Consider the following 45,619-nt stretch of genomic DNA (forward strand, 5'->3'; position numbering starts at 1 on the left):
GACACAGATTGAAAAGGACAAAATCGAAAAAATCCATCAGTTATACAAAAAAAGTGAACACAAGAGAATAATGCCATCAAGATTATGAGGGTAGTAGAAAATGAAAATTCTCGACACATTAAGCACAAAGGAGCAGGAAATTTCGGCAAAAAACATTCGGATTTATCTTTGCGGTGTTACCGTGTATGACGAGTCCCACATAGGGCATGCTCGAACAATCATAGTGTTTGATACGCTTAGGCGATACCTAGAATCCAAAGGCAAGTCTGTGAATTTTGTCCAGAACTTTACAGATGTTGATGACAAGATAATCAACCGCGCAAGCACTGAGGGAGTATCCGCACTTGAGATCAGCACCAGATACATTGATCATTACTTTGAGGATTTTGATAAACTAAACATCAAGCGGGCAACTGCATACCCAAAGGCAACAGAGCACATACCAGACATGATAAAACTGGTGCAAAACTTGGTCGATTTGGGATTTGCGTATGTTTCAAAAAACGGTGTATACTATAGCGTGTCCAAATTTTCAGAATACGGCAAGCTGTCAAAAAAGAAGACAGATGATCTGATATCTGGTGCCAGAATAGGAATAGATGAGACAAAAAACGATCCGCTCGACTTTGCGCTATGGAAGTTTGCAGATACAGAGCCAATGTGGCCAAGCCCCTGGGGCAATGGCAGGCCTGGCTGGCACATAGAATGCTCTGCGATGAGCCTCAGATACCTGGGAGAGGAGTTTGAGATTCATGGAGGAGGAAGAGATCTGATATTTCCACACCATGAAAACGAGATTGCCCAGTCAGAGGCATTTACAAAAAAACCCCTTGCAAAAACATGGATGCACGTAGGGATGGTTACAATAGGCGGAGAAAAGATGTCAAAGTCGCTTGGAAACATAAAATCGGTAAGGCATGTTCTGGAAAACTGGGGCCCAAACGTGATTCGGTTATTCTGCCTCTCAGGACATTATTCAAAACCAATTGATTACTCAGAGGATCTCCTAAAGGAGAACCTCATCAAGTGGCGCCAAGTCGAAACTGCGTACTATGAGATGATAATGGTAGACGGAACTGGCAATACTATAGAGATTTCACAGCTAGTCAGAGAGTGCAGCCAAGAATTTGACTCTGCACTTGAAAGTGACTTTAACACGTCTTTGGCAGTTGGCGCCTTTTTCAAACTAGTCAAGGGAATAAACAGAATCGCAGCGTCAGAATCCATGACAAGATCAATTGCAGATATCGGCCTGCCGGAATTTGAGAGGATGTCCGAGATTCTCGGGCTATCAGTACAAAAGGTAACAGAGCAAGAAAAGCAATCAATTACGGATTTGCTAAAAAAACGCGAAACTCTCCGAGAACAAAAAAAATACCAGGAGGCAGACCAAATCCGGGATCAGGTTTCACAGATGAACATAGTTCTTTTGGATCACAAAAACAAAACAGTCTGGATGAAAAAAGAAAAAATTCTATCGGATACTAGCTAGACTTTTTTGTCGATGCCGAAACCAACGATATGACGTCGCGATCCCTTAGCTGGTATGTGGTAGGAAGGCGCAAATTATACCGAATGTCCTTTGCATACAGCAAGCCCTTTGTCAGATCACTGTGAATTTCCTTTGCAAGGTCTGCAACGGTAGCACCGTCCTTTAGCAAAATCAGGTCAGGCAGTACCCTGCCCTTTCTGTCTGAGAGCTTTTCCTCGTCAGCCACAGGATAGATTGCGTTCATTTTTAGCAATTTGAACACAGTAACGTTGATTGCAAACTGGACTCCGGTCCTCATGTATTCACCCATAATTTCCCTCGTGATAAAATCAAGTGCGGTTTTTTGTTTCTGGCTCAGCTCGTCTGGCTTTACTATATTGAACTGCTCAGAGCCCGGTGAATATTTTATGAGTCCCTTTTGCTCTGCTCGTCGCAGCGATAGTTCGCTGTCTGCGCTTGCAGGCACCACTATGGTGTCATTATAGCGCTCTCGCAGTCTTGCAAAATTCTTGTCTGCCCCCTCCACGTCTATTTTGTTTGCTACAATCAGGGTAGGTTTTGATATTTTACGCAAGATTGTTGCAAATTTTTTGCTGTCCTGAAAGTCAATGTCATCAAACTCATTGTCCTCGATTCCTGCCACGTGCAGTGCCTCCTTTACGTGCGAGTTGTTCACGCCAATTCCACGATACAAATCGGCAATCGCCACAATTTTGTCAGTACCAGTATGAATCACCTTTGAGACCTTGTCACGGTTTCCTTCAAGTATTTTCAGATACCACATGATTAGCTCCTCTTCGATGTCTGCAAAGTCAGATATCGGGTCACCTGTTCCGGCCTCTGAGATTTTGCCAGACGAGTCTATCCCGCCAGACACATCAACTACGTGCAGTATTGCGTCTGCTTGTGCTGCGACTGAGAGAAACTGGTTGCCAAGCCCCTTGCCCTGCCACGCATCCTTGATCAATCCTGGAAGATCAATTAGCTCAATTGGAATGTATCTCCACCCGTCGATGCACTTTGAGTTCTTGGGGTTGTCAAAGACGTTAAACTCAGGATGAACGCATAATGAAATTGCATTGGTAAGGCTTGATTCGGGTTTTTTTGTCGTAAACGGATAAGTGGAAATTTCAGAAGACGAAAGCGTTGCAGAATTAAAAAAAGTTGTCTTGCCAGTGTTTGTCTTGCCGATAATTCCAATTTTTATTGGCACAGATACAAATTGCGTTTTTAGCTATTTATCTCTGCCTAATGGATGTGATCATTTTGCGGTCTTGCTTTGAGTTTTTCACAAGTGTTTTTGAGCTCGTCAATTGACCAAGAGATTTCATTCAGTTCTTCTTGTGTGAGCTCACCGTCCCACTTGTCAAGTGTTATCTTTGATATTTGACATGCATGATACAAAACGTTCCAGTACGGGTGATGCTCTGCAGTAGTGCACGCCAGCTCATAGACATCGTCCAGTCCGCTTTGCGCCCTGGACAGTGAGCTCATCTGCTCTCCAAAGAGACGCACTATGTTTGACTCCACGTCAGACTGTGTTTTTATCATGAGGTTTTTTTTCTCATATGATTTGATTAGTTCCTGTAATGATTTGAAAAAATCATCAAAAGTTGCATCGGCCATTAGAACAACCGCTGATGCTCAGCAAGCATGCACCTGTTAAACACTATTTTGATTCCAGCCTTCCTTGCCATGTCTTCAGCTTCAGGATTGTGTATCCCCTCTTGGAGCCAGATGACTTTGGGCTTCTTTTTTATTGCCTCCTGTACTACGGGTACGACTTGGTCTGATGGCCTAAACACATCAACTATATCGATATACTGATCAACGTCTTGCAGAGACGAAAAGCATTTTCTCTCAAGTATCTCGTCTGCAGTCGGGTTTACAGGCATCACGTTGTATCCTTGTGCGAGCAGGTATTTTGGCACGTAATGCGCCGCCTTGTCGGCATTTTTTGACATTCCAACTACTGCCACGTTCTTCAATGACAAGATTTGCCTGATCTCATCGTCTGAATACGAGTCTACTTCCATGATACCAGTATGCACAAAACAGATTATAATTTATCGGACAACACATAATTTTGACAGTATTTTTGTTCGGGATTTAGGAGTATGATCGATGTTCCTCAGATTCACAGAGTCAGTTTGCCTCCTTAATTTTATTTAATGCGTGTGACAATTTGAACCAAAAATACGCGCTGCGACAAATAATCGTTCCAAGTAAAGCGATTGGTTAAAAGGTTTGAACTTTCCAGACAGCGACTTCAGAATTTACACAGAAATAACTCGACAATTTAGAGATTTTGAAGAAATTAAAAAAGAATTGTCAGAAGATAAGATCAACACCAAGCCATGAATAAACAACAAGTCACTATAATTATTTACAATTACGTGTATGTATTGGACAGTCAGGTGGAACTATGCTTATGCTTTTCCATACTTTAAGCGGCATGCCGTTATCTTTTACATCACAGGTCACTAGATAATTTTTGGTAACATTGGCATATCCATAAACATGTTCAACAAAAGGTTCATTTGTTTTGCCGGTAGAATTATCACCAAAATCCCACACGTAGTATCTATTTCTATGATTCACGCCGTCTAGTGTTGACTCCACATGGGAGTTAGCAGCACTTTCACATGAAAACTTTATGGGTTTGTTCGCGTGCCAAGTATCCCAATCATGATTACCATATCCAGATTCAATGGCAGTAATTTTCCAAGTCGTCATCGTTTTAGGCACAACCAAAACTGCAAATTTCCAATACTCCGACAGATAATCTGGGTCAGGGTGATTAATATCTGGCCAAACAGTAACATTCCCATTTATTATTCCCACTTTATTGTATTTGTAATGTTCAGCTAATCGATATGGTTGTGATTGGATGGATTGTTCTTCAAAAGTCCATTTTGTTTTAGATTTTATATTTTTAGTTGATATAGAAAAGCCGACAGAATCGCCTTGAACCACAACTGCCTGTAGTTGGTTAACATTAGAAATAATTTCATTTGGATTTTTTAATACAGTGACATTAAACCGTTGAATAATCGGATCCAGACGATTTGGATCATAATAAGGATCTGTCACATTCACGTGTCCATGAAATGTGTAACGGTCATACGGCTTTCCATCAAAATCGTGATCATATTGATGATTTTCAATAATATTATAGACACTGCCTCTTTTTTGCCCATCACCAAAATCCCAATGTTTCATGCAGCGATTATCAGTACCATTTAGAAAAAAGCCTATTGTGAGTCGGCCAATACCGTCCAAAGAACTCATCTTAAGATCTATGTGCTTCTTGCATAAACTTTTGTCACGCATTGCCCCAAATCCTTCAAATTTTTGTATGTTTTCGGATAGGATGCAAGCTACTCTGTTTTTGCCGAAATCTCTCACAACTAGTACATAGCCATCTTCGCATTCAACATCCTCAGGATTGACTCCGGATTCGATCTGCAGTATTGGAGACAAGATCTTGTTTTGCACAATGTTTGTTTCCTGATCTGATGTTTTGTTAAAATCAGAATCATCCTCATATGAGGTGGGCAGTGGATGCCAGAAAATTCCAAAAACAAGGGGAACCATAAGGACTACAATCCTATTGAACGACGGGTTCACGGGTTTTACATAATAGTTATTATTAAAAAAGATCATGGTTCGTTTTGTATTAGATACCAGAATCGAGAAATTAGACTCGTTATTAATCCAATTCGAGATATTTTCAATCCGGATGATAAAATTAGTATGCGGTCTTTAGTAATGCACGATGAGCAGATAATGCATCTTAGATGTCGCATTGATGATTTAGAGTCACGATCTTGATTTTCTCACAATAAATGGATTAATCAAAAATGCAACGGTTCTAGCCAAGACGACAAAAGGCAATACAATTGAATATTTCATTATGTGCTTAAACGCATTATTATGATACATGGCATCTGCAATAGGTGGACTAAAAGAATAGTATACGTTTAGAATTGTGTTAAATGGTTTTTGAAATCGGGATTGCAGAACAACGTTATCTCTAAAGTTCCTCAAAAATCTAACAGGGGGCTCCAGATCAGAACCATATGCAGCAGTAGCAATGAAACAACGGCTCTTCCCATTTGGGGAATTTTGCCAGTCACTCCATAAATCATCCAAAAATGCATGCCAGGGATAGAATATTGGGTCTTGTGGAGATCTAAACGAGTTCATGTCTCCGCCAATAGTCATGTGAACCAAGCCATGAAAGTCAGATCCCAGCGCCCTCCCCAATTCATCGGAGCTCTTGAATTGACCCAACGAAGTGTAGCCAAATACAGGATCACCGATAGATCCACCTGCCAGAGTGATCCACGAGGGAGGTGAGATTCCAGGATTATTCGTACTTCTACCAGGATGTGAAAATTCTGCAGGAATTGGATCCGCAGGATTCCATTTCGGTAATGGAACATATTGATTTTTTCCACGATTTATGAGGGCATTCTCTAAATTTTTAATAAAATTTCGATGAAAATCTAAAAAATGTTCCCCACTTCCAGGCCCAATCATACCGCCAGAACCGTGCATTTGATGCCATGCCTCATGAGCATCAAGAACGGCTTGTGTGACATGTCCTCGTATCAAATTTGCTAATTCTGTTAATTCGGAGGATGAAAGAGTTTTGAGATCTCTTCTATGCACGAAACCATAAAGACGCAGTATCTAATAAGCTATTTTCATTTTTGGTAATTACTTATTTAATACTATATTTTGAACTTGTTATTATCAAAAATAAATTCTGCCCATAAAGAAAAACTTGAAGAAAAAATCAAAAATAAAGGAAATTGTCAGACATGTATTTTATGAATGAGTTAAAGGAATCGTGTAAGCCATAACCTCAAAATAGAATCACAATCAGGACACATTCGCAACGACTACATGATCATAGTAGGCACTAAAACACTCAAGAAATATTTTTGATAAGAATCTCTTAGAAATAGTTACAGAGACAACGATTAACAAAAAACAGGAAACGCGGTGATGAATACCGACCAAACGGAAAATTCTTTATAGTGACAATATCAACCCGTATCGTGGAAGAAGAGCCAAAAGACGTCATCGTGCTAGGCGCAATTAAGAAAGGTGCCAAGAAATTCGACAAAATAAAAAACAAGACTGGAATCGAGCCGGAGGAGCTAAACAAGATTTTAGAGAAGCTCGAAGAGCGCGGCATGATCAAAGTCGACAAGAAAAAGGGGCTTTTTGGCGGAGAAAAAATCGAGCTTCAAATCACAGACAAGGGCTCAAACGAGCTGGACCAAAGAATACACGAGATGAGACAAAACTGGGATCAAATGGTTCAGTTGTACAAATCAGGCGACAAGAAAAAGCTGGAAGGATTCATGGAGTCCACCAAGTCAATGCTTCCAATGATGATGTTCTTTGGGATAATGGACATGATGATGTTTTCAATGATGTTTTCAATGATGGGCTCTCAAATGCACGACTATGTTCCGCAGGATCAGGTTCCCCCAGGTGCAGAAAACCAGCCAAGTGACGTTGGAGACGGTGGCGCAGATGCAGGCGGCGACATGGGCGGAGACGGCGGCGGCGGATTTGACATCGATATCGGCTTCTAGTTTCCCAAGAATTGTAAATTTTAAAAATTTTAAATCATCCTAGAATCCAAGCTTTGTTGTTCTATGTCATATTCGTCTCATGAGAACCGCGGGCTGATCAAGGTTTTGCAGTTTCTCAAGGCCCATCATTCAGAATACCTCTCAGGAGAAGACCTAAGCGAGGTACTAAAAATAAGCCGAGTCGCAGTCTGGAAGCACATAAAAAAAATCCAATCACTAGGATACGAGATAGAGTCGAAACAAAACCTAGGATACAGGCTTACAAAAATTACCGACCTTATGCTGCCATGGGAGATAACAGACGGCCTCAAGACAAAAAGCATTGGAAGAAAAATATATTATTTTGACAAGATAGACTCGACGCAGAGTTTTGCATCAACAATAGCAGGCAACAAAGCAGACGACGGGGCAATCATCATATCTGAAACGCAGGACTCTGGGAAGGGAAGGCTGGGACGCGCCTGGGTATCGCCAAGGGGTGGGATTTGGCTTTCTGTGATACTGCATCCAAGATTTGATGTCGCAAAGATAACGCTTGTCCCACTTGTGGCATCGATAGCACTGTCAGTGGCGATTCAAAAAACGCTTGGTGTGAAAACAGAACTAAAGTGGCCAAACGACGTGACGCTCAGGGGAAAAAAAATCGCAGGCATGATAATTGACGCATCAATAGAGTCAAGCAACATAGAGAGCCTGATTCTCGGGGTCGGGATAAACTTCAGAGTAGACCCAGAGGAGATTGAAAAAAAGATAAAGAAAAAAGAAAACTTTTACGGAGTTGCAACGCTTGTGAGCCAAAGCGACAAGACAAAGCCCGCAAAGCTCGTGCAGGCGTTTTTGGAAGAATTTGAAAAAACCCTGAATCTGTTAAATGAAGGAAAAATAAGCAAAGTAATCAAAGACTGGACTGCAAATTCCTCAACGATAGGCAAAACAGTCACATTGTCCACGTCAAATGGAAAGATAACTGGAAAGGCGGTAAAACTAGATACTGATGGCGGCCTGATAATAATGCACAAGTCAAAACCGACCAAAGTCATGGCCGGCGACATCTCGTACTAGTTATTTCTTGGATTTTGCTCGTGTCTTTTTTTCAGTCTTGCCAGAGTCGTGTGCGTCAATTATTGATGCCTCTGCCTTGAGGATGTCCTTTAGGTCCGCCTGAATCGAGAGCAGTGACGATATGATCTGCTCAAGTTGCCTAGTATAATCAGCATATGCTGCATTTAGCGCGGTCTTTTTCTCGTCAGACTTTGTCAGGTACTCGTTTAAGCGAAGCGTGTTTGTCATGTTTATCATTTCTGGCATCACTGGTTCGGGGGAGCCAAGCTGGGATATTTCGTCTTGAATCTGCAGGATCCTCATCTTTAGTTCGTTCAAATTATTACCAAGTCCGAGCATACCAGATATCATGAAAATATGCGTTATAATCATTTTTGTGGCTTTTATGTTGTTTGTACAGGCAACTCCAATCTTTGCAGACGAGAAATCAGACAAGGCAAACGCCATGTATGCAGACGCTGCAAAATATTTTGCAAAGGGCAAATACAAAGAGGCGATATCACTATACGACAAGATACTGAAAAGCTACCCAAACAACATAGCGGTCCTAAAAATGAAGGCAGTTGCAGAAAGCAATCTCGGCTACCATCAAAAATCGCTTGTTAACTTTTACAAAGTATATCAGAAGGATCCAAAGGATCTGGTCTCATTACTTGGCCTAGGCGTAGGGTTTGGCAACTTTGGCGAATATTTGGAAGCAAAAAAGTATTTTGATGCGGCATACGGCATTTATCCAAATTCCACTGTCGCAAAAAACTACAAGGATCTTGCGGACAAGACAATCAAGAAATACCCATACAAGCCAACTGAAAAGCCAAAAAAGACAGAAATGGACACAAAGACATTTGATGGATACGTCAGAAAGGTGTCTTCAACAGTATCAAAGGAAAAACGTTACATCGAGTATCCAAATCCAAGCTTTGACGTAATCAAAAAGTTTCTCAGAGATTACGAGAAATGGAACTTTGAGCAGCAGATAAAGACAGGCTCTAGCGTATTTCCAGATCCAGTGGTGACCCAGAATAACGACACGTATGTCTTAAACTACAAGATTTTTGTAAACAAACAGCCAATGGGCTTGCCGCTAGATCATGTCGGCACGCTAAACAACTCCACCAAATACTGGGAATCCCAGGCGTTTAACTCAAACAAAGGAAAGGCGGCAGTAAAGATCACCCCCACAGACACAAAGGCAGAGGCAAGCATTTGGGTCACATGGACAGTACGAAAACTTGGAGAGGGAGTCCTAGGCCATGCACACGTCGGAAAGGGCGCAGTCGAAGTCGCGCTTGGGGACTACAACTGTGATGGGAGTTTTCAACTGTACGACGTGAAAAGCGTTGAGAAAATAATGCGGCACGAGTTGGGCCATTCAATAGGACTGAGTCATTCATCAGATACGAGTAGCATCATGTATCCGTCCATGAAGCCAAGATACGCGTATTGCCTACTGAACTAGGCTGTCATTTCGCAGTTCTTCGACTAGAGTTTTTGTCTTTGTCGCTGCCCGCGTAATCATCTCAAAATACGATCTTGTTTCGGCGTCCAGAAATTTTCCAAGCCTTTTTGAGAGGATTTCATTTGCATTTGAAATCACGCAGATTGGGTCCACAAGATCGTTTACCAAGGCAGTTTTTCTCTTTTGGTACAGAGTTCGCCTTGCAGATGAAGCATTGTCGACCCGGGACAGATTTTCACAGTGAATTCCCGTATACCCCATCATTGGCTCTTCACTCTTTTGACTCGCTGCGGAATCACGACTTCGATTTCCTTTGATTTGTTCCACAAAAGTGTACAAAGGCTGTACATGTTGTTGACCATCTCAATGGAGTTTGTGTGCATTACAGAATCACCGTCATCGTTCAAGTCCATGGAGCCGTTAAGAGAGCCAGACATTATCAGCTGCTTGTTTTCCTCGACAACCATTCTGCTCTTTGACGGGAGTTTTCCCGTTCTGATCTCAGACGGGTTCAGTCTGCTGATAAACGACAGTTCTTTCTCGCTTACAGATTCGGTAAGAATTCTGACCTCGACTCCATTTTCTTTGATCAGTTGTATTCTTTCTGGAATTGTCGTGTGATACATCCTCATCAGGTCTTCTTGAGGCGCCACAATGTACACCGTTCCCGATGCTTTTTGCAGAATTTTTCCAATTCTAGAATAGATGTTAGAGCGTCCCTGAATTATGAGAAATGATGATATTTCCTGCACGTCGCAGTTCTTAACAATTTCACTAATATCTTGAGATATTTTCTCAGACAAGCTCTTCATTGTTACGATTTCGTCCTGCTTTCGCTCCAGAATTGTGGTTAATGCTTCAATTGGTTCTATTGCAGAGCACAGTGTTGGATTTGAGAACGTGGTCGATACGACTCCCAAGTTTCTAAGCTTGCTCAAGGAGCGGTACGTCTTGCCCCTGTCTATTCCAAGCCTTGACGACAAAGATCCTACAGATACTGGGCCGGTTTGAAGCAGCCCCATGTATACTTTGGAGTCGATGTCTTCAAAACCAAAGTATGCCAGCGATTCAATAATTTGTTGTGTGTTCATTTTAATCCCCGAATCCAAGATTAATGAATGAAATAATAGATATTGTTTGTTCAAAATAGACAGACAATCACCTAATACCAATTTTAGATCGCGTTCAAAATTCCTTGAAAGTTATATAATCACCGTTTCTGAAAGGTATGCGATTTGGAAATCACAATCGAGCCATGGAAAAAGCTGGTCATACACGAAGTAATAGAATACAACTTTGATGACTGGGTAACACAGATTGCCTTTGGAAGTAAGACAGGTGGCGGCGCAATCCCAAGCATAAACTGGGTCAACGGAATTGTTTTTCAGTCATTTAATTTTCCCGATACGAACATCATAGTAGAAGAAAAACTCAAAGGCGTTTTGCACTGGTCATCCGTGATGTTTGCAGTCAAGGAAAAATATGAAAAACAAATCATAAAGGACAATGCCACGATAAATTTAGTGGACGTCAGCGTCAACGGAATTTTCAAAGAGCTTTCAGAGCAGCTAAAAAACCACTCAAAGTACGCAAAAAATTAAACCTCAGTTGCGCCGGGAGTTTGCAGCTAAATTTCTGATTCTTGGCACATCATCATCAATGCAATAAAACACCAAGATACGGATTTTGTATTTTAAATGACAGAACGGTTCATTTTTGTAGTCATGAAAATTTGTGAAAAAGAATCATTATAGAAACATTTGCAGATCAGGCAATGTGATCATCGCAAACAATGCCTGATTATTTGTTTTAGTTCTATGAGGTGAGAATTAAGGTTAGCTTGACCTACATACAAACAATCATGGAAATTAAGCAGAACCCATAATAAGCAAAAGCACGTAACTATACCCGTAATGTCCTCTTCATCACAAATCAGATGTCCCTCGTGCGCAAAAAACGCAATGCAGACAGACGTGACTACCGGCGAGATGTTTTGCCGGAACTGTGGTTACGTAGTTGCAGAAAAGATCGAAGAATCAGGGCCAGAGTGGAGAGCGTTTTCAAACGACGAGTCGGACAGAAGTCGCGTCGGTGCCGGAACGTCGCTTACGATGCACGACATGGGCTTGTCAACTGTGATCGGATCAGCGGACAAGGACGCAACAGGAAAGCCGCTTTCTGCATCAATGAAGAGCTCAATTGAAAGACTTCGAACGTGGGACAGCAGGACCCAGACCCATTCGTCTGCAGACAGGAACCTAAGGCAGGCCCTAAGCGAGCTTGACAAAATGAAGGACAAGATGGCACTTGCAGAGTCAGTTGTTGAAAAGGCGGCATACATCTACAGAAAAGCTATGGAGAAAAAGCTCGTAAGAGGCAGGTCAATCCACGGATTAATCGCAGCGTGCCTATACGCAGCATGCAGGAACACGGAAACTCCAAGAACGCTTGACGACGTGGCAGAAAGCATCAACATTAGAAGAAAGGACGTCGCAAGGTGCTACAGGCTAATCTACAAAGAGCTTGATCTCAAAATGCCTGTCGCAGACCCAACGAAGGGAATATCAAGAATTGCAAGCACTGCAAACCTAAGTGAGAAAACAAAGAGAAGGGCAATGGAAATACTAAACAAGGCTAAAAAAATAGGAATGGTCGCAGGAAAGGATCCAATGGGAATTGCAGCAGCAGCGCTATACCTAGCATGCATTTCAAACGGCGAGATCAGATCACAGAAAGACATCTCGATTGCAGCAGGCGTTACCGAGGTCACGATTAGAAACAGATGCGTCGGGCTCAAAACATTGCTGGACTAGTAGAGTTTTTCAGTCTGCATCGTGTAAAAATTTAAGGGCGATACAGACAAGCCAACTTTTGTAACCCGTCCAATGTACAGAATATTATCCGTTGTACGGAATTTCTATATTTGAGAAGTGCAGATTTTAATTTCGTTGGATTCAGATACAATATTATTAAAAAAAGTGAAGAATTTAGTTTTTGTCTGACAGTGTGACTATATTTTCATCAGAATTACCAGTGCCATCATTACCTACTGTAATTTTGTTGGCGTCTGCTGTTTTTTCAGCTAGTTTCTTGATGTCAGATGTGGTCTTGTCAGCTAGTTTCTTGGCATCTGTTGCTTTCTTGTCAGCTATTTTCATGGCGTCAGCTACTTTCTTGTCAGCTAGTTTCATGTTGTTTGCTGCTTTCTTGTCAGCTAATGCTTTGAAGTCGGTTGCTTTCTTGTCAGCTAATGCTTTGAAGTCAGTTGCTTTCTTGTCAGCTATTTTCATGGCGTCAGCTACTTTCTTGTCAGCTAGTTTCATGATGTTTGCTGCTTTCTTGTCAGATAATGCTTTGAAGTCGGTTGCTTTCTTGTCAGCTAGTGTCTGAAAAAATGCCGCTTTTCTGTCAGCTAGCTTCATGGCATTAGATACTTTCTTGTCAGCTAGTTTCTTGGCGTCAGCTACTTTCTTGTCAGCTAGTTTCTTGTCAGCTAGTTTCTTGGCGTCAGATGTCTTGTCAGATATCCCATAATCTGCAGCGTATGCAGACTGCATCATAGAGGTGCTAATGACTCCAGTTAACAATGAAAAAACTGCAATACTTGCAAGTAATTTAGTGTTCATCACAGAGATAACGCGGTGAATCTATTAAGCCGCGCTTACGTTTGTGTTAGTCTTGTGGATGGACTTGTCAGTATAATGGACTGATCTGTCAGTGTTATGGACTATATCAGATAATTTTTGAAATTGTTGAAGCAAATACTGCCATTTTTAGTCAAAGCAACATCAATCTCGGAAGATTCAATTTTAGATTCAATGAGTCCTTTTTTCTCTAACCAAACAACATGTTTTGCAAGTCTTGCATAGTTCAGATTGGCATCAAGTGATAATAGTTTGCCCTCGATGCCTTTTTCGGTCATGGTTTTCATGATACGAGTAGACATTTACACTTGTTTATGCATTAAAGTTTGGTAATTGTTTTCGTAAGTGGTAATATGGGCTACAAAACTTGCGCTGTCTATATCCCCGTAAAAATTTAAGGGGCATAAACTGAGCTAAGACATGTCAGAGGAAATCAAGTGGTCAGACTGGCTGGACTACAGTCAGGAGCAAATTGCAAAGACACCCGAATCACCAGGCGTTTACATGATGCATGCCGCAATGAAAATTCTGTACATCGGGAATACAGACAACCTAAAGAAAAGCATCACCGAGTCGTCATCTGCAAGCTGCGTATGTGATGCAAAAAGATTCCGTTATTTTCTAACCCAGTCACATAACGACATCAAAGAAAAGTTGCTTGAGGAGTACAAGAAAAAACACGACGGCAAAATGCCATTGTGCATGTAGTCATCAAGACAATGGAAAATAGTAATTTTTTGTCATTATAGAACGGCGTACGATGTTTGTGTTATTTATACACACATAAGAATAGTAACTGTTTTAGACATACAAAAACAGGTCTGTTGGACCAGTGCCATAATTTATCTCCCTTGCCAGACCGATGGTATCCCAGGGTCCTTCAGCACCATTTAAAAATTCAGTTACAAGTCATTTCAGGCGTGCCATCAAGCCAAAAATAACATGTACAAAAATTTGTACAAATAGATGAGTTTTGGCTAACTAGCCTTGATTATAACAAAAAAGCAAAAAACATATGCGATTGGAACAAAAGTGCTCAAAATGAGAAATACAAAACACGGTGAATCAGACAAGATACATGACAAGCTTTTGCACATAGGTGAACTTACATCAAGAATCACCCACGACATGAGAAACCCACTCACGGTGATCATAAACTATGCAACCATGATTCAAAAAAATTCAAAAAACAAGCTTGACAAAAAATCACTTGATCAGCTTGCGTTAATTGAAAGTGAGGCAAGAAAGATGTATCACCAAATCGAGGACGTCCTAAACTACGTCAAGCTGCCCCCGCTAAAACTACAGGATTATTCGCTGCATGACATTCTAAAAAAGGTAATAGAAAGCGTTCAAACTACCGACGATGTCGAGATACACCTGCCAAAAAACAACCCACAGATAATATGCGACATAGACAAGCTTGAAATCGTTTTTGTCAATCTAATCACAAATGCAATTGAAGCAATAAACGGCGTAGGATCAATTAACATCAATGCAAAGACCACGCCAAGTCACATAATTATCGAAGTTGAGGACTCTGGCCCAGGCATCACAGAAGAGGATCTGGGCAAAGTATTTGAGCCGTTATTTACAACAAAACAAAGCGGGACGGGGCTAGGCCTGTCAAGCTGCAAAAACATCATAGAAAGGCACAGGGGGGAGATTTCCGTAAAAAACAACCCGACCACATTTACAATAAAGTTGCCAAGGGGAACAGACGCCTAGTTTTTGCGTTTGTAGAGGTAAACCCCAACTGCGACAGCCACGATTATTGGAATAACATAGAGGTAAGTCAACGTGCCATAACTTTGAACCGATTCGGTTTTTCCTTCTGGGTTCTCAAACCCAGATATCAAAATAGTGTTTTGTGTTGATGGGCTTATATCAAATGCTACATGCCAGTTGCCGTCCTCGTCTACGCTTTGGATAAATTTGACGGGTTTGCCGTCTACTAAAACATCGAACTTTTCGCCATCAGATGTCTTTGGGAACTCAAAGTTCACATACGTTTGAATCTTAAACGAGTTTATTCCAGAGATGGACAGTTTTGTTCCTGTTTCGTCAAACCCATCTGCGGTAAACGAAGCCGTAGAATCATACCTAAAGTTGAATCGCTCCCCATTTCTAATGGCATATAGCGGAACAACTGTCTCATCGCCAATTGCAAAGCAGCTGTAATAGTTCACGTCGGATGCCACCAGCGGATCTGGATAAATGGAAAACTCGATGATTTGTCCGGGCTCGATTTTTTCTATTTTTTCCACGTTGATGCCAGTGTCCATGAATCTGTTATTTGGTCCGTGAATCGCAGCATACACCTTGACATCATATTCAGTGTGATTTCCAATGTTTGTTATTCTGCCAGTCAAATGGCCGTCGTCGTGACGAATCAGAGTATTATCATACATCACCTGAATGTCTGACGGCGGAAGAGCGGTACTTTGCCTGAATGTTACAGTTGGCTTTTCCAAGACAGCGTTTCGGTCAGTTACTTGAGGAATTCGAATTTTAAACGGAATGTCCTTGTTTGGCGCAACAGACGGCAGATCTTGGCTGACTGAAATTGTTTTACCATCACTGATCACAATCAGACTCAGATGTGATTCTATTGGATATGTCTCCATATTTTTCACCACGCCTACAACTGTGTAAATGCCATTAGAGTCAAAATAACCAGCAAACTCGCTCTCAGGTACAAGAACTTCTCCCGATGCCACAGCAGGTATGATTCCAGATAGCATCATAAACAACAGCAAAGTAACCCGCACGTTATATCTCATGTTTGAAGTAAACGACATCCTATGAATATTCTTTGATTATTTTCAGTACTGAAAAAGGAAATTTCGAAAAATCAAGATCCTTTTCTGCTGAAACAAGCAAGACTTCCCTAGCCATTGGAAAGCTCATGACAAGCACCTTGTCTCTGTACGACATTGCAAACCTGACTGGGCCGAGTTCCTCATCAAATTCCTGTCGCATCTTTACCCTCAGCGCAAGCTCAAGATACAGCATTTCGTCCTTTTTCTTGTCCTCAAGGGTGTCCTTGCCTTCTACCATCCCCCCTGCAATAAGGTGCCCTTTGTCGTTTATCAGCCCCACAAAACGCACCTTGGGGTCAAGTTTTCGAATTGTTTCGCACATTATTTCTTTATTCATGATTAATCTCAGCTACGACCGTTACGCGCTGTGGTTTATTAGTAAATCGATCTATTTATTGCGATCTTTTGTATGCAGTTATTATTGTCACAAGACCCAAAATCCCCCCTGGAGCACTACAAGCACGTTTCGTTGTTTTGGACCGATCTGCTACACCTGATGTCAGGCAAGCCAATTGCCCTATCATCGGTAGGCCCAATGCGAAACTATGCAAATGACCTAAAAAAGGTCGTAACAGAGGTAATCGACTCGTATGACGACATGGTGGAATTCAACCAAAGGCTGGCAGAATACTACAAGCAGTTAAGCGAAACATGGGTAGATGCGCAAAAAAAAGTCGACGCCAAGTCCCCAAGCATACCGCAGGACGTAGAAAACATCGAGGCATACAAAAGGGTCTGGATTGATATTTTTGAAAACGACTTTACCGGTCTGTTCGACTCTGAGAAATTCGCGCAGAACTACGGCAAGATGGTCTCAGCAGAATTAGAATTAACAAAACACTGGGAAAACATCCTAAATGTCATGCTACAATCAATGAAGCTCCCAACTAGAAAGGAAATTGACGAAGTTTACAAGGAAATGCACGAGCTTAGAAGGCGAGTGTCCAAGCTAGAAAAAAAGGAGAATGAAAAAAATGCAGCATGAGTCAATAGACCCAAGATTGGTAGAAGAGTTTTTGAGCTTTACAAAAAACGTCACAGATGCGCCAAAGTTCGTGCCTGCCCCAGACGAAATAACATTAGAGTCCACCCCGTTTGACGTCGTGTATGAGGAAGACAAGGTTCGTCTTTTGCACTTTAGGCCACTTGTTGAAAAACAGGTCAAGATCCCCTTGGTGATCAGCTATGCAATCATAAACAGATACCACATACTAGACATTCAGTCAAAGAAAAGCTGGGTAAGAAAACTTCTCGAGGAAGGCATCAACGTATACATGATTGACTGGGGATCCCCGACTAACATCGACAAGTACCTGGACTTTGATGATTATGTAAACTCGTACATGGACAACTGCATAGACTTTGTAAGAAAAGAGTCCGGAGTAGACAATGTTTCTTTGCAAGGCTACTGTACCGGCGGAACGCTTGCCACCATTTATGCATCGCTTCACCCACACAAGGTGAAAAATCTAATTGCAACAGCGCCAGTAATTGACGGTTGGAAGGACACTACTGTTGTAAGCAACGTAACAAAGCAAATCGATGTTGACAAAATTGTCGACACAATAGGCAACATGCCGCCAGAATTCATGTATTACTGCTTTTCAATCCTAAAGCCCTTTGAGCAGGGGCTGGAAAAATACTACAGATTTTTCAAAAACATCAACGACAAGGAGTTTGTGGATAATTTCCTCAGGGTAGAAAAGTGGCTAAACGATACGCCTCCAATCCCAGGCGAATTATTCAGGCAGTGGATAAAAGACGTCTATCAAGAGAACCTTTTGATACAAAACAAAATGTTCGTGGGCGGGAGGCAGATAGACCTCAAAAAGATAACAATGCCGCTATTCATACAGATTGCTGTAGGAGACCACCTAGTTTCGCCAGAATGCAGTATGCCCCTGTATTACGCAGTTGGCAGCGAGGACAAGTCGCTTAGGATTTATCCGACAGGCCACGTAGGCATGATTGCAAGCTCGTTTTCGCAGAAAAAGGTCCTGCCCGAAATGTGCGAGTGGTTAAAAGAAAGATCAAAATAAAAAAAGAGAAAGATCAGGTTTTAACTTCTTGTTGGTGTGAACGCTGATATCCAGTATCGCATGATATTTTTGTTCATATCTGCGAAAGATTTTGCGTTGTCGTTGAATGTTTTGACGTTTTGTTTTGTTGCATCAATTGCTGCTAAGAATACTTGATTCTGAACAGAGTATGATTTTACAACTTCTTCGTTTGTATCCCTAATTGCTTTAAGTGCTGCTTCTGGAACGGTTGTGTTTATTCCAGCTTTGTTTGCAAACTCTTGCTGCAATGTTACTACTGATTTGATGTTGTTTTCAAATGCCTGAAGCCATTCTTGCTGAAGGTCAGTAATTGACTGGTGATAACTTGGGATTGTCTTTTCGACTCCGTTGAAGAATTTGTCTACATTCTGTATGTACAATGCAAAGATATCTTTTGGTTGTTCTGTGCTACTCATATTTCCACCTCCTATTTTTTCTTTTTATCAATCGGGAGAACAATCACTTGGACTAGATCCCCCTCATTGAGTTTCAATGCGTCACGTTCTGCTTCTGGAATTGAGATTCTGCCGTTGCTTCCAATTGCTGTTTTAAATGCGCCCCACCCAATGAAACCTTGCATCATGTTTCCAACATTGAACATTTGCTCCATTGCTGTTTTTTGCATTGAGGCCATGTTGTTGGCAAAGCTTGTCTGAGTCTCAGACGCTTTTGATGTCATTTCTTTTAGGGTTTGCAGCGGATCGAATTTTTGACTGTTTTCCATCTGTGATGAGAAAGCCTTCATGAACTCGACTTGGGCCTTACCGCCCTTTTGCATCCAATCTTGAAACATTGTGACATAATCGTATTGGTTACTATTACCACTCATTGGTTTTATGTGGTAATCAGAGGTATTTATAGTTACGTGTTGGTTTTCATGAAATCGAGCACGAGTTTTGCAAAATTCTCAGGATCCTCAACATATGGGGTGTGTCCACAGTTTTCCATCTGATAAAATCTACAGTCACGTATTTCCCGGACGAATTTTTCTGCATATTTTACTGGAATGACAGGATCAAGTTCCCCCCACACGACAAGTGTCGGGACCATGATTTTCTCAAGCCTCGTTGTTATTTCTGGTGCGTTTTTCAACCCAAGCAGTGTTGACATGAATGCAAATTTTGCGTTTGGGAGCCTCATTCTTTGAACAAAGTCATCAACGATGTTTTGATTTACGTCCTTATTGTTTCCAGTCATCATTGTAAATGCATTTTTTGCAGTGTTTTGATCAGGGTACAGCGCAGCCATTATGTATGCATCAAGTGCGGGAGTAGACTGCTTCATGGTGCCTGCTGGCGAGACGAGGATCAGTTTGTCCACGGTTTGCTGGTTTGCAGCAGTGTACTCTATTGCGATTTGGCCGCCAAGTGATGAGCCCATGATCATTGTTCTGTCCAGCCCGAGTGTGTCTACAAAAGACGAGACGAACCTTGCAAAAAAGTCCGCAGTGTAATCAGTATTTGGCTTGTCGCTGTATCCAAACCCAATCAGGTCTGGAACAACCACATTGTAATGTTTTCCAAAATACGACAGTATTGGCGCCCATCTTTCTGCAGATGCGCCAAGACCGTGGATTAGGACAAGATTCTTTTTTGATGAGCCTGTTGTAATGTAACGGATCTTGCTACCATCAATATTGACAAATTCTTCTCGCATTGAGTTACCGACAACTCAATTATCGACATAGATAAGTTTTAGCATCGTGTTTGATCGCAGTATACAAGTGAATCAAATATTTGGCACTACGCGAAAAAGCAGGCGGATCTAGATCTTTATCATGCCGTTTTTGATCAAATACGCAATTCCGCTCACAAATTCATCATCAGTAAGAGAATCGTCTGACCACATGCAAGAATTTGTTTTGATCCATTTTGGAATGTCTCCGAGCAGTTCGCCAGACGGCTTTTCAGACACTTGGATTACATTTTGGCGTACGAGATACTCAATTCCCCTCAAAAACTCATTACCAGATATGGAATCATCACACCACCATTTTGCGGTGTTTTTTATCCAGTGCGGAACTAGAGATTGTTTTGCAATTATCGCAATTGGGATTTCGGCTCTCGCAAGCTTGTTTCCGCCCAGGTTTTCAAACTTGATCGTGATGTTGCCAGACGCATCATCTGGTATTGAAACTGGAACTTGGTTCCAATTGTCCCTAAAATCAGTACTGGTTCCGCGGGTTTTGAAAATCGTCTTGCCGTCAGACGCGATGGAAAAATCATACGGCACTGAGACGGTCCTTCCCTGCAAAAAGACATCGTATATTTTGAAATAAACTTGGACGTCATCGCCTGGGGAAATTTGCTCAGGGTTTGCAGTCAGGGTAATTTTGTATTGTACGTTTTCAGTTGTTGCGGAAAGCAAAAAATCGTCAGATTTTGGAAACAGCTCAAAGTCAATGGTGTCAGGCTTTTCTCCCTGCATACCATTGAGCCGCAGTAACTCAGCGTTGTACAGCAAAATGTGAACCGTGCGGACATCCTTTGAAAAGTCATCAACAGTTATCGTTTGGTTGGAAACAAGTATGCCGTTTACAGATGCCGAATACTCTGACACCTGGAGCGAGCCAAACGTTTTTGGAATGAACACCTCTTCGTGGATTACGGACGTTTGGTCTATGTTGGAAACAGACCACTCAAAAGGCATTGAGAATGCAATTGTCTTTGTTTTTGGGTCATATGTCACACGGTCAAGCAGGTCATAATAGGTCACAACTTTGAGTTGTTGTTTTCCAAAATATTTGTCATTTATTTGGTATACCACAACCTCGGGGAATGATATTCCGGCATCAAAGTGCACCGGCGGGTGCGTTTTTGCAGAATAACCCTCTGCGGAAAGAACATCAATTGAGAACTTGTACAGGCCGCCAAGACTGAAAATTTTTCCCTGTGCCTCAACTGTGTTTTTCTGCGTCCCAATGAGGGCATCAAAAAACCCAGCTTTGTTTTTTTCCTCAGATGTCACAGCGTCCTGTTCTGTCGGGATGAGATCAAATATCAGTGCGCCATTACCAGTCGGATAGTCTCCCTCAAAGACGACGCCATTGTTTTTTATGGTCTTAACATGATACACGACGTCCCGTATTGTGATGCCTGTGTTTGCATCAAACATCGAAAAAGTAACTTGCCTACGATTTGTCGCATTGTCCACGTTTGAGCTTATTTCCATTGTGACTTTTCTATCACCCATCATTTTTGGAGGAAGCGTTTCAAATCCAACTCCGTGTCCTGATGCATTGTGTGCAGACATGCTTAGGATAACAACTAGAAATAAAATTCCTGCAAGTAAGCGACCCGGCTTCATCATACCGGGCAATGACGAACAATCATATAAAACAAGTTTCAGATTCTTCTCCAAATACACAAAATGAAAAAAGAGGATCTAACCTAACGCTCGCGAATGTTTGTGAGTGTGAGGCCTTTCTCCTGGGAACTTTCTCCTCATGTGTGCGGAGGGTCTTCCGTAGAGCAGTTCTAAGAACCAAGCTTCGTGTTCGATTTCTTCTCTCAGGATGTCTTTTGCAACGTCGTATGTAGCTGGGTCTTTGCCGTGCGTCATTTGGCATATTTTGTTCCAGTTCACAATTGCTCCCTGTTCAGCTTTGAGGCATTTTTCAAGTATTGCCTTGATGTCAGTCTTGTTTGGAGGCAGTTGCAGGAACTCGCAGCCAGACATTTTGACGAATTCCATTGCATCGTTTGGCAGACTTCCGCCAAGCTCGTATATCCTAGAAAGGCAGGATTCAAAGTGGCTCAGGTCCTCTAGTCGCGCGTCTTCGATTATGCCCTTAATTCCTTCACCCTCCATTCCGGTGCAGTGCATTCGGAGGTTTGTAAAGTAATAGTAGGCAGTGAATTCCACGGATGCGTTGTAGACTAGGAGTCGTATGAGTTCGTCAATGTCGACACCGTTTTGTTTTAGAACGCTTACGCCAACCACGTTTGGTTCGGTTTGATTAACCATGAAACGTACAAAAGACTAGAAAATAAAAAGCAACTGTTTTGACGATTTTTCATTTGCCTTGGGTTTGTCAGACAAGCCAACAAAATGCATGATATATTCGGTGTCTTTTGAGTCAAATAAGATAATCCCAAGTGGCACGTTTTTGATACATCAGTAATGAAACACGGTATCGCCGATTGTCTTTTTCCAGTCTGCGCGGACTCCAGGCTTTCCCTTTAGTTTTTCAACATAATTAAATGCGGACAGGCCTGCTGACGCTCCGTCGCCACATGCAGCTACAATCTGCTTGTACGGGATGTGCGTAGCATCGCCTGCAGCAAATATTGCAGGGTGCGTCGTCTTTCCGCCGACAGATACCTCGATTTCGCCAGAGGCGTTAAGTTTTACAAGATGTTTGACAAAGTCCAGATTTATTTTTGAGCCCATCTCAATGAAAAGCCCGTCAACGTCGACTGTTTTCTCCACGCCGGAATTATCAAGAAGCGTAATTTGTTGCAGCGATGTAGTTCCAGAGATTGACTTGATTGACGTGTTTGGGACAAGCTCGACGTTTTCTTTTTTCTTGATGGATTCTATCATGTCCTTATCTCCGCCCAGTCCGCCGCCTTTGTAAATCACGTACACTTTTGCAGCCATGCGCGAAAGCAAGATTCCAGATTCAAGCAGGTACCCGCCAACACCTACAGTGGCAGTGGTCCTTCCCTGATAGTAGGGAGCATCACATTTGGTGCAATAATGCACCCCTTTGTTTGAAAGCACGTTTTCATTTTCAAGGCCCAAATTGTTGGGCACCTTTCCAGGTGCAAGCACTACGGATTTTGCAAGATATTCTGAGCGCGTCGTCTTTACTTTCAACCCTGCTTCAGTCTCGTCTATTTTTTCCACGGTGTCAAATGTTATCTCCCCCTTTAGCATCAGGTATTGGTTTTCCAGTGTTTTTGCAAGAAGTGGTCCGCTTGACATCATCATGCCAGGATAATTTTCAAGCTTTGGAATCAGGTTCAGCTGGCCGCCAAGATCTTTTGATATGACAAGGCACGATGCCCTCTGTCTTGCCACAAAAATTCCAGCAGACAGTCCTGCAGGCCCTGCACCAATAACGATTACATCGTATTCTTGGACCAACTATGTCACAGATATCAGCGACGTCAGGTTGTTTATTCCGTCAATATTGTGCAGGTGGATATCGATTGTGTTTTTTATTTCCTGCATGTTGTCAGATTCTAGAACAATTAAAACATCATAAATTCCATAAACGGTCCTTACGGATTTGACGGCGGGAGCTTTTTTTGCCTGATCAATTATGTTTTTCTGCAGTTTGTAGTCTACGTTTAACAAAACGTATGCCTCGTTCATAGGATTCGTATTTGCGCATAATTTAAAAAGTTTAGTTGTGTTTTGATGTCTTCTTACGAAACATCGCTGAAAATTTGGACAACAGTGTTTGCCAGCTTTTCAATGTCGACTGTCGGTTCTGCAGATATCAAAAGCACGAACTTGCTTATCGGAAACGGAAAGCTGACAAGTACCAGCTTATCGCGTCTTGCTGCAAGATAGTTGATAGGTCCAAGTGTTTTGTCAAATTCTTTTCGAAGTGTAAGTCGCGATACAAACTCCATAAAGTCGTGTAATCTGGTTTCGCTTCCCTCCAGTGGCTCTAGGCCTTCTTTGAATCCGCCTGCAACCAACTTGCCGTTTTCGTCAATTATGCCTGCAAATCTAACGTATTTTTCGCCGGTAAGGCTTTTGCATTTTGATTCATAGAAAGCATATGGTGATGTCAACGCATACACTGTTTTCATCCGAAATAAAAAACTTGACATTGCACGTTTCCAAAACACGCACCGGTTCAAAAATTATCAATTGGCCATATTTTGCCAGATTTCCAAAATATCGGACAAATTCATCTGCACAGAAATTGCGGCAGAAAATAGAATCGTAAAGTCGTGTATTGCAATCAATTTTTCAATTCCACATGTCACATCATGACGGAAAATATCAGATGAGGCTTGCCGCATGGTTTTATCAAATTAAAAACTGGTAAAACTTGGAATCAAACCTAGTTTACACTAGGTGTTGATTAAATGAATAATCATCGCGTATAGTCTCTATGTAATGTGGCTAACCAGTGCTTTGGTCTATTAGTAATGGCAGGCTCACCACTCGCCGAAGCTTGTGATCTACACCTCCATCCTATCAACGCAGTCTTCTGCTGCCGACCTCCATCATACGAAGGGTTATTTTGTCTCAGGAAGGGTTTCGCGCTTAGATGCTTTCAGCGCTTAGCCCAGATGGCTTAGCTGCCCGGCCTGCCTTGTCAGACAACCGGTAAACCAGTGGCCACGCTGCTCTGTTCCTCTCGTACTCGGAGCAACTTCCCCTCAAATAACCACGCTTCCATCAGGCAGAGACCGACCTGTCTCACGACGGTCTAAACCCAGCTCATGTTCCCTTTTAATAGGCGAGCAGCCTCACCCTTGGCCCCTGCTGCAGGACCAGGATAGGAAAAGCCGACATCGAGGTACCAAACCGCGGGGTCGATAGGAGCTCTCGCCCGCGACGAGCCTGTTATCCCTGGGGTAATTTTTCTGTCACCTCCGGGCCCCAATAGTGGGCACACGAAGGATCGCTAAGCCCGACTTTCGTCTCTGGATCCCGTGCGTTTGGAGATCCAGTCAGTCCAGCTTTTGGCTTTGCCCTCTTCAACGGATTTCTGACCCGTTTGAGCTGAACTTTGGGCCCCTTTGATATCTTTTCAAAGGGGTGCCGCCCCAGCCGAACTGCCCACCTGCACGTGTCTCTGGTCTTCACCAGATAAGCGATACTGCAAACAAAGTCTGGTGTTACAACGACGCTTCCTAACCCCCCGGAGGGGGTTAAGCATGGCTACCAGATACTCTATGCAATGTCAACTATACCGCAAGCACAAGCTGCAGTAAAACTCCACGGGGTCTTCTCTCCCCGATGGAAGATGATGGACTGTTCGTCCACCTTATGTGGCTTCACCGGGTTGTAGGCGGGGACAGTGGGGCTCTCGTTGTTCCATTCATGCACGTCGGAACTTACCCGACAAGGCATTTGGCTACCTTAAGAGAGTCAGAGTTACTCCCGGCGTTAACTGGCCCTTAGCTCGGTTGAACCCAAGTTTTAGGTACCAGCACCGGCCAGGATTCAGTGACTATACAAATCCTTTCGGACTAGCAGTCACCTGTGTTTTTATTAAACAGTCGGAACCCCCTTGTCATTGCAACCTGCTATCCCAATTTCTCATTAGGATTGCAGGCATCCCTTATACCTAAGGTACAGGACTAATTTGTCGAGTTCCCTCGCCTACGGTATACCCGATACTTCTTGGACTTCTCATCCAGTGCACCTGTGTCGGTTCTCGGTACGGGCATAGTGAATCACTCCCTACTCAGTTGTTCAATGTCCCCAAGACTCGAGCAAACTCAGCTAACGCCAAGCCATTCCTCTCTCGGATCGGTTCTCGTCATTACGACACTCCCCGACCCTGGAAGAGTTAGATACAACGACGGTTGTAAATGCCCTATCTTGAAGCGACCAAATAGGTAATAGCGCTTTCCACTAGGTACTTGAATATTAACAAGTTTCCCTTTCGATTAATTCTGTTGAGATTAATCTTAGGACCGACTAACTCCAGGCTGATGACGCATTGCCTGGAAACCCTTGCACTTGCGAAGGTAAGGATTCTCACCTTACTATGCTGTTACTGCCGCCATGATCTGCAATAGCAATCGGTCCACAGGACCTCACGGCCCTGCTTCGACCCAATCACTACGCCAACCTACCATGACTCACCCTAAGGTGAGTATCCAAAGTATCGGCACCGTACTTTAGCCCCGTCCATTTTCGAGGCCACCACGCTCGGCAGGTAAGTTGTTACACACTTTTTAAAGGATAGCTGCTTCTGAGCTTACCTCCCTGCTGTCTTGGCGTAATGACGCTCTTCCGCTTGACACTTAGTACGAATTTGGGGGCCTTAACTTTGGTCTGGGTTAAACCCCTCTCGGTTGCGAACCTTACGTCACGCAAACCCGTCTCCTTACTTCTATAATGCACATCCCTTCGGAGTTTGTAGAGGTGGTGAGGAATTTCTTCCCCGCTCCACCCTAACAGTGCTCTACAGGAAGTGCTATCTCCATAAAGGACACCCTGCGAGATGCTTCGGTTGGAACTAGCGAGCGCCAAGCTAGATTGGTTTTTGACCCCTATCCCCAAGTCAGACAAACAATTTGCACGTTAGAACTGCTTCAGCCCTCCAACGAGCTTTCGCTCGCCTTCAGCTTGCTCAGGGATAGATCGCTTGGCTTCTAGCCTTGCCGTTATGACTCAACGCACTTTCACACGCTTTCCCTCGCGGATGCTGCGGAAATTCGGTTTCCCTTCGCCTCCACCCTGTTAAGGTTTAGGCTTGCCATAACGGTAAGCTCCATGGCCCGTGTTTCGAGACGGAACGGATGACACTGATGACTAGGAACCCAAACCTTCAGCCCTATTGCTAGAACCTCTAGTCTGGAAAAATCATCTTCCATGCCACCCACGTCTGTAACCAGTAGGTTTCATGCACTTTTCACCCCCCTTCCGGGGTACTTTTCAGCTTTCCCTCACGGTACTAGTCCACTATCGGTCTTGAGTAATGTTTAGCCTTAGATGCTACTTTCACCTAAATTCCTTGCCCACTGCCAAGGACAAGTACTCTGGTCATGATAAGATCCGATACCGTTTCACTTACGGGGGTATCACCCTCTATGCCGTTACGTTCCAGAAAACTTCAGTTGCGTTCTCGGATCGTAATATCATAACCGAACACCACATCTCTGCCATGTTGCCATAACAGATTCAGTTTGGGCTGTTTCCGTTTCGCTCGCCGCTACTTGGGATATCTCAATTGGTTTCTTTTCCACATGGTACTAAGATGCTTCAATTCCCATGGTTCGATTGCAACACTTGCGTGCTGCATGTATGTAAAATACAGGATTCCTATTCGGAGATCCCGGGATCATAGGATGCTTGCGCCTACCCCGGGCTTATCGCAGCTTGCCACGTCCTTCATCTCTTCTCAAGCCTAGCAATCCTCCTACTGGCGTCTATGCACTGGTATGATTAGCCACAATATTACACGACTATACACGATGATCATCACGTGTTCCTGGGTGGAACCCGCTTCATCCTTCATACGTCACTTTCATGACGCATTGCATCTGATGGTTTTTTTTATGTGAAGTTGTGCATTCCGCACACTATTCTTTGTCTTTGTCTAAGGAGGTGATCCGACCGCAGGTTCCCCTACGGTCACCTTGTTACGACTTTTCCCTTGTCACTGACCTCAAGCTCGATAATGCCAACAAGACACTACCTCACTAAAAGCCAACTTCAATGAAACGACGGGCGGTGTGTGCAAGGAGCAGGGACGTATTCACCGCGCGGTAGTGACGCGCAGTTACTAGGGATTCCATATTCATGAGGGCGAGTTACAGCCCTCAATCATAACTGAGGTATTGTTTGATGATTGCCTCCTCCTTTCGGATTCGGAACACATTGTCAATACCATTGCAGCCCGCGTGTGGCCCCAGAGTTTCGGGGCATACTGACCTGCCGTGGCCCCTTCCTTCCTCCGCATTAACTGCGGCGGTCCTACTAATTCGCTCCGCTACTCCAGAGAGTAACGGTAGCAACTAGGAGCAGGGGTCTCGCTCGTTACCTGACTTAACAGGACATCTCACGGCACGAGCTGGCGACGGCCATGCACCACCTCTCAGCTTGTCTGGTAAAGTCTTCAGCTTGACCTTCATTCTGCTGTCGCTCCGGGTAAGATTTCTGGCGTTGACTCCAATTGAACCGCAGGCTTCACCCCTTGTGGTGCTCCCCCGCCAATTCCTTTAAGTTTCATACTTGCGTACGTACTTCCCAGGCGGCAAACTTAACGGCTTCCCTGCGGCACTGCATTGGCCACAAGCCAATGCATCACCGAGTTTGCATCGTTTACAGCTGGGACTACCCGGGTATCTAATCCGGTTTGCTCCCCCAGCTTTCATCCCTCACCGTCGAACGTGTTCTGGTACACCGCCTTCGCCACAGGTGGTCATCAACAGATCAAAGGATTTTACCCCTTCCTATTGAGTACCGTGTACCTCTCCCACTCCCTAGCTGTCCAGTATTTTCGGCAGCCTATACGTTAAGCGCATAGATTTAACCGAAAACTTAAACAACCGGCTACGGATGCTTTAGGCCCAATAAACCTCCTGACCACTCGAGGTGCTGGTTTTACCGCGGCGGCTGACACCAGAACTTGCCCACCCCTTATTCATCAGTGGTTCTATGACTAACAAAAGACTTCTTTAGCAGAAGACACTCGGATTAACCTTGTCGTGCTTTCGCACATTGCAAAGGTTTCTCGCCTGCTGCGCCCCATAGGGCCTGGGTCCGTGTCTCAGTACCCATCTCCGGGCCCCTCCTCTCAGAGCCCGTACCTGTTATAGCCTTGGTGGGCCATTACCTCACCAACTAGCTGATAGGCCGCAGTCCCATCCTACGGCGATAAATCATTTGAGCCACAAACCATTCCAGGCATTGTGGCCTATCGGGGATTATTCTCAGTTTCCCGAGGTTATCCCCATCCATAGGTTAGGTTAACTACGTGTTACTGAGCAGTCTGCCTTGTATTGCTACAACGACTCGCATGGCTTAGTACCAATCCGATAGCAGTCAGGTCCCGCAGGATCAACGGGATTCATTTTTGGTTTAATTGTGTATTAATGGAATTGGACGGAATGCACAAACTTCACATAGTCAGATTAGATCTTTGATCAAATCCTCATTTTGTATGCGTAACTGGAGGCCCGTAAATCACAAAATGGTATAGTACCATACTTCATCACAAGCGCCGCCATAGCGTTACGTATGCAAAAAAATGACACAGGAAATAGCATATAAACCATTCAGAAAATTTTTCAAAAAACATGACATAAATCGATCAAAAATATATCGGTCAATATAAGGTAGTAGCAGTTGAGCGAATTAGAAAAGCAGTACAGGAAAAAAACTCGGACATCGTCAAGTCTTTTTGAGAAATCAAAAAAACTTCATGTGAACGGAGTGAGCCATAACATCAGGTTCTTTGAGCCATACCCATTTGTTACAAAGTCTGCAAGGGGGAAATTTCTCATCGATGTCGATTCCAACCAGTATGTGGATTTCTGGATGGGTCATTGGAGTCTCATTTTAGGGCATGCCGCAAAACAAGTCCTTGCAAAAGTAAGAGGCCAGATTTCAGACGGATGGATGCACGGAGTAGTAAACAAAAACACAATCGAACTATCAGAGATGATTTCAAAGGCAGTCCCAGTAGCGCAGAAAATTCGCTACGCGTCAACTGGGACAGAGGCCACGATGTATGCAGTGAGACTTGCGCGAGCAGTCACAGGCAAGAAAGTAATTGCAAAAATCGACGGGGGTTGGCACGGATACACCACTGATCTTCTAAAAAACGTAAACTGGCCGTTTAACGAGCCTGAGAGCATCGGACTTGTAGATGAGGAGCACATCGTATCTCTCCCATACAACGACTTGGAAAAGTCATTAGAAATTTTACAGTCTGCAAAAAAAGAACTAGCAGGGATCATAGTGGAGCCGGTCCTAGGCGGGGGAGGATGCATACCTGCAACAAAGGAATACCTCATGGGGTTGCAAGAGTACGCCAAGAAAGTAAACGCGCTGTTTATCCTAGACGAGATTGTTACTGGATTCAGATTCAGATACGGATGTCTGTACGACACCATGAACCTCAAGCCAGACATCGTAACGCTTGGAAAAATTGTCGGCGGAGGATTTCCAGTCGGGGTGATTTGTGGTACAGACGAGATAATGAGTTATGCAAACACGATGACTCACTCAAAAGCAAAAAGAGCATACATCGGAGGCGGAACGTTTTCTGCAAATCCGATGACAATGAAAGCTGGAAAGGCCACACTTGATGCGCTAAAGAACGGCAAGAACATCTACACAAAACTAGACGGGCTTGGAGAGAAGACAAGAAAGCAATTAGCCAAGGCGCTTTTGGGAAACGCGGTGGTGACCGGGAAGGGCTCATTATTCATGACGCATTTTACAAAAGAGAACATGGAAATAAAAAATGCGGCAGACGCTGCAAGGTGCAACTCCAAGATGCTGCAGAGGTTTCATTTTGAAATGATTGTAAAAGACGGGGTGTTTTTCCTGCCAGGCAAGCTTGGCGCGTTTTCAAACGCACATTCAGACTCGGACGTAAAAACGCTGGTCAGATCTGCAGAAAGATTTGCGCAAGGCCTGTAGAATGTTTTTTTGATCAGTGCCTGAACTGTTTATTTTAAATCATTAAATTAACATCGATGTAAAATCAAGTGTAATGATCTTTCACGAGAAGAGTCCCAACGACCTAATGCGCCAGGCAGTATCATTTTTGCAAAAAGACCAGCCAAAAAAGGCAATCGACGTGTTCAACCAGATACTAAAGGCAGAGCCTGAGCACAAAGAAGCGTTATTCAACAAGGGTACTGCGTTAAACCAGATTCGCAAGTATCACGACGCCATAACATGTTTTGAGAAAATACTGAAAAAAGAACCAAACAATGAGATAGTCTTAAACAACATGGCAATAGCGCAGGCAGAACTTGGAAACGTTGACGGTGCGATGGCAAGCTATGACAAGGCCATCAAATCCAAATCAAGCTATGCGCCAAGCCACTACAACAAAGGGGTGCTACTTGACAGACTGTTCCGCCACGAGGAGGCACTAGAGTCACTTGAAAACGCAATAAAAATAGACGCGACAAAGCCAAACGCGTTGTTTTACAAAGGAGTTATTCTTGCAAAGCTCAAAAGGCACGAGGAGGCGCTGAGCTGCTTTTCCAAGGTTCACCAAAATCATCCGGATCACATGGAGGCGTATTTCCACAAAGGGCTCGAGCTTGCAGAGACAGGAAAGCATCAAGACGCAATAATTATTTTTGAGAAAATTCTTTCCTCAGGCGAGAATATCAATGTCATCTATGCGATGGCCAGAAGCAAAGCTGCTGCGGGCGAAATTGACGAATCCTGTGATCTCCTAAGGAGGGCAATGAAAAAAGACTCCAAGACGATAAAGAACTGGGCAAGGGCAGAAAGAATTTTCCAGTCAGTAAACGACGAACGAATTAACAAAATAATCAGATGATACGCAGATAGAGAAAAATAAAACGCAATTCACCAGAAAACATGATAATTTCTGATCTAAACAAGTGCCAACCCATAATCGGATCTGAGGGAACCAAAATAAAACAGATTTTCCATCCGCACAACACAATGCTCGGCATAGGATACAGTGTGTCACAGTGCACTGTTGGACCAGGCAAGAGATCAAAGCCTCACAAGCTAAAATCATCAGAGATTTACTTTATTCTAAAGGGTCACGGCATTTTGCACATAGAGGACGAGTCGTCAGACATCACCGAGAATCAGGCGGCATACATACCGCCGTCTTCTCGGCAATTCATTGAAAATACAGGTGATACTGATCTTGAATTTTTGTGCATAGTTGAGCCGGCATGGAAGCAAGAAGATGAAATAATCGAATAAAACGCCGCCAAGGACGAGTTATTTTTAAAATCATTCCAGCCCACTTAAATACAAAAAAATACATCATGCAGTCGTGCGCGGTTTAGATGAAATCATAGTAAACGCAATCATGCACACCGTAAAAAAAGAAATCAGCTCAAAAGATCTGGAAGACATGGAACAGCAGCTGCAAAACTACGGCATGCACATGAATGAAATATTTTACAAGTTCCCAGAGATGAAAAAGTCATTATCTCGCTTCACAGATGATCTAAAAGTCATTGAAGACGAGATACTCAAGGACTTTTTGATCGTAGAGCGTGACCCAAAGACGTCAGAGATTTGGCTAGTGATTAAAAACCAATACCTGACAGAATTAATTCTGAAGACTTTTGCCGACCCGGATAAAAAAGCAATCATGGATCTTATCCGAGACGAGGCAGAGACAATTCCAAAGATTTTGGAGCGATGCAAGATACCAAACACGTCAGGATACAGAAAGATGAACCAGCTCATTGACGAGAAAATGGTGACGGCAACCGGCATGGCGGAGACGTTTGAGGGAAAGCGTGCAATACTGTACAAGTCAGTAGTCCAGGGGATCCAGATAATTATCAATGGAAACGAAATAATTTCCAAGATATCTGTGGATCACGAAGCGCTAAACTCCAGCGACATAATACGCACCATCGTTGATATCAATCAAGGCAAGACAAAGCCAGTAGCTAACTAGCATATTTTTAAAACAGTTAAGCGTTGATCAAGTGTTGAATTCAACTGACGCATACCAAATTCTAAAGATAAATCCTGGATCGTCTTTTGATGAAATAAAATACGCATACAGAAAACTTGCACTTGAATCGCATCCAGATAAAAACACGGATGAAGTAGACGGGACAAAATTCAAGAAAGTGACCGAAGCGTACCACATGCTAAAAAAAGACAACAGAGTAACAAACGCAAAGAACAAAGAGTCCGCAAAATACACAGAGCCGAAAACAAAAAAAGAAAAAAACTTTACCAGTGCGAACTGGGGCGCAAGGCCAAGCGACAGCACACCTGAGGAAGACTGGACAAGATACACAAAACAGACAGAGCAGTCAGACCCGTTCTTTTGGAAAAGCTACGTCGCAGAGTTTTGGAAAAACTATGAGTCAAAGAGCAATCAAGCAAAAAAACCCTACGACTTTAAGATAATACAAGAGCCAGAGCCTGACCTGTCAGTCAATGTGGATCACAGCTTGTGCATAGGATGCTGCAGCTGCGAAATAATTGCGCCACAGGTTTTTGCAGTGGACAAACTATCCAAGATGAACCCAAAATCCAGTGTGATAAACCAAAAGGGTGCAAAGCCAGATAAGATAATGGACGCGGCGCAAACTTGTCCGACCAAGGCAATAAGCGTAGAGGAAGAAGAAACAAAAAAACGACTATACCCATACTAGATTGATTTTATTTTTCTCAAGACGTCATCGAATTGCTCATCTGAAAATTTTGGCCTCTTTGAAAACATGCTGTGAATTGGACCTGCAGAGTCGCCTGAGCTGCGAGGAACCAGGTGCACATGAACGTGTGGGATTTCCTGCCCGCTTGCCTTTCCATTATGAACTGCCACCAAGGTGGAGCCTGTGACTTTGTCTACCATCGATACAACTCTGTGAACCAGTCCAAAGAGGTCTGCGTTGTCATCAGGTGACATGTCTTGAATTTTCTCATGGTGTTTTTTTGGGATTACCAGTGAGTGTCCAAGTGCCAGCGGAAATGCGTCTAGAAACGCCAGTGATTTTTGTGTCTCAACTATTGTCCTTGCCTTGATTTCCCCCTTTGCGATTTTACAAAATACACAGTCCATGTCTTAAACGCTAATCGTATGCAGTAACCCTGCCATATTTTACGGTAATGTATCGGAGCAAAAAACCACGAAATACATTATAATGGATAAATCCAACCAAGAAAACAGTTGGCAATAAAAAACATCACAGTTTTGGGATCCGGAATAATGGGTCACGGCATTGCACAGGTAAGTGCCATGTCTGGATATAACGTAGTGTTACGGGATATAGAGCAGCAGTTCCTCGACAAGGCGCTTGAGAAAATCAAGTGGAGCCTTGAAAAACTAGTGTCAAAGGAAAAAATAACAAAAGCACAGTCAGACGAAATTCTTTCAAGAATAAAGACCCAAGTTGACCTCAAAGAGGCAGTCAAGTCAGCTGATCTGGTGATAGAGGCGGTTCCAGAAATCATGGACCTGAAAAAAAAGGTCTATTCAGAGCTTGACGCAGTGGCAGGTAAGAACGTGATTTTTGCATCAAACACAAGCACGCTTCCGATTACCGAAATTGCAAACATTGTAAGCAACCCAGAGAGATTCATCGGCATTCACTTTTTCAACCCACCCCAATTAATGAAACTAGTCGAAGTGATACCGGGACAAAAGACTGCACAAGAAATTCTCAGTCAGACAGTCGAGTTTGTAAAGTCAGTAAAAAAAGAACCAGTAATATGCAAAAAAGACGTACCGGGGTTCATCGTCAATCGATTGTTCATTCCGCTAGTCCATGAGGCATGCTGGTTAAAGCAGAGAGAAAATCTCAAAATGGAGGAAATCGACTCTGCAGTGAAATTCAAGATGGGGTTCCCGATGGGAATTTTTGAGCTTGCAGACTTTACCGGCATGGACGTGATACACAAGGCGACAATAGAATTAGAATTGCGCGACAAAAAAGTCATACTGCCCCATCCAGAGGTAGAAAGACTGTTCAATGAAAAAAAACTGGGACAGAAATCAGGCGAGGGCTTCTACAAGTACTCGGATGAAAAATACGAGCGAGTCCAGCTGGATGAGAATCTGGCTCGGAGGTGCAACCCGATTCAGATGGTTGCAAACATTTTGAACAATGCGGCATGGCTTGTAACAAACAAGGCAAGCGACATTGCCGAAATCGAAAAGGCGGCGCAGCTTGGACTTGGGCTCAAAAAGCCACTCTTTGAGACAGCAAAAGAAATCGGAATCAAAAACATTGTAAGTGAGTTAAACGATCTTGCTAAAAAATATGGCAAATTTTACGAACCAGATCCGCTGCTTGTTTCTATGCAGTGATCTGGCTTAGAATGTAATCTATTGCCTCTTTTGGCGTTTCAACGCCAACTATCATTATGCTTTGCCTGTGATCAATGTACTGATCAGCGTATTTTGCCGCAATGCCGCCAGAATTTTTTAGTGCTACCATTGGTTTTTTGTGCATGTATGCAGCACACATCTCAGATAGTGTCCCAGATCCACCGCCTATTATGACGACACCGTCTGCAGACAGGGCGTTTAGGAAGTCCCTTGCCAAACCAAGGCCGCTTGGAATCACAACATCACAGTACTCATTTGCAAATGAGGGATCGTCTTGCGGAATTATTCCAATAACGAGGCCGCCTGCATCGTGTGCCCCATGAGATGCCGCCTTCATTACACCTCCAAGACCGCCAGTTATCAGAACCGAATCCGATCGTGCCACTTCTACCCCAACATCATATGCGATTTTCTCCAGCTCAGGAGTACATCCGTTTTCATTATTTCCAATTACAAGAATTTGGCGCCTTTTTGCCATTTGGTTTTTTGATCCCTGAGTCAAATATCTCTTTCATGGAATGGTGAGATCATTTTGTCGAGTGTAAAGGATGTGAACCACCATCAGAACAAGTCCGATAACCTCTTTCTGCTTCAACGACCGAGTTTTTGATCTCTGCAGACGTGAATTCCCGTAGTTCCTACGGTACTATGTCTGAACTCAATCCAGTTTCGGCTTTACGTGTTGACTGGTAGGAGTTCATATCTTTAGCACGACGTTCTTCCACTTTGCCTGACTCTGACATTGAGTGGTTTTTGTGAATTTATTGTATTTAACAAGATGGTCATCATGTAATTACCAATATTCGTCCACGGACAAGTTTGGTGATCTTTTGTAGTCAAAGTTTATAAAATTAGGAAAGTAATTCTAAACATGTCAAAACGCACAATGCCAGTATGCTTCACAGCAGAACAATACGCAAAAATCGAAAAGATTGCCAAAGAGCAAGGCATGGTCAATGCAAGCCAGGCAATTGAAAAGCTGCTAAAAGAGATCTAAACGCATTTTTTATTCACATTTTGTTTTATTTTCAGTGTCCATGACTACGTTTTTTAAAGAATTAATCGGGCAGTAGACATGGGATTATTCAGCAAAAAATCCGCAATTTGTACTGTCTGTAGCAAGGAGACAAAACACAAGCACAAGCCAAAAAAAGAGTGGAATATGCAGTATCCGCTTTGTGCAGACTGCTACATGAACACCATGAGCCAGTACTATCATGGAACGTTCAAACAAAAATGCGTAAAATGCGGGACTGAGAAAAAGATCACCGACCTCTGGGAGCCAAGGTGGCAGTGGGACATGGAGGGATTGCTGTGCAAATCGTGCTTTGATTCAAAGGAAGTCGACTTTAATGCAAAAAAAGAATCGTGCAGCATTTGTGGTGCAAAGATGAACTTTTTCAGATACAACCCAAAAAGCGAGTGGAAGATAGAAGGCCAGCTGTGCAGAAAGTGCTGGGACTTGCAAAAGGAAATGCACCGATGAGGTTTCTAAAACCAAAAATAAAGTGTGACAAGTGCAGCCTTACGTTTTCATCTCAGGAAAAACTCATGCAGCATGAGCAAGTAGTCCATGGAAAGAACATCCCATATGACTGCAAAGAATGTAATCAGGATTTTTCAAACATGGAAGACATGCGAAGTCACCTGCAAAGATACCACAGCTACAAAAAGGACAGAGCCTAAATCGCTTGTACTGATTTGACTACTGGAGGTCTGACTTTGTTAAAGACCCTAAAGCCGCAGATGCATTTTATCTCAGGGAGTCTGCTCAGTTCTGTGTTTGTAACATTTGTTCCACATCTGAGACATTTGTAAATAACATCAAATTTCTCTTCCACTGGTGCGGACTCGGTTGTTTCAATAGAAGGCTCAGACATGGTATTTTTCAGTCACTCGATAATTTAAGGCTATAATTTTATTTTAAGGACAGTTCGATGTAGACGTCGTCTGGAATTTTAAGTCTCATTAATTGCCTGATTGCCTTGTCGTCTGCGCTAAGATCGATTATTCGTCGGTGCATTCGCATCTCCCATTTTTCATATGTCTCAGTGCCGTTTCCACAGGGGGATTTTCGAGTTACAACGTTGAGTCTTTTTACTGGAAGCGGTGTTGGGCCCTTTACCTTGACGCCAGTTTTTGTGCCAATGCCCATGATCTCAGTACAAACACCATCTAGTTTTGGGAGGTTTGTGCTGGTGAGCTTGATTCTGGCAGACTGGGTCATCTAGATCAAGCTGGTTTGTATTCTTCTGTAATATCCTTAATGATTCCTGCAGCGATGGTTGCGCCCATGTCTCTGAGTGCAAATCGTCCCATTTCTGGAAAGTCTTTGAATGTCTCAACACATGTTGGTCTTACTGGTCGGATTTTTACAATTGCAGAATCGCCAACTTTGAGGAATTTTGGATTTTGTTCGTCAATTCCACCGGTTGCTGGATTTATCTTTGCTTCAAATTCTGTAATTGTTGCTGCAACTTGTGCTGTGTGAGCATGCATAACTGGAGTGTAACCAGGTGCAAGTGCTGTTGGATGATGTATGATTATGATTTGTGCTCTGAATTCTTTGGCAACTTTTGGTGGATCTGTTGGGTGACCTAAAACATCGCCCCTCTTGATATCTTTCTTTTCAATGCCTCTGAGGTTGAAACCGATGTTATCTCCTGCTTCGGCAGATTCCAACTGTGTGTGATGAGTTTCAATTGATTTGACTTCTCCTATTGCGCCAGATGGCATTACTATGATTTTATCGCCTGGTTTGAATTTGCCAGTCTCGACCCTGCCCACTGGGACAGTACCCACACCTGTGATGGTGTAGACGTCTTGGATTGGGAGTCTGAGTGGCTTTCCAACTGGTTTTTCTGGAGCCTCAAAGTCATCAAATGCTTGCAACAGTGTCTTTCCAGTCCACCATCCCATGTTTTCTGATTTCTTTACGAGGTTGTCTCCTTTCCATCCAGATACTGGAATGATTGGAACCTTGTCTAATTTGTAACCTACAGATTTTACTAGTTTTTCTGCTTTCTCCTTTGCAACCTTGTATGCTGCTTCAGAATAATTGCTATCGTCCATTTTGTTAATTGCTACGATTAATTGGCCTACGCCGAGGGTCTTGAGCAAGAATGCGTGCTCTCTTGCCTGTCCGCCTGGTGCAATCGCAGTATCGGTTTCGCCTTCTTTTGCAGAAAGGACCAGAATTGCTGCATCTGCCTCAGATGCGCCGGTAATCATGTTTTTGATAAAGTCTCTGTGACCTGGAGCGTCGATTAATGTGAAGAAGTACTTTGGAGTCTCAAACTTTTGGAATGCCAGGTCGATTGTGATACCCCTTTCTCTTTCGTCTTTAATGTTATCCATAACCCACGCATACTTGAATGTGTCACCTTTTCCGGTCTTTTCAGATTCTGCTGCATGAGATGCAATAGTTCTTTCGTCTACTAAACCCATATCCATGAGGAAGTGTCCCATAGTAGTTGATTTACCGTTATCAATGTGTCCAGTAACGATCAAGTTCAAGTGTGGTTTTGTTGCCATGCTGATGTTCTGCGGAGAGGGGTTTATTACCGTTGCGATTTTTTCAATACTTTTTCTCATTTATTGAATTTTTTTTGATCAGCAAAACTTTGGAATTTTTTGACATACTATAAATCAAAGTAAGCGATGACAAAAATTATGAAAGTTACCGTTTCTGCGATAAAAGCTGATGTTGGAGGAATAGGGGGCCATACGAGACCAAGCGACGGCCTACTTGAGGCAGTAAGAAAAACTGTGAAAGGTGCAAGCAATCTTTTACTTGATTACTATATCGGATATTCTGGCGACGATGTTCACATCATAATGTCCCACACAAAGGGTGTGGACAATGCAGAAATTCACGGACTTGCGTGGAAGGCATTTGAAGCCGGGACGGAGGTTGCAAAAAATGAGGGGCTGTATGGTGCAGGTCAAGATCTGCTAAAGGATTCTTTCTCTGGAAACGTAAAAGGAATGGGACCGGGAGTTGCAGAAATGGAGTTTGAGGAAAGACCAAACGAGGCATTCACGGTTCTGGCAGCAGACAAGACAGAGCCTGGCGCTTTTAATTATCCGTTTTATCGATTATTTGTTGACGCGCTAAGCAACACAGGACTCATTGTAAACAAGTCCCTTGCATCTGGCGTGAAGTTTAACATCATGGATGTAGAGGCAGGTGAGATTGCAGAGCTTGAACTGTGGCAAGACAAGCCCACATTGGAGGCTGCCCTGATGTATCCTGGAAGATATGTCGTTTCTTCCGTTTATACAAAATCTGGCGAGCCAATTCTTGCAGCATCCACTGACAGACTGCACAACATTGCCGGGACTTATGTTGGAAAAGACGATCCAATTGCAGTGGTAAGAACGCAAAAGAATTTTCCGGCAACAGAAGAACTGGGAAGCGTCTTTAACAATCCGCACTATGTGGCAGGCAACACTCGTGGAAGTCACCACATGCCACTAATGCCAGTCAAGCTCAACACAGCTGCATCAATTGATTTCTGCATTCCAATCATCGAGGCATTAGTTTTTTCCATGCACAACGGCAAATTCACAGGACCCTTTGACGGATTCTCGACACCAGACTGGGATTACATAAGAGAGATTGCAACTAAAAAGGCACTCGCAATGAGAAGCCAGGGATTCATCCACCCAGCAACACTTGTCCCAGCAGAGCTTGAATATGCAGAAGGCTACAAGGCGGCACTTGAAGGACTAAAGAAAAAGATGAAGCCTCTCGAAGAGACAAAATCATACGGCAACAAAAAATACGAAGATCCAGATTAATCCTGATAATCTAACAAAAGGTTAAGTGCGATAATTACCAATAATGATTATGAGGTCAGGTCCCCTCGAGTTCGTAAAGTCAGTCCTGTTTGGATTTGGAATAGTTTCAGTATCTCACATAATATTTACCGTATTTAGCCAGACAATACCAAGCGCCGTCACAGGGTTTTTCCGAGACGTCAGCGCCGCGTTTATAGTGATAATGGTTTTTGCGTTTGCGTTTACGTGGTTTCTAAAGGCAAGGCCGCACAACAGACCTAAAAAATATTCAGTGGTCGTATTTGACATATACGGCAACCAAACGGAAATCGACGGCCTGAGAACCGACTTTAAGAATCATGACGTAGCGTGGAGTTTCATGAAGCAGTACAAACACGACTACCCGTTGCACAATTTTGCAATGGTAGCAGACGGTGCAAACACTGAAAAGAAAACAATTTTCAGATACATCTAATCTCATCAATCATAAGCGCTAAATACCAAGCAGACTCAATTTTAATAAAATGCCACTAGACGTCATCCAAGAAAAGAACCTCACAGAAATAATTGATTACGCACTGGAATACCCGAGCATGGTTCTTGCGGCATCAAAAAGCAACAACACCGGAGGATCCCTAATTGACTTTTCATATGGGCTCTACATAGGATACATATCAGGAGTGTTTTTTGACAAGTTTCTGTTACAAAACAGCCGATTCCTAAATGACGATGAGCTTGGCGACTTTTACTCCAAGATAGCAAACAGAAATTCCGAGATCATGCTAAAAATCAAGACGCACCTGAAACTAAAATAGACTTTGCGTGCCAACCAACAGAGAGATTTGCCGTAAAAGCCACCAGGACATCAATTACCCTACTCAGACTTTTATTCAAGAATAATTAAAAAAATCCAGTGCAATTTTCTTTAATATCGGATACTTTTGAGAAAATGGAAGCCACCACAAAAAGGCTGGAGCTTACTCAGCACCTAGTGGATTTGTTCAAGGCAACGCCAAGAGAGAGCATTTCAAAGATAGTATATTTGATTCAGGGAAAACTACGTCCAGATTTTGAGGGAATTGAACTTGGCGTAGCTGAAAAACTTGCAATTAGGGCAATTGCAAAATCATCCGGAAGTTCAGTCAAGAAAATCCAGGACATTTTTGTTGAGGATGGGGACTTGGGACACGCGGCATCAAAGGCACTTGAGCAGAAAACGCAGACAACTTTCATCAAACAACAGATAACTGCAGAAAGAGTATACGACACTTTGCTTAAAATCGCAAAACTTGAAGGCGCGAGATCTCAGGACATGAAAATGAAATACATTTCCAGCCTCCTAAACGATGCCACGCCGCAAGAGGCAAAATTCATTCTCAAAATAGCAATGGGGACGCTGAGGCTCGGCATTGCAGACAACACCGTAATGGACGCACTGGCAATAGCATATACTGGCTCGCGTACAAATCGCGAAAAACTAGAAGCCGCATACAATGTTTCATCAGACCTTGGAAGAGTGGCAGAGATTGTTGCTGAAAAAAACTTGGACGGATTAAAGGAATTTCACGTTTCGTTGTTTAGCCCAATTCGGCCAATGCTTGCAGAGCGTGTCAAGAGTGCAAAAGAGGCAGAAGAGAAACTAGGCAAAGAGTTTGCAGCAGAGTACAAGCTTGACGGCGAGCGAGTCCAAATTCATTTGGGCGGTGACAAGGTAGTGTTGTTCTCAAGAAGACTCGAGAACATCACCAGCCATTATCCAGACATTGTCGAGAACATCACAAAGGCGCTAAAAACAGAAGAGATCATTTTAGAGGCAGAGGCAGTTGCGATAAACGAGAACACCGGCGAGTTTCTCCCATTTCAGGAATTAATGCACAGGCGAAGAAAATACAACATTGACAGAATCGTATCCCAATACCCGATAACGGTCAATCTTTTTGACATAATGTATCTAAACGGAAAAGATCTGCTAAACTCGACATACGAAGAAAGGAGGAAAAAGCTCGAGGACATTACAGTTGAAAACGAATTTGTCAAACTAGTCCCAAAAATAATTGTCAGATCTGAAAACGAAGTCGAGGACTTTTTGGAAAACGGAATTAATGCGGGGTGTGAGGGACTGATGTTAAAGGTGCTAGACGCGCCATACAGGGCAGGTGCAAGAGGAAGCAACTGGCTTAAGCTAAAGCGTGAATACCGGAACGAACTTGGAGATAGTCTTGACCTTGTCGTAATCGGGGCATTTTTTGGAAAGGGTAGAAGGACTGGAAGGTACGGAACGTTGTTGCTTTCAACATACAACCAGGAAAAGGACACGTTTGAGAGCATCTGCAAGGTCGGCACAGGCTTTACGGATGAGAACCTAGACCAGTTCTATCAGATTCTTTCCAGCAAGGTGACCCTAAAGAAAAATCCAAGAATTGAGAGTGGGATGGAGCCAGATGTGTGGTTTGAGCCAGAACTGGTAATCGAGATAGTAGCGTCAGAGATAACGCTAAGCCCGGTACACACATGTGCAAAAGACAGCGTACGGAAGGGGAGCGGACTTGCACTAAGGTTTCCAAAGTTTACAGGCAAGATCAGAGACGAAAAGGCGCCAGAGGATGCATCAACAGATCAGGAGGTAGTTACACTTTACAAGAATCAGAAAAAAGTGACACAGGATGTTTCTGAAGTTTGAGTCTGTGCAAGATTAATTAATACCAAGACAAGTCTAAAAAAGGATGTATAGTGGAGAGCTAGAGGTCCAAGCAAAGCGAAAAGCGATTGCAGTTTTACAAGACGAAATAAACAGAATTCTAAACGCGGCAAGAGAACTAGCGACACTGCCTGATCTAATCATGAAAAAAGACAAGGCAGGAGTAAAAGCTGCAAACGAGCAAATCTCAAGCATTGAAGAAGAAGTCGAAAACCTTCGACGAAAGATAACTCGCGAAGTTGCAGATGTTGGAGGGCTCATCATGAACAGGGAGAACCTGTTGAATACAGCATACACGATGGATGAGATTGCAGGCTACATAACAGGAATCGCTTTCAAATTATCAAACATCAAGCCAGCGACACTGAAGAACGCCAAGCTAGACGCAGACATTTCGGTTCTAATCGAGTTGGTGGTAGACGAAGTATACAAACTCAATGAGATAGTCCGAGGCCTGAACACTAATGCTGCAAATGCAATTGAGCTTGCACAAGAGACCCAAAAAATCGAACGTGAAATCGACAAAAAATACCGCATTGCAACAGTCAAGGCACTAGAAGAAATCACAAATATCAAAGAACTGATGCTCGTAAAAGACGTCATTCAGGGAATTGAGGAAATGTCAGACAAGTGCCAGCAGGTATCAGACTCGTTTATCTTACTTGCACTGAGTCTCTAACTTCATTATTTTCTATTTTAACAAAATATCCAAGACGCCTAGCAAATTGCAAGAATTTTTAATCTTGTCAGTTTGCACCACATCATGAAAGGTGATCTTGTAGAAAATAGGATCATCGTATGGGATTCAAATGATGCGCGCAAACTTTTCACCGACACATATTATGGAAAGCCAATCGGCATGGCAAAGCCAAAACCAGAAGAAATCAACGTACCGCTCATCTTGGACTTGATCGAGGGATATTACTTGCAGGAAAAATCAAAGATTGCAATTTTTCAATCAAAAAAGAAACTGACCCCAAACCAGGTGCTCGAAATTTGCAGAAAAGAGTACCATAATTTCGATAAGAAATATCTCGTCTACAAGGAGTTCAGAGACAAGAAATACATTGTCAATCCCGGAATAAAGTTTGGATGCGACTTTGCGGTGTATCAGAGGGGGCCGGGAGTGGATCATGCCCCATACCTGGTTCACGTGTACAACAGAAGCGACACCATATCTTCAACAGACGTTGTGCTGGCGGGAAGACTGGCGACAAGTGTGAAGAAAAACTTCATACTTGCAATACCACACGGAGATAAAATCGACTACCTTGCGCTAGACTGGTGGAGAGCCTAAATCTTCTTTACGTGTTCTGCAATTTTGTCGTAAATCGCATACATGTCTTTTGTTATTTTGAAATCATAGCTGTTTTCCCACTTGCTGTATATTCGAACTCCATTGTCAGACGGATCGACGAGGATGGTTGCAATCTTTACGCTTTGCTTTGCGATGAGATCATTTAGTGAAGTGTCTTTGTTAAGCTCGTCTGCAAGCAATCCCCCATCCCAGCTAACAGACTCTACTTTCTTTGCGGCAAAATGCCCCTTTGTTTTAAGGATTGTTCGTGCGACATACTTGGATGGGTTTGCAACACTTACCTTTACAATGAAATGAGCTTGAAATCGGTCTTGTGCGCCCCAGGAGGAAATAGTAGAGTCTTGCATGTTCTATCCTTTTTGAATTATCTGAATCACGTCAATATTAGAATTTTTTAGTTCAACGCAGCCTTGGTTTGTAATCATCCGCGGCGTCTGTGAGAAACTTCTTCCGTAATAATCGCCTTTTTCTACAGAATCAGTTCCCCTTTCCTTTGGAATAGAGTCCACTCCGATCTCTTTTAGCATGTGTGAGACCTTTTCTGGCCAAGTATGTGGTACAAAAGTATCAGATTCTGAGTCGTGCATACGGATATGGATTTTGCACCCACAAATAAAGATTTTACAATATCAGTTACTAAATTAATTCAGACTTTCAATTTCAATAACTATAGAGTTTTCAGTATGATCTGCGCGAACTTTTGAGCCCAAGTCAAAAAATACACTCTCATAGTATGTTCTAAAAAATAAGGACCAGTTTTCACCCATATCATGATGCATCACCAATCTAGTCTTATTTCCCTCTCGATACTCCTTGATGAAAAAACCAGATGATCTGGCCCGATCCTTTAATATCGATATCCACTCAGCAATGCCATATTTTCCCCTCATTGAAAGGGCAATCTCCTTAGCCCCGGACTCTGCAGAATCTTTTGCGATCTCAATGATGGTATCCCTATCTGCTTTTTTGATAAGCGCTTTTAGGGCAGACTTTAGCATGATGACCCAGCCTATTTCAGACGCATGAGCGTCCCAATTAACATGCGAATCAAAAATCTGATTCACATAGGTGTTTAGACTTAATTTTTCTTCCTTTGAGACTGATTTTAAGTTCTCTAAAACGCCTTTGTCGATACGAAAACTTACATGTTCGGTAGGCCGTTTTTTGATTCCAGTGTGCATTAAATTTCATGACGGTGCCTCACATATCACTTTTTCAACAAGTAAAAAATATTCAAAGGCAGAATGAGATGGCAGATAAAATATGCTTTTGCGCCGTTCTTGACACGTGACTGGATAGATTTCAAATGTTGTGTCACATTGTGCTACACTGGATACATCCTGATTATATCCCCACTTTACTGATTTTTGAACATGTACGAGTCAGATTTAATAAAAAATGCACCATATTATGATAAGAATTTTTGTGGAAAGGGATTAGAAAAACGCAATCTCAGGCATAGAAGTCAACCATAAGGCAAAACATCGAGATAGGCAAAATGAACGTATTTGAAATAATTCAATCCAATCTTCTAACACCGCTTGTATTATTTTTCGTTTTGGGAATAGTCGCTGCGCGAGTAAAATCGGACTTGAGAATTCCAGAAGAGGTCTCATCCATGTTGTCAATTTACCTGCTTGCCGCAATCGGTTTGCACGGTGGAATAGAAATGAAAAAAATAGGCTTAGAGAACATAATCATTCCAATTTCTGTTGCAATCGGACTATCCGTTGTAATGACATTGAATCATTATCAAATACTGCAGCGTCTTGGAAAATTCAGCATTTTTGACTCATACGCAATAGCGGCAACATATGGTTCGGTGGGAGCAACTAGTTTCTCAGTCGGATTAGCGTTTTTGAAAACTCACAATGTACAATCCGAAGGATTCATGGCTGCAATATTAGCAGTGTTAGAGCCAGTCAGCCTCATTTTGTGCATTTTTTTGGTAAACATCTCAGCATCAAAGATTCAAAGAAAATCAGAATC

General features: G+C 42.9%; 54 protein-coding genes and 2 rRNA genes. 26 read left to right on the plus strand and 30 right to left on the minus strand.

Going from position 1 to position 45,619, the window contains the following annotated elements:
• The first annotated feature begins 100 nt into the window (after positions 1-100).
• Entirely contained in the window at positions 101-1,492 is a 1,392-nt protein-coding gene (gene cysS / locus NKMY2_RS07680; RefSeq protein WP_042686795.1) for a cysteine--tRNA ligase, read from the plus strand.
• Here cysS and ychF read toward each other — a convergent pair.
• The 5 genes from ychF to NKMY2_RS07705 all read right to left on the minus strand — a co-directional run bounded on the left by ychF (position 1,485) and on the right by NKMY2_RS07705 (position 6,037).
• Complete coding sequence (gene ychF, locus NKMY2_RS07685) at positions 1,485-2,705, minus strand: YchF-related putative GTPase (protein WP_042686797.1); 1,221 nt, start codon at positions 2,703-2,705, stop codon at positions 1,485-1,487. The genes cysS and ychF overlap by 8 nt on opposite strands.
• Before the next feature lie 35 nt (positions 2,706-2,740).
• Entirely contained in the window at positions 2,741-3,118 is a 378-nt protein-coding gene (locus tag NKMY2_RS07690) for a hypothetical protein (protein ID WP_042686799.1), read from the minus strand.
• On the minus strand, positions 3,118-3,528 hold the full coding sequence (locus tag NKMY2_RS07695; protein ID WP_042686801.1) for a CoA-binding protein: 411 nt from the start codon (positions 3,526-3,528) through the stop codon (positions 3,118-3,120). The genes NKMY2_RS07690 and NKMY2_RS07695 overlap by 1 nt, the downstream gene beginning before the upstream one ends.
• Positions 3,529-3,874: 346 nt before the next feature.
• Positions 3,875-5,089, minus strand: a complete 1,215-nt coding sequence (locus tag NKMY2_RS07700) for a hypothetical protein (protein ID WP_157832496.1) — start codon at positions 5,087-5,089, stop codon at positions 3,875-3,877.
• A gap of 225 nt (positions 5,090-5,314) precedes the next feature.
• A complete protein-coding gene (locus NKMY2_RS07705; protein WP_238549808.1) occupies positions 5,315-6,037 on the minus strand; it encodes a CFI-box-CTERM domain-containing protein in 723 nt (240 codons plus the stop codon).
• Between the two features lie 524 nt (positions 6,038-6,561).
• Between NKMY2_RS07705 and NKMY2_RS07710 the strand changes: the two genes are divergently transcribed.
• Both NKMY2_RS07710 and NKMY2_RS07715 read left to right on the plus strand, forming a co-directional pair.
• Entirely contained in the window at positions 6,562-7,107 is a 546-nt protein-coding gene (locus NKMY2_RS07710) for a winged helix-turn-helix transcriptional regulator (protein ID WP_042686806.1), read from the plus strand.
• Between the two features lie 63 nt (positions 7,108-7,170).
• A complete protein-coding gene (locus tag NKMY2_RS07715; RefSeq protein ID WP_042686807.1) occupies positions 7,171-8,169 on the plus strand; it encodes a biotin--[acetyl-CoA-carboxylase] ligase in 999 nt (332 codons plus the stop codon).
• On the opposite strand, the gene NKMY2_RS07720 is transcribed toward NKMY2_RS07715, so the two are convergent.
• Positions 8,170-8,508 carry a hypothetical protein gene (locus tag NKMY2_RS07720; protein WP_042686866.1) on the minus strand — a complete coding sequence of 113 codons (339 nt, stop codon included), beginning with the start codon at positions 8,506-8,508 and terminating at the stop codon, positions 8,170-8,172.
• A gap of 46 nt (positions 8,509-8,554) precedes the next feature.
• On the opposite strand from NKMY2_RS07720, the gene NKMY2_RS07725 reads away from it, so the two are divergent.
• Positions 8,555-9,628, plus strand: a complete 1,074-nt coding sequence (locus tag NKMY2_RS07725) for a M57 family metalloprotease (RefSeq protein WP_102007771.1) — start codon at positions 8,555-8,557, stop codon at positions 9,626-9,628.
• Here NKMY2_RS07725 and NKMY2_RS07730 read toward each other — a convergent pair.
• Positions 9,617-9,892, minus strand: coding sequence for a hypothetical protein (locus tag NKMY2_RS07730; protein WP_042686809.1), 276 nt, complete (start codon positions 9,890-9,892; stop codon positions 9,617-9,619). The two genes, NKMY2_RS07725 and NKMY2_RS07730, sit on opposite strands and share 12 nt — an antisense overlap.
• Positions 9,889-10,719: a TrmB family transcriptional regulator gene (locus NKMY2_RS07735; protein ID WP_052347624.1), complete on the minus strand. Its 831-nt coding sequence runs from the start codon at positions 10,717-10,719 to the stop codon at positions 9,889-9,891. Before NKMY2_RS07735 ends, NKMY2_RS07730 begins: the two co-directional genes overlap by 4 nt.
• 144 nt (positions 10,720-10,863) lie before the next feature.
• Between NKMY2_RS07735 and NKMY2_RS07740 the strand changes: the two genes are divergently transcribed.
• Together NKMY2_RS07740 and NKMY2_RS07745 are read left to right on the plus strand one after the other, a co-directional pair.
• Positions 10,864-11,229 (plus strand): hypothetical protein, encoded by a 366-nt coding sequence (locus NKMY2_RS07740; RefSeq protein ID WP_042686811.1) that lies wholly within the window; start codon positions 10,864-10,866, stop codon positions 11,227-11,229.
• Positions 11,230-11,541: 312 nt separating this feature from the next.
• The gene (locus tag NKMY2_RS07745) at positions 11,542-12,441 is read left to right on the plus strand and encodes a transcription initiation factor IIB (RefSeq protein WP_042686813.1); all 900 of its coding nucleotides are present in this window, start codon (positions 11,542-11,544) and stop codon (positions 12,439-12,441) included.
• 174 nt (positions 12,442-12,615) lie between these two features.
• Here the strand turns inward: NKMY2_RS07745 and NKMY2_RS07750 are convergent, their stop codons facing one another.
• Together NKMY2_RS07750 and NKMY2_RS07755 are read right to left on the minus strand one after the other, a co-directional pair.
• Complete coding sequence (locus tag NKMY2_RS07750; RefSeq protein WP_052347626.1) at positions 12,616-13,254, minus strand: hypothetical protein; 639 nt, start codon at positions 13,252-13,254, stop codon at positions 12,616-12,618.
• 101 nt (positions 13,255-13,355) lie between these two features.
• Positions 13,356-13,550 (minus strand): hypothetical protein, encoded by a 195-nt coding sequence (locus NKMY2_RS07755; protein WP_238549809.1) that lies wholly within the window; start codon positions 13,548-13,550, stop codon positions 13,356-13,358.
• Positions 13,551-13,692: 142 nt separating this feature from the next.
• On the opposite strand from NKMY2_RS07755, the gene NKMY2_RS07760 reads away from it, so the two are divergent.
• Both NKMY2_RS07760 and NKMY2_RS07765 read left to right on the plus strand, forming a co-directional pair.
• Positions 13,693-13,980: a DUF7508 domain-containing protein gene (locus tag NKMY2_RS07760; RefSeq protein ID WP_042686814.1), complete on the plus strand. Its 288-nt coding sequence runs from the start codon at positions 13,693-13,695 to the stop codon at positions 13,978-13,980.
• A gap of 279 nt (positions 13,981-14,259) precedes the next feature.
• Positions 14,260-15,000 (plus strand): sensor histidine kinase, encoded by a 741-nt coding sequence (locus tag NKMY2_RS07765; protein ID WP_052347628.1) that lies wholly within the window; start codon positions 14,260-14,262, stop codon positions 14,998-15,000.
• Here NKMY2_RS07765 and NKMY2_RS07770 read toward each other — a convergent pair.
• Both NKMY2_RS07770 and NKMY2_RS07775 read right to left on the minus strand, forming a co-directional pair.
• Positions 14,997-16,019 carry a hypothetical protein gene (locus tag NKMY2_RS07770; RefSeq protein ID WP_052347630.1) on the minus strand — a complete coding sequence of 341 codons (1,023 nt, stop codon included), beginning with the start codon at positions 16,017-16,019 and terminating at the stop codon, positions 14,997-14,999. The genes NKMY2_RS07765 and NKMY2_RS07770 overlap by 4 nt on opposite strands.
• A gap of 55 nt (positions 16,020-16,074) precedes the next feature.
• Positions 16,075-16,431 (minus strand): DUF6659 family protein, encoded by a 357-nt coding sequence (locus NKMY2_RS07775; protein ID WP_042686816.1) that lies wholly within the window; start codon positions 16,429-16,431, stop codon positions 16,075-16,077.
• A 159-nt stretch (positions 16,432-16,590) separates the two neighbouring features.
• Between NKMY2_RS07775 and NKMY2_RS07780 the strand changes: the two genes are divergently transcribed.
• Entirely contained in the window at positions 16,591-17,079 is a 489-nt protein-coding gene (locus NKMY2_RS07780) for a poly(R)-hydroxyalkanoic acid synthase subunit PhaE (protein ID WP_081781895.1), read from the plus strand.
• A complete protein-coding gene (phaC, locus tag NKMY2_RS07785; RefSeq protein WP_042686876.1) occupies positions 17,069-18,133 on the plus strand; it encodes a class III poly(R)-hydroxyalkanoic acid synthase subunit PhaC in 1,065 nt (354 codons plus the stop codon). The genes NKMY2_RS07780 and phaC overlap by 11 nt, the downstream gene beginning before the upstream one ends.
• Before the next feature lie 20 nt (positions 18,134-18,153).
• Here the strand turns inward: phaC and NKMY2_RS07790 are convergent, their stop codons facing one another.
• The 10 genes from NKMY2_RS07790 to NKMY2_RS07835 form a co-directional block, all read right to left on the minus strand.
• A complete protein-coding gene (locus NKMY2_RS07790; RefSeq protein ID WP_042686820.1) occupies positions 18,154-18,570 on the minus strand; it encodes a hypothetical protein in 417 nt (138 codons plus the stop codon).
• Between the two features lie 11 nt (positions 18,571-18,581).
• Entirely contained in the window at positions 18,582-18,983 is a 402-nt protein-coding gene (locus NKMY2_RS07795) for an AbrB/MazE/SpoVT family DNA-binding domain-containing protein (protein WP_042686822.1), read from the minus strand.
• 32 nt (positions 18,984-19,015) lie between these two features.
• Complete coding sequence (locus NKMY2_RS07800) at positions 19,016-19,810, minus strand: alpha/beta fold hydrolase (RefSeq protein ID WP_042686824.1); 795 nt, start codon at positions 19,808-19,810, stop codon at positions 19,016-19,018.
• 108 nt (positions 19,811-19,918) lie between these two features.
• Positions 19,919-21,463 (minus strand): hypothetical protein, encoded by a 1,545-nt coding sequence (locus tag NKMY2_RS07805; RefSeq protein WP_177316535.1) that lies wholly within the window; start codon positions 21,461-21,463, stop codon positions 19,919-19,921.
• Positions 21,464-21,538: 75 nt separating this feature from the next.
• Positions 21,539-22,120: a DNA protection during starvation protein gene (gene dps, locus NKMY2_RS07810; RefSeq protein ID WP_042686828.1), complete on the minus strand. Its 582-nt coding sequence runs from the start codon at positions 22,118-22,120 to the stop codon at positions 21,539-21,541.
• Between the two features lie 150 nt (positions 22,121-22,270).
• Positions 22,271-23,245: an NAD(P)/FAD-dependent oxidoreductase gene (locus tag NKMY2_RS07815; protein ID WP_042686829.1), complete on the minus strand. Its 975-nt coding sequence runs from the start codon at positions 23,243-23,245 to the stop codon at positions 22,271-22,273.
• Positions 23,246-23,476 carry an Lrp/AsnC ligand binding domain-containing protein gene (locus tag NKMY2_RS07820; protein WP_042686831.1) on the minus strand — a complete coding sequence of 77 codons (231 nt, stop codon included), beginning with the start codon at positions 23,474-23,476 and terminating at the stop codon, positions 23,246-23,248.
• A gap of 53 nt (positions 23,477-23,529) precedes the next feature.
• On the minus strand, positions 23,530-23,922 hold the full coding sequence (locus NKMY2_RS07825; protein ID WP_052347632.1) for a DUF6659 family protein: 393 nt from the start codon (positions 23,920-23,922) through the stop codon (positions 23,530-23,532).
• Between the two features lie 320 nt (positions 23,923-24,242).
• A 23S ribosomal RNA gene (locus tag NKMY2_RS07830) occupies positions 24,243-27,242 on the minus strand.
• Positions 27,243-27,401: 159 nt separating this feature from the next.
• Positions 27,402-28,872, minus strand: a 16S ribosomal RNA gene (locus NKMY2_RS07835).
• Together the 16S and 23S rRNA genes form the textbook arrangement of a ribosomal RNA operon.
• A 277-nt stretch (positions 28,873-29,149) precedes the next feature.
• On the opposite strand from NKMY2_RS07835, the gene NKMY2_RS07840 reads away from it, so the two are divergent.
• The 5 genes from NKMY2_RS07840 to NKMY2_RS07860 all read left to right on the plus strand — a co-directional run bounded on the left by NKMY2_RS07840 (position 29,150) and on the right by NKMY2_RS07860 (position 33,156).
• Entirely contained in the window at positions 29,150-30,451 is a 1,302-nt protein-coding gene (locus NKMY2_RS07840) for an aspartate aminotransferase family protein (RefSeq protein WP_042686833.1), read from the plus strand.
• A gap of 73 nt (positions 30,452-30,524) precedes the next feature.
• Positions 30,525-31,331 (plus strand): tetratricopeptide repeat protein, encoded by an 807-nt coding sequence (locus tag NKMY2_RS07845; RefSeq protein ID WP_042686835.1) that lies wholly within the window; start codon positions 30,525-30,527, stop codon positions 31,329-31,331.
• Positions 31,332-31,372: 41 nt separating this feature from the next.
• Entirely contained in the window at positions 31,373-31,732 is a 360-nt protein-coding gene (locus NKMY2_RS07850; protein ID WP_042686837.1) for a cupin domain-containing protein, read from the plus strand.
• Positions 31,733-31,805: 73 nt separating this feature from the next.
• Positions 31,806-32,444 (plus strand): hypothetical protein, encoded by a 639-nt coding sequence (locus NKMY2_RS07855; protein ID WP_042686838.1) that lies wholly within the window; start codon positions 31,806-31,808, stop codon positions 32,442-32,444.
• A gap of 31 nt (positions 32,445-32,475) precedes the next feature.
• Complete coding sequence (locus NKMY2_RS07860) at positions 32,476-33,156, plus strand: DnaJ domain-containing protein (protein ID WP_238549810.1); 681 nt, start codon at positions 32,476-32,478, stop codon at positions 33,154-33,156.
• Here NKMY2_RS07860 and NKMY2_RS07865 read toward each other — a convergent pair.
• Positions 33,153-33,563 carry an HIT family protein gene (locus NKMY2_RS07865; RefSeq protein ID WP_042686842.1) on the minus strand — a complete coding sequence of 137 codons (411 nt, stop codon included), beginning with the start codon at positions 33,561-33,563 and terminating at the stop codon, positions 33,153-33,155. The genes NKMY2_RS07860 and NKMY2_RS07865 overlap by 4 nt on opposite strands.
• A 108-nt stretch (positions 33,564-33,671) precedes the next feature.
• Here NKMY2_RS07865 and NKMY2_RS07870 point away from each other — a divergent pair, with 108 nt between their 5' ends.
• On the plus strand, positions 33,672-34,811 hold the full coding sequence (locus NKMY2_RS07870) for a 3-hydroxyacyl-CoA dehydrogenase (RefSeq protein WP_042686843.1): 1,140 nt from the start codon (positions 33,672-33,674) through the stop codon (positions 34,809-34,811).
• On the opposite strand, the gene NKMY2_RS07875 is transcribed toward NKMY2_RS07870, so the two are convergent.
• Positions 34,801-35,310, minus strand: a complete 510-nt coding sequence (locus tag NKMY2_RS07875; RefSeq protein WP_042686879.1) for a TIGR00725 family protein — start codon at positions 35,308-35,310, stop codon at positions 34,801-34,803. The genes NKMY2_RS07870 and NKMY2_RS07875 overlap by 11 nt on opposite strands.
• A gap of 393 nt (positions 35,311-35,703) precedes the next feature.
• On the opposite strand from NKMY2_RS07875, the gene NKMY2_RS11025 reads away from it, so the two are divergent.
• From NKMY2_RS11025 to NKMY2_RS07885, 3 genes are all read left to right on the plus strand, one after another.
• On the plus strand, positions 35,704-35,829 hold the full coding sequence (locus NKMY2_RS11025; protein ID WP_255347573.1) for a hypothetical protein: 126 nt from the start codon (positions 35,704-35,706) through the stop codon (positions 35,827-35,829).
• A gap of 78 nt (positions 35,830-35,907) precedes the next feature.
• Positions 35,908-36,318, plus strand: a complete 411-nt coding sequence (locus NKMY2_RS07880; protein WP_042686845.1) for a hypothetical protein — start codon at positions 35,908-35,910, stop codon at positions 36,316-36,318.
• A complete protein-coding gene (locus tag NKMY2_RS07885) occupies positions 36,315-36,518 on the plus strand; it encodes a C2H2-type zinc finger protein (protein WP_042686847.1) in 204 nt (67 codons plus the stop codon). The genes NKMY2_RS07880 and NKMY2_RS07885 overlap by 4 nt, the downstream gene beginning before the upstream one ends.
• Here the strand turns inward: NKMY2_RS07885 and NKMY2_RS07890 are convergent.
• The 3 genes from NKMY2_RS07890 to tuf are packed head-to-tail and all read right to left on the minus strand — an operon-like array spanning position 36,515 to position 38,366.
• The gene (locus NKMY2_RS07890; protein ID WP_042686848.1) at positions 36,515-36,712 is read right to left on the minus strand and encodes a TFIIB-type zinc ribbon-containing protein; all 198 of its coding nucleotides are present in this window, start codon (positions 36,710-36,712) and stop codon (positions 36,515-36,517) included. The genes NKMY2_RS07885 and NKMY2_RS07890 overlap by 4 nt on opposite strands.
• 38 nt (positions 36,713-36,750) lie before the next feature.
• Positions 36,751-37,059 (minus strand): 30S ribosomal protein S10, encoded by a 309-nt coding sequence (rpsJ, locus tag NKMY2_RS07895; protein ID WP_042686850.1) that lies wholly within the window; start codon positions 37,057-37,059, stop codon positions 36,751-36,753.
• A gap of 5 nt (positions 37,060-37,064) precedes the next feature.
• Positions 37,065-38,366, minus strand: coding sequence for a translation elongation factor EF-1 subunit alpha (tuf, locus tag NKMY2_RS07900; protein WP_042686881.1), 1,302 nt, complete (start codon positions 38,364-38,366; stop codon positions 37,065-37,067).
• Between the two features lie 138 nt (positions 38,367-38,504).
• On the opposite strand from tuf, the gene NKMY2_RS07905 reads away from it, so the two are divergent.
• From NKMY2_RS07905 to endA, 6 genes are all read left to right on the plus strand, one after another.
• Entirely contained in the window at positions 38,505-39,635 is a 1,131-nt protein-coding gene (locus NKMY2_RS07905; protein WP_042686883.1) for a fructose-1,6-bisphosphatase, read from the plus strand.
• A 49-nt stretch (positions 39,636-39,684) separates the two neighbouring features.
• Positions 39,685-40,089 (plus strand): hypothetical protein, encoded by a 405-nt coding sequence (locus tag NKMY2_RS07910; protein WP_052347634.1) that lies wholly within the window; start codon positions 39,685-39,687, stop codon positions 40,087-40,089.
• 49 nt (positions 40,090-40,138) lie between these two features.
• On the plus strand, positions 40,139-40,429 hold the full coding sequence (locus NKMY2_RS07915; RefSeq protein WP_042686854.1) for a hypothetical protein: 291 nt from the start codon (positions 40,139-40,141) through the stop codon (positions 40,427-40,429).
• 98 nt (positions 40,430-40,527) lie between these two features.
• Entirely contained in the window at positions 40,528-42,294 is a 1,767-nt protein-coding gene (locus NKMY2_RS07920) for an ATP-dependent DNA ligase (RefSeq protein WP_042686855.1), read from the plus strand.
• A 43-nt stretch (positions 42,295-42,337) separates the two neighbouring features.
• Positions 42,338-42,991, plus strand: coding sequence for a DUF47 domain-containing protein (locus NKMY2_RS07925; RefSeq protein ID WP_042686858.1), 654 nt, complete (start codon positions 42,338-42,340; stop codon positions 42,989-42,991).
• Between the two features lie 84 nt (positions 42,992-43,075).
• Positions 43,076-43,609 carry a tRNA-intron lyase gene (gene endA / locus NKMY2_RS07930; protein ID WP_042686859.1) on the plus strand — a complete coding sequence of 178 codons (534 nt, stop codon included), beginning with the start codon at positions 43,076-43,078 and terminating at the stop codon, positions 43,607-43,609.
• On the opposite strand, the gene NKMY2_RS07935 is transcribed toward endA, so the two are convergent.
• The 3 genes from NKMY2_RS07935 to NKMY2_RS07945 are packed head-to-tail and all read right to left on the minus strand — an operon-like array spanning position 43,606 to position 44,811.
• On the minus strand, positions 43,606-43,977 hold the full coding sequence (locus NKMY2_RS07935; protein ID WP_042686861.1) for a hypothetical protein: 372 nt from the start codon (positions 43,975-43,977) through the stop codon (positions 43,606-43,608). The two genes, endA and NKMY2_RS07935, sit on opposite strands and share 4 nt — an antisense overlap.
• Positions 43,978-43,980: 3 nt before the next feature.
• The gene (locus NKMY2_RS07940) at positions 43,981-44,217 is read right to left on the minus strand and encodes a hypothetical protein (RefSeq protein WP_042686863.1); all 237 of its coding nucleotides are present in this window, start codon (positions 44,215-44,217) and stop codon (positions 43,981-43,983) included.
• A 54-nt stretch (positions 44,218-44,271) separates the two neighbouring features.
• Positions 44,272-44,811 (minus strand): hypothetical protein, encoded by a 540-nt coding sequence (locus NKMY2_RS07945; protein WP_042686864.1) that lies wholly within the window; start codon positions 44,809-44,811, stop codon positions 44,272-44,274.
• Between the two features lie 317 nt (positions 44,812-45,128).
• Between NKMY2_RS07945 and NKMY2_RS07950 the strand changes: the two genes are divergently transcribed.
• The coding region (locus tag NKMY2_RS07950; RefSeq protein WP_042686885.1) for a sodium-dependent bicarbonate transport family permease at positions 45,129-45,619 on the plus strand (491 nt) is incomplete at its 3' end.

The sequence above is a fragment of the Candidatus Nitrosotenuis chungbukensis genome, from assembly GCF_000685395.1.
Taxonomy (GTDB): domain Archaea; phylum Thermoproteota; class Nitrososphaeria; order Nitrososphaerales; family Nitrosopumilaceae; genus Nitrosotenuis; species Nitrosotenuis chungbukensis.

Coding starts and splice junctions, on each gene's coding strand:
- NKMY2_RS07880 (WP_042686845.1), top strand. CDS start 35,908: ATGGGATTATTCAGCAAAAAATCCGCAATTTGTACTGTCTGTAGCAAG.
- NKMY2_RS07800 (WP_042686824.1), bottom strand. CDS start 19,810: ATGCGAGAAGAATTTGTCAATATTGATGGTAGCAAGATCCGTTACATT.
- NKMY2_RS07935 (WP_042686861.1), bottom strand. CDS start 43,977: ATGCAAGACTCTACTATTTCCTCCTGGGGCGCACAAGACCGATTTCAA.
- NKMY2_RS07790 (WP_042686820.1), bottom strand. CDS start 18,570: ATGAGTAGCACAGAACAACCAAAAGATATCTTTGCATTGTACATACAG.
- NKMY2_RS07705 (WP_238549808.1), bottom strand. CDS start 6,037: ATGATTGGGCCTGGAAGTGGGGAACATTTTTTAGATTTTCATCGAAAT.
- NKMY2_RS07795 (WP_042686822.1), bottom strand. CDS start 18,983: ATGAGTGGTAATAGTAACCAATACGATTATGTCACAATGTTTCAAGAT.
- tuf (WP_042686881.1), bottom strand. CDS start 38,366: ATGGCAACAAAACCACACTTGAACTTGATCGTTACTGGACACATTGAT.
- NKMY2_RS07850 (WP_042686837.1), top strand. CDS start 31,373: ATGATAATTTCTGATCTAAACAAGTGCCAACCCATAATCGGATCTGAG.
- NKMY2_RS07865 (WP_042686842.1), bottom strand. CDS start 33,563: ATGGACTGTGTATTTTGTAAAATCGCAAAGGGGGAAATCAAGGCAAGG.
- NKMY2_RS11025 (WP_255347573.1), top strand. CDS start 35,704: ATGTCAAAACGCACAATGCCAGTATGCTTCACAGCAGAACAATACGCA.
- NKMY2_RS07750 (WP_052347626.1), bottom strand. CDS start 13,254: ATGAACACTAAATTACTTGCAAGTATTGCAGTTTTTTCATTGTTAACT.
- NKMY2_RS07845 (WP_042686835.1), top strand. CDS start 30,525: ATGATCTTTCACGAGAAGAGTCCCAACGACCTAATGCGCCAGGCAGTA.
- cysS (WP_042686795.1), top strand. CDS start 101: ATGAAAATTCTCGACACATTAAGCACAAAGGAGCAGGAAATTTCGGCA.
- NKMY2_RS07720 (WP_042686866.1), bottom strand. CDS start 8,508: ATGCTCGGACTTGGTAATAATTTGAACGAACTAAAGATGAGGATCCTG.
- endA (WP_042686859.1), top strand. CDS start 43,076: ATGAAAGGTGATCTTGTAGAAAATAGGATCATCGTATGGGATTCAAAT.
- NKMY2_RS07745 (WP_042686813.1), top strand. CDS start 11,542: ATGTCCTCTTCATCACAAATCAGATGTCCCTCGTGCGCAAAAAACGCA.
- rpsJ (WP_042686850.1), bottom strand. CDS start 37,059: ATGACCCAGTCTGCCAGAATCAAGCTCACCAGCACAAACCTCCCAAAA.
- NKMY2_RS07890 (WP_042686848.1), bottom strand. CDS start 36,712: ATGTCTGAGCCTTCTATTGAAACAACCGAGTCCGCACCAGTGGAAGAG.
- NKMY2_RS07940 (WP_042686863.1), bottom strand. CDS start 44,217: ATGCACGACTCAGAATCTGATACTTTTGTACCACATACTTGGCCAGAA.
- NKMY2_RS07875 (WP_042686879.1), bottom strand. CDS start 35,310: ATGGCAAAAAGGCGCCAAATTCTTGTAATTGGAAATAATGAAAACGGA.
- NKMY2_RS07770 (WP_052347630.1), bottom strand. CDS start 16,019: ATGATGCTATCTGGAATCATACCTGCTGTGGCATCGGGAGAAGTTCTT.
- NKMY2_RS07695 (WP_042686801.1), bottom strand. CDS start 3,528: ATGGAAGTAGACTCGTATTCAGACGATGAGATCAGGCAAATCTTGTCA.
- NKMY2_RS07820 (WP_042686831.1), bottom strand. CDS start 23,476: ATGAACGAGGCATACGTTTTGTTAAACGTAGACTACAAACTGCAGAAA.
- NKMY2_RS07730 (WP_042686809.1), bottom strand. CDS start 9,892: ATGATGGGGTATACGGGAATTCACTGTGAAAATCTGTCCCGGGTCGAC.
- phaC (WP_042686876.1), top strand. CDS start 17,069: ATGCAGCATGAGTCAATAGACCCAAGATTGGTAGAAGAGTTTTTGAGC.
- NKMY2_RS07885 (WP_042686847.1), top strand. CDS start 36,315: ATGAGGTTTCTAAAACCAAAAATAAAGTGTGACAAGTGCAGCCTTACG.
- NKMY2_RS07910 (WP_052347634.1), top strand. CDS start 39,685: ATGAGGTCAGGTCCCCTCGAGTTCGTAAAGTCAGTCCTGTTTGGATTT.
- NKMY2_RS07735 (WP_052347624.1), bottom strand. CDS start 10,719: ATGAACACACAACAAATTATTGAATCGCTGGCATACTTTGGTTTTGAA.
- NKMY2_RS07915 (WP_042686854.1), top strand. CDS start 40,139: ATGCCACTAGACGTCATCCAAGAAAAGAACCTCACAGAAATAATTGAT.
- NKMY2_RS07690 (WP_042686799.1), bottom strand. CDS start 3,118: ATGGCCGATGCAACTTTTGATGATTTTTTCAAATCATTACAGGAACTA.
- NKMY2_RS07780 (WP_081781895.1), top strand. CDS start 16,591: ATGTCAGGCAAGCCAATTGCCCTATCATCGGTAGGCCCAATGCGAAAC.
- dps (WP_042686828.1), bottom strand. CDS start 22,120: ATGGTTAATCAAACCGAACCAAACGTGGTTGGCGTAAGCGTTCTAAAA.
- NKMY2_RS07755 (WP_238549809.1), bottom strand. CDS start 13,550: ATGACCGAAAAAGGCATCGAGGGCAAACTATTATCACTTGATGCCAAT.
- NKMY2_RS07805 (WP_177316535.1), bottom strand. CDS start 21,463: ATGATGAAGCCGGGTCGCTTACTTGCAGGAATTTTATTTCTAGTTGTT.
- NKMY2_RS07775 (WP_042686816.1), bottom strand. CDS start 16,431: ATGAATAAAGAAATAATGTGCGAAACAATTCGAAAACTTGACCCCAAG.
- NKMY2_RS07945 (WP_042686864.1), bottom strand. CDS start 44,811: ATGCACACTGGAATCAAAAAACGGCCTACCGAACATGTAAGTTTTCGT.
- NKMY2_RS07715 (WP_042686807.1), top strand. CDS start 7,171: ATGTCATATTCGTCTCATGAGAACCGCGGGCTGATCAAGGTTTTGCAG.
- NKMY2_RS07825 (WP_052347632.1), bottom strand. CDS start 23,922: ATGAAAACAGTGTATGCGTTGACATCACCATATGCTTTCTATGAATCA.
- NKMY2_RS07700 (WP_157832496.1), bottom strand. CDS start 5,089: ATGGTTCCCCTTGTTTTTGGAATTTTCTGGCATCCACTGCCCACCTCA.
- NKMY2_RS07925 (WP_042686858.1), top strand. CDS start 42,338: ATGTATAGTGGAGAGCTAGAGGTCCAAGCAAAGCGAAAAGCGATTGCA.
- NKMY2_RS07760 (WP_042686814.1), top strand. CDS start 13,693: ATGTCAGAGGAAATCAAGTGGTCAGACTGGCTGGACTACAGTCAGGAG.
- NKMY2_RS07905 (WP_042686883.1), top strand. CDS start 38,505: ATGAAAGTTACCGTTTCTGCGATAAAAGCTGATGTTGGAGGAATAGGG.
- NKMY2_RS07725 (WP_102007771.1), top strand. CDS start 8,555: ATGTTGTTTGTACAGGCAACTCCAATCTTTGCAGACGAGAAATCAGAC.